Source organism: Streptomyces sp. a15, from assembly GCF_059026085.1.
On the sequence record NZ_JBWLKM010000002.1, the window covers coordinates 276886 to 334556 of the forward strand.

52 protein-coding genes and 1 pseudogene (2 of these 53 only partly in view) are annotated in these 57671 nt (G+C 71.2%); 15 read left to right on the forward strand and 38 right to left on the reverse strand.

The window, feature by feature from the left end:
• The 6 genes and pseudogenes from pheS to infC form a co-directional block, all read right to left on the reverse strand.
• Positions 1-303 carry the 5' end (the start) of a phenylalanine--tRNA ligase subunit alpha gene (gene pheS, locus AC5P09_RS04295; RefSeq protein WP_493872509.1) on the reverse strand. Its footprint begins 819 nt before the window's first position, so only the first 303 of its 1122 coding nucleotides appear in the window; it begins with the start codon at positions 301-303; its stop codon lies off the left edge, out of view.
• 138 nt (positions 304-441) lie between these two features.
• Positions 442-1587: a sensor histidine kinase gene (locus AC5P09_RS04300; RefSeq protein ID WP_493872510.1), complete on the reverse strand. Its 1146-nt coding sequence runs from the start codon at positions 1585-1587 to the stop codon at positions 442-444.
• A 52-nt stretch (positions 1588-1639) separates the two neighbouring features.
• Positions 1640-2488: a TrmH family RNA methyltransferase gene (locus AC5P09_RS04305; protein WP_493872511.1), complete on the reverse strand. Its 849-nt coding sequence runs from the start codon at positions 2486-2488 to the stop codon at positions 1640-1642.
• Between the two features lie 105 nt (positions 2489-2593).
• Positions 2594-2977, reverse strand: coding sequence for a 50S ribosomal protein L20 (rplT, locus tag AC5P09_RS04310; RefSeq protein ID WP_004002577.1), 384 nt, complete (start codon positions 2975-2977; stop codon positions 2594-2596).
• A gap of 90 nt (positions 2978-3067) precedes the next feature.
• Positions 3068-3262 (reverse strand): 50S ribosomal protein L35, encoded by a 195-nt coding sequence (gene rpmI / locus AC5P09_RS04315; protein ID WP_217239718.1) that lies wholly within the window; start codon positions 3260-3262, stop codon positions 3068-3070.
• Positions 3263-3371: 109 nt separating this feature from the next.
• A pseudogene (gene infC / locus AC5P09_RS04320) lies at positions 3372-4074 on the reverse strand (translation initiation factor IF-3).
• Positions 4075-4421: 347 nt separating this feature from the next.
• On the opposite strand from infC, the gene AC5P09_RS04325 reads away from it, so the two are divergent.
• Complete coding sequence (locus AC5P09_RS04325; protein WP_266442690.1) at positions 4422-4796, forward strand: DUF1844 domain-containing protein; 375 nt, start codon at positions 4422-4424, stop codon at positions 4794-4796.
• 27 nt (positions 4797-4823) lie between these two features.
• On the opposite strand, the gene AC5P09_RS04330 is transcribed toward AC5P09_RS04325, so the two are convergent.
• Positions 4824-5555: an SseB family protein gene (locus AC5P09_RS04330; protein ID WP_493872512.1), complete on the reverse strand. Its 732-nt coding sequence runs from the start codon at positions 5553-5555 to the stop codon at positions 4824-4826.
• A gap of 150 nt (positions 5556-5705) precedes the next feature.
• On the opposite strand from AC5P09_RS04330, the gene AC5P09_RS04335 reads away from it, so the two are divergent.
• Complete coding sequence (locus AC5P09_RS04335) at positions 5706-6773, forward strand: serine hydrolase (RefSeq protein ID WP_493872513.1); 1068 nt, start codon at positions 5706-5708, stop codon at positions 6771-6773.
• A 43-nt stretch (positions 6774-6816) separates the two neighbouring features.
• Here the strand turns inward: AC5P09_RS04335 and mycP are convergent, their stop codons facing one another.
• Complete coding sequence (gene mycP, locus AC5P09_RS04340) at positions 6817-7992, reverse strand: type VII secretion-associated serine protease mycosin (protein ID WP_493872514.1); 1176 nt, start codon at positions 7990-7992, stop codon at positions 6817-6819.
• Between the two features lie 14 nt (positions 7993-8006).
• Positions 8007-9101: a hypothetical protein gene (locus AC5P09_RS04345; RefSeq protein ID WP_493872515.1), complete on the reverse strand. Its 1095-nt coding sequence runs from the start codon at positions 9099-9101 to the stop codon at positions 8007-8009.
• A 1621-nt stretch (positions 9102-10722) separates the two neighbouring features.
• Between AC5P09_RS04345 and AC5P09_RS04350 the strand changes: the two genes are divergently transcribed.
• Positions 10723-11925 (forward strand): amino acid deaminase/aldolase, encoded by a 1203-nt coding sequence (locus AC5P09_RS04350; RefSeq protein ID WP_493872516.1) that lies wholly within the window; start codon positions 10723-10725, stop codon positions 11923-11925.
• Position 11926: 1 nt separating this feature from the next.
• Here AC5P09_RS04350 and AC5P09_RS04355 read toward each other — a convergent pair whose 3' ends face one another.
• Genes AC5P09_RS04355 through AC5P09_RS04370 form a run of 4 tightly spaced genes read right to left on the reverse strand, consistent with a single transcriptional unit; the run spans position 11927 to position 16421 of the window.
• Positions 11927-12838, reverse strand: a complete 912-nt coding sequence (locus AC5P09_RS04355) for a DUF2510 domain-containing protein (RefSeq protein ID WP_493872568.1) — start codon at positions 12836-12838, stop codon at positions 11927-11929.
• Between the two features lie 27 nt (positions 12839-12865).
• Complete coding sequence (locus AC5P09_RS04360) at positions 12866-13666, reverse strand: 3-oxoacyl-ACP reductase (RefSeq protein ID WP_493872517.1); 801 nt, start codon at positions 13664-13666, stop codon at positions 12866-12868.
• Positions 13663-15042 (reverse strand): aldehyde dehydrogenase family protein, encoded by a 1380-nt coding sequence (locus AC5P09_RS04365; protein ID WP_493872518.1) that lies wholly within the window; start codon positions 15040-15042, stop codon positions 13663-13665. Before AC5P09_RS04365 ends, AC5P09_RS04360 begins: the two co-directional genes overlap by 4 nt.
• An 8-nt stretch (positions 15043-15050) precedes the next feature.
• Positions 15051-16421, reverse strand: coding sequence for a glutamine synthetase family protein (locus tag AC5P09_RS04370; RefSeq protein WP_493872519.1), 1371 nt, complete (start codon positions 16419-16421; stop codon positions 15051-15053).
• Between the two features lie 85 nt (positions 16422-16506).
• Here AC5P09_RS04370 and AC5P09_RS04375 point away from each other — a divergent pair, with 85 nt between their 5' ends.
• Together AC5P09_RS04375 and AC5P09_RS04380 are read left to right on the forward strand one after the other, a co-directional pair.
• Complete coding sequence (locus AC5P09_RS04375) at positions 16507-17241, forward strand: FadR/GntR family transcriptional regulator (protein ID WP_493872520.1); 735 nt, start codon at positions 16507-16509, stop codon at positions 17239-17241.
• Between the two features lie 135 nt (positions 17242-17376).
• Positions 17377-18108 carry a gamma-glutamyl-gamma-aminobutyrate hydrolase family protein gene (locus tag AC5P09_RS04380; RefSeq protein WP_493872521.1) on the forward strand — a complete coding sequence of 244 codons (732 nt, stop codon included), beginning with the start codon at positions 17377-17379 and terminating at the stop codon, positions 18106-18108.
• Between the two features lie 143 nt (positions 18109-18251).
• On the opposite strand, the gene AC5P09_RS04385 is transcribed toward AC5P09_RS04380, so the two are convergent.
• On the reverse strand, positions 18252-19187 hold the full coding sequence (locus tag AC5P09_RS04385) for a LysR family transcriptional regulator (RefSeq protein WP_493872522.1): 936 nt from the start codon (positions 19185-19187) through the stop codon (positions 18252-18254).
• 166 nt (positions 19188-19353) lie between these two features.
• Here AC5P09_RS04385 and AC5P09_RS04390 point away from each other — a divergent pair, with 166 nt between their 5' ends.
• Positions 19354-20430 carry a TDT family transporter gene (locus AC5P09_RS04390; protein WP_493872523.1) on the forward strand — a complete coding sequence of 359 codons (1077 nt, stop codon included), beginning with the start codon at positions 19354-19356 and terminating at the stop codon, positions 20428-20430.
• Here AC5P09_RS04390 and AC5P09_RS04395 read toward each other — a convergent pair.
• From AC5P09_RS04395 to AC5P09_RS04410, 4 genes are all read right to left on the reverse strand, one after another.
• Positions 20342-21055 carry a helical backbone metal receptor gene (locus tag AC5P09_RS04395; RefSeq protein WP_493872524.1) on the reverse strand — a complete coding sequence of 238 codons (714 nt, stop codon included), beginning with the start codon at positions 21053-21055 and terminating at the stop codon, positions 20342-20344. The two genes, AC5P09_RS04390 and AC5P09_RS04395, sit on opposite strands and share 89 nt — an antisense overlap.
• A complete protein-coding gene (locus AC5P09_RS04400; RefSeq protein WP_266442655.1) occupies positions 21052-21621 on the reverse strand; it encodes a helix-turn-helix domain-containing protein in 570 nt (189 codons plus the stop codon). Before AC5P09_RS04400 ends, AC5P09_RS04395 begins: the two co-directional genes overlap by 4 nt.
• Positions 21622-22068: 447 nt before the next feature.
• Positions 22069-24684: an ABC transporter permease/substrate binding protein gene (locus tag AC5P09_RS04405; protein WP_493872525.1), complete on the reverse strand. Its 2616-nt coding sequence runs from the start codon at positions 24682-24684 to the stop codon at positions 22069-22071.
• A complete protein-coding gene (locus AC5P09_RS04410; protein WP_493872526.1) occupies positions 24677-25765 on the reverse strand; it encodes a quaternary amine ABC transporter ATP-binding protein in 1089 nt (362 codons plus the stop codon). Before AC5P09_RS04410 ends, AC5P09_RS04405 begins: the two co-directional genes overlap by 8 nt.
• Before the next feature lie 193 nt (positions 25766-25958).
• Between AC5P09_RS04410 and AC5P09_RS04415 the strand changes: the two genes are divergently transcribed.
• From AC5P09_RS04415 to AC5P09_RS04430, 4 genes are all read left to right on the forward strand, one after another.
• Positions 25959-26888: a 5'-3' exonuclease gene (locus tag AC5P09_RS04415; RefSeq protein ID WP_493872569.1), complete on the forward strand. Its 930-nt coding sequence runs from the start codon at positions 25959-25961 to the stop codon at positions 26886-26888.
• 139 nt (positions 26889-27027) lie between these two features.
• Positions 27028-27873, forward strand: a complete 846-nt coding sequence (locus AC5P09_RS04420; protein WP_493872527.1) for a siderophore-interacting protein — start codon at positions 27028-27030, stop codon at positions 27871-27873.
• A gap of 225 nt (positions 27874-28098) precedes the next feature.
• Positions 28099-29643, forward strand: coding sequence for an amino acid permease (locus AC5P09_RS04425; RefSeq protein ID WP_493872528.1), 1545 nt, complete (start codon positions 28099-28101; stop codon positions 29641-29643).
• Positions 29644-29682: 39 nt separating this feature from the next.
• A complete protein-coding gene (locus tag AC5P09_RS04430) occupies positions 29683-30633 on the forward strand; it encodes an RluA family pseudouridine synthase (RefSeq protein WP_493872529.1) in 951 nt (316 codons plus the stop codon).
• Here the strand turns inward: AC5P09_RS04430 and AC5P09_RS04435 are convergent.
• The 6 genes from AC5P09_RS04435 to AC5P09_RS04460 form a co-directional block, all read right to left on the reverse strand.
• Entirely contained in the window at positions 30627-32114 is a 1488-nt protein-coding gene (locus tag AC5P09_RS04435) for a cytochrome P450 (RefSeq protein ID WP_493872530.1), read from the reverse strand. The two genes, AC5P09_RS04430 and AC5P09_RS04435, sit on opposite strands and share 7 nt — an antisense overlap.
• Before the next feature lie 105 nt (positions 32115-32219).
• The gene (locus tag AC5P09_RS04440; protein ID WP_493872531.1) at positions 32220-32843 is read right to left on the reverse strand and encodes a GTP-binding protein; all 624 of its coding nucleotides are present in this window, start codon (positions 32841-32843) and stop codon (positions 32220-32222) included.
• Entirely contained in the window at positions 32824-33243 is a 420-nt protein-coding gene (locus tag AC5P09_RS04445) for a DUF742 domain-containing protein (RefSeq protein WP_493872532.1), read from the reverse strand. Before AC5P09_RS04445 ends, AC5P09_RS04440 begins: the two co-directional genes overlap by 20 nt.
• Positions 33240-33647, reverse strand: a complete 408-nt coding sequence (locus AC5P09_RS04450; RefSeq protein ID WP_493872533.1) for a roadblock/LC7 domain-containing protein — start codon at positions 33645-33647, stop codon at positions 33240-33242. Before AC5P09_RS04450 ends, AC5P09_RS04445 begins: the two co-directional genes overlap by 4 nt.
• Positions 33644-35248, reverse strand: coding sequence for a sensor histidine kinase (locus tag AC5P09_RS04455; RefSeq protein WP_493872534.1), 1605 nt, complete (start codon positions 35246-35248; stop codon positions 33644-33646). The genes AC5P09_RS04450 and AC5P09_RS04455 overlap by 4 nt, the downstream gene beginning before the upstream one ends.
• A gap of 320 nt (positions 35249-35568) precedes the next feature.
• Positions 35569-36204: a TetR/AcrR family transcriptional regulator gene (locus AC5P09_RS04460; protein WP_493872535.1), complete on the reverse strand. Its 636-nt coding sequence runs from the start codon at positions 36202-36204 to the stop codon at positions 35569-35571.
• A 154-nt stretch (positions 36205-36358) separates the two neighbouring features.
• Here AC5P09_RS04460 and AC5P09_RS04465 point away from each other — a divergent pair, with 154 nt between their 5' ends.
• The 4 genes from AC5P09_RS04465 to atzF are packed head-to-tail and all read left to right on the forward strand — an operon-like array spanning position 36359 to position 42961.
• The gene (locus AC5P09_RS04465; RefSeq protein WP_493872536.1) at positions 36359-37183 is read left to right on the forward strand and encodes an urea amidolyase associated protein UAAP1; all 825 of its coding nucleotides are present in this window, start codon (positions 36359-36361) and stop codon (positions 37181-37183) included.
• Positions 37180-37785, forward strand: a complete 606-nt coding sequence (locus AC5P09_RS04470; protein ID WP_493872537.1) for an urea amidolyase associated protein UAAP2 — start codon at positions 37180-37182, stop codon at positions 37783-37785. The genes AC5P09_RS04465 and AC5P09_RS04470 overlap by 4 nt, the downstream gene beginning before the upstream one ends.
• Positions 37782-41294 (forward strand): 5-oxoprolinase/urea amidolyase family protein, encoded by a 3513-nt coding sequence (locus AC5P09_RS04475; RefSeq protein ID WP_493872538.1) that lies wholly within the window; start codon positions 37782-37784, stop codon positions 41292-41294. Before AC5P09_RS04470 ends, AC5P09_RS04475 begins: the two co-directional genes overlap by 4 nt.
• Before the next feature lie 14 nt (positions 41295-41308).
• Positions 41309-42961: an allophanate hydrolase gene (atzF, locus tag AC5P09_RS04480; protein WP_493872539.1), complete on the forward strand. Its 1653-nt coding sequence runs from the start codon at positions 41309-41311 to the stop codon at positions 42959-42961.
• A gap of 286 nt (positions 42962-43247) precedes the next feature.
• Here the strand turns inward: atzF and AC5P09_RS04485 are convergent, their stop codons facing one another.
• From AC5P09_RS04485 to AC5P09_RS04540, 12 genes are all read right to left on the reverse strand, one after another.
• Positions 43248-46100 carry a DEAD/DEAH box helicase gene (locus tag AC5P09_RS04485; protein WP_493872540.1) on the reverse strand — a complete coding sequence of 951 codons (2853 nt, stop codon included), beginning with the start codon at positions 46098-46100 and terminating at the stop codon, positions 43248-43250.
• Positions 46101-46140: 40 nt separating this feature from the next.
• Positions 46141-47031: a diacylglycerol kinase gene (locus AC5P09_RS04490; RefSeq protein WP_493872541.1), complete on the reverse strand. Its 891-nt coding sequence runs from the start codon at positions 47029-47031 to the stop codon at positions 46141-46143.
• 31 nt (positions 47032-47062) lie between these two features.
• Positions 47063-48010, reverse strand: coding sequence for a twin-arginine translocase subunit TatC (gene tatC / locus AC5P09_RS04495; RefSeq protein ID WP_493872542.1), 948 nt, complete (start codon positions 48008-48010; stop codon positions 47063-47065).
• Between the two features lie 47 nt (positions 48011-48057).
• Positions 48058-48348: a Sec-independent protein translocase subunit TatA gene (tatA, locus tag AC5P09_RS04500; RefSeq protein WP_266442606.1), complete on the reverse strand. Its 291-nt coding sequence runs from the start codon at positions 48346-48348 to the stop codon at positions 48058-48060.
• A 275-nt stretch (positions 48349-48623) separates the two neighbouring features.
• A complete protein-coding gene (locus AC5P09_RS04505) occupies positions 48624-48818 on the reverse strand; it encodes a hypothetical protein (protein WP_266442604.1) in 195 nt (64 codons plus the stop codon).
• A 9-nt stretch (positions 48819-48827) separates the two neighbouring features.
• Entirely contained in the window at positions 48828-49118 is a 291-nt protein-coding gene (locus AC5P09_RS04510; protein ID WP_493872543.1) for a hypothetical protein, read from the reverse strand.
• On the reverse strand, positions 49115-50155 hold the full coding sequence (locus AC5P09_RS04515; protein ID WP_493872544.1) for a helix-turn-helix transcriptional regulator: 1041 nt from the start codon (positions 50153-50155) through the stop codon (positions 49115-49117). Before AC5P09_RS04515 ends, AC5P09_RS04510 begins: the two co-directional genes overlap by 4 nt.
• A gap of 14 nt (positions 50156-50169) precedes the next feature.
• Complete coding sequence (locus AC5P09_RS04520) at positions 50170-51123, reverse strand: helix-turn-helix transcriptional regulator (RefSeq protein ID WP_266442596.1); 954 nt, start codon at positions 51121-51123, stop codon at positions 50170-50172.
• Positions 51124-51267: 144 nt separating this feature from the next.
• Positions 51268-51639 (reverse strand): FKBP-type peptidyl-prolyl cis-trans isomerase, encoded by a 372-nt coding sequence (locus AC5P09_RS04525; RefSeq protein ID WP_030835713.1) that lies wholly within the window; start codon positions 51637-51639, stop codon positions 51268-51270.
• 76 nt (positions 51640-51715) lie between these two features.
• Positions 51716-52723 (reverse strand): FKBP-type peptidyl-prolyl cis-trans isomerase, encoded by a 1008-nt coding sequence (locus tag AC5P09_RS04530; protein WP_493872545.1) that lies wholly within the window; start codon positions 52721-52723, stop codon positions 51716-51718.
• Positions 52724-52852: 129 nt separating this feature from the next.
• Positions 52853-54214, reverse strand: coding sequence for a Pup--protein ligase (gene pafA / locus AC5P09_RS04535; RefSeq protein WP_121404192.1), 1362 nt, complete (start codon positions 54212-54214; stop codon positions 52853-52855).
• Between the two features lie 9 nt (positions 54215-54223).
• A complete protein-coding gene (locus tag AC5P09_RS04540; RefSeq protein ID WP_493872546.1) occupies positions 54224-55477 on the reverse strand; it encodes an MFS transporter in 1254 nt (417 codons plus the stop codon).
• A gap of 126 nt (positions 55478-55603) precedes the next feature.
• On the opposite strand from AC5P09_RS04540, the gene AC5P09_RS04545 reads away from it, so the two are divergent.
• On the forward strand, positions 55604-56620 hold the full coding sequence (locus AC5P09_RS04545) for a LacI family DNA-binding transcriptional regulator (RefSeq protein WP_493872547.1): 1017 nt from the start codon (positions 55604-55606) through the stop codon (positions 56618-56620).
• A gap of 53 nt (positions 56621-56673) precedes the next feature.
• Here the strand turns inward: AC5P09_RS04545 and prcA are convergent, their stop codons facing one another.
• The gene (gene prcA / locus AC5P09_RS04550) at positions 56674-57420 is read right to left on the reverse strand and encodes a proteasome subunit alpha (RefSeq protein ID WP_266442580.1); all 747 of its coding nucleotides are present in this window, start codon (positions 57418-57420) and stop codon (positions 56674-56676) included.
• A gap of 71 nt (positions 57421-57491) precedes the next feature.
• A protein-coding gene (prcB, locus tag AC5P09_RS04555; RefSeq protein ID WP_493872548.1) for a proteasome subunit beta crosses the window boundary here: on the reverse strand, positions 57492-57671 show its 3' end. 666 nt of this gene lie beyond the right edge of the window; the window shows 180 of its 846 coding nt (coding positions 667-846); its start codon lies off the right edge, out of view; its stop codon occupies positions 57492-57494.

Here is a 57671-nt window from a genome sequence, read left to right on the forward strand (position 1 = left end):
CTGGTCGCGCTCGGCCTCCAGCTCTGCCTGGCGGGTGGCCAGCGCCTTGTTCACGGCGCCGCGGGCCTGGCCCACGCGCTTGCCGGCCTCGGCCTTGGCGTGCGGGGGCAGGGCGCCGATCTCGCGGTTGGCGAGGGCCAGCGGCGAGGTGCCGCCGGTGTGGGCGACCTTGGCCTCCTGGAGCGCGTCGAGGGAATCGGCGGCGGTGAAGGCGGCGAGCGCCTCGTCCCGCATGCGCTCGATCTCTTCCGGTTTCAACGCCTCGACCTCGACAGGGTCGTACGACTTGTTCGGTGCCGACATCTCTTCCCGTGCTTCCGATTGGCTGGCTGGAGGTCCCCGTCACCGATCCATGGACGAATCGTCGCCGGCTTCGGGACACAAAGGTGCCAAAGGCCGAGTCTAACGGGGTGGGGATGTACGAATGCGCCCGCGGGCTGCTCAGGTCAGGTAGGCCGGAGCGCTCACGGGCAACGTAAATCGGAACTCGGCGCCGCCGCCGGGGGCGCGGCCGACCGTGATGGTGCCGCCGTGGGCCTCGACGATGCCCTTGACGATGTAGAGCCCGAGGCCGGTGCCGCCGCGCTTGCTGCCCCGCCAGAAGCGGGTGAAGACGCGGTTCATGGACTCCTCCGGGATGCCGGACCCCTCGTCGCTCACCGTGACCGACGTAGCAGCGTTTTCATGGCCTTCCCCCTCACGGGGAGACGCCGTGGCCGTGATGTCAATCGTGACGGTTCCCTCGCCGTGCCGCACCGCATTTTCCAGCAGGTTGCTGAGCACCTGGTCGATCTTGTCGGGGTCGGCCCACAGGGCGGGCAGCGGCTGTTCGAGGCGCAGCAGGAACCGGTCGGCGGCCAGGCCCGCGGCGACGTACGCCTGGATGTGCCGCCCGACGGCGGCACCGATGTCGACGGGCTGGCGCCTGAGTTCCAGTCGCCCGGAGTCGATCCGCGAGATGTCGAGCAGCTCGGCGATGAGCCGGGTGACCCGGTCGGCGTCGGCGTCGACGGTCTCCAGCATCAGCCGCTTCTGGTCGTCGGTGAAGCGTTCCCACTTGGCGAGCAGGGTGGCCGTGAACCCCTTGACCGAGGTGAGCGGCGAGCGCAGTTCGTGCGCGACGGTGGCGATCAGCTCGGCGTGGCTGCGTTCGGTGCGGCGACGGGCCTCGGTGTCGCGGAGGGAGACGACGACCCGGCGGACGGGTCCGGTGGGACGGGCGCGCACGTACTTCGCGGAGACCAGCACCTCACGCCCCCCGGGAAGCAGCAGATTGCACTCGGGCTGCCCCACCCTGATGGCGAGCCCGCCGTACGGATCGGTCAGCTGCCACCAGCGCCGGCCCTCCAGGTCCTCTAACGGCAGGGCCTTCTCCAACCGCCGGCCGAGGGCGTCCTCGGCGGGCAGGTCGGTGATCCTGGCCGCGGCGGCGTTGAAACAGATCACGTGCCCGTGCTCGTCCGCGACGACCAGTCCGTCGGGCAGCTGGTCGGGATCGATGCCGAGCTCGGCGAGATCACCGGGCCGGGACGCGGGCGGGCGCCGTACGTCCCGTGCTTCCGGTGCGCTGCTCGTGCCGACGCTCATCCCCGTACCCCACCTCTCAGGCGTCTGAGGGGCTCCCGAGCTGGTCACCCTACTAGCTCTCGGTGACGGAGCGGCACCCTCCGGAGGCGCGCTGTGCACGGGCTGACGCATAGAGACATACGGCGGCGGCGGTGGCCAGGTTCAGGCTCTCGGCCTTCCCGTGGATCGGGACGCGCACCACGGCGTCCGCGAGTGCGCGGGTCTCCTCGGGGAGCCCCCAGGCCTCGTTCCCGAACACCCAGGCGGTCGGCCCGCCCATGGTCCCCTTGTCGAGCTCGTCGTCGAGGTCGTCCGTCCCGGCGCCGTCGGCGGCGAGGATGCGCACCCCGGCGTCCTTCAGCCCGGCCACGGCCCGCTCGACGGGCACGCCGACGGCCACGGGGAGGTGGAAGAGGGAGCCAACGGAGGCCCGTACGGCCTTGGGGTTGTACAGATCGACGGAGGCGTCGGTCAGGACGACGGCCTCGGCACCGGCGGCGTCGGCGCACCGCAGGACGGTCCCGGCGTTCCCGGGGTCGCGTACGTGCGCGAGCACGGCGACCAGCTTGGGCCGGGCGTCGAGGATGTCTTCGAAGGGCGTGTCGAGGAACCGGCAGATCCCGACGAGGCCCTGCGGGGTGACGGTGGTGGAGATGTCGGCGATGACCTGCTCGTCGGCGAGGTGCACCCGGGTCCCCGCGGCACGGGCCTCACCGATGATGTCGGCGTACCGCTCCGCCGCGTCCGGCGTGGCGAAGAGCTCGACCAGCGTGTCCGCGTGCGCCGCCGCCTCCCGCACAGCCTGCGGCCCTTCCGCGAGGAACAGCCGCTCCTTCCCCCGGAAGTTCCGCTTGGCGAGCCGCCGGGCGGCGACGACGCGGGGCGAGCGGGGGGAGATCAGCTCGGGGGTGACGGGGGCCATGCGACTCACCTTCGGTTACCGGTCAGCACAACGAAGGACCCGCGGGCACCTGCCCACGGGTCCGTTCAGTCACGTCGGCTACAGCCGGCGCGGCGACGCGCGGCGTCACGCCGCCTTGGGCGCGTTGACGTCGCTGGGCAGCGCCTTCTGGGCCACCTCGACCAGCGCGGCGAACGCACCGGCGTCGTTCACGGCCAGCTCGGCCAGGATCTTGCGGTCGACCTCGACGTTCGCCGCCTTCAGACCCTGGATGAAGCGGTTGTACGTGATGCCGTTGGCGCGGGCAGCGGCGTTGATGCGCTGGATCCACAGCTGGCGGAAGTCACCCTTGCGCTTCTTGCGGTCGTTGTAGTTGTAGACCAGCGAGTGGGTGACCTGCTCTTTGGCCTTGCGGTAGAGACGCGAACGCTGACCGCGGTAGCCGGATGCCTGCTCGAGGATCGCCCGGCGCTTCTTGTGGGCGTTGACTGCCCGCTTGACGCGTGCCACTTGTTAACTCCTTGTAGCTGGGTCACGAGGGTGACCCGAGAACGGCTTGGTCCCGGTTATCGGCTGCGCCCTGCCCACGCAGGGCACGCACTAGATCCCGAGAAGCTTCTTGGCCTTGGCGGCATCGCCCGGCGCCAGCTCGACGGTGCCGGCCAGGCGGCGGGTCAGCGTCGAGGGCTTGTGCTCCAGGTAGTGGCGGCGGCCGGCGCGCTGGCGCAGCACCTTGCCCGAGCCGGTCACCCGAAAGCGCTTCTTGGCACCGCTGTGCGTCTTGTTCTTCGGCATGGCGCCGTTCTCCTCGTCGGTGGCACTCCGGTGCCCGGTCACGAAAACCGGGCACGGTGGAGCGTCGCTGTTGTATCGGTTACGTCCTGGGGACTCGCGTCCCCCGGGATCACGCCTCGGCGGGAGCCTCGGCCTGAGCCTCGACTTCGCCCTCGGCACTCACTTCGTCCTCGGCATCCTCGGACTCCGCGGCGTTCTGCGACTTGCCGGGGTTGGCCTTCGCTTCTGCCTTGCGGGCTTCCTGCGCCTGGCGGGCCTCGGCCATCGCCTCGGTCTTCTTCTTGTGCGGACCGAGAACCATGATCATGTTTCGGCCGTCCTGCTTCGGGTTCGACTCCACGAACCCGAGGTCGGCCACGTCCTCCGCGAGACGCTGCAGCAGTCGGTAGCCGAGTTCCGGCCGGGACTGCTCGCGACCACGGAACATGATCGTGATCTTGACCTTGTCGCCCTGCTTGAGGAACCGAACGACGTGACCCTTCTTGGTGTCATAGTCGTGCGGGTCGATCTTCGGCCGGAGCTTCATCTCCTTGATGACCGTGTGCGCCTGGTTCTTGCGCGCCTCACGGGCCTTCATGGCCGACTCGTACTTGAACTTCCCGTAGTCCATGAGCTTGCACACAGGCGGACGGGCGGTCGCCGCCACCTCGACCAGGTCCAGGTCGTACTCCTGTGCAAGCTCCAGTGCCTTGGCCAGTGGGACAATGCCCACCTGCTCGCCACTGGGACCGACAAGTCGCACCTCTGGAACGCGAATCCGGTCGTTGATGCGGGGCTCGGCGCTGATGGATCCTCCTCGGTTAGCACCACACGGCCATCTGGCGGACGGCCGCGTTTGTCTCTGTTAGACAGACCTAACCGCGCCGAAGCACAAAAAATGCCCCGGACGATCACAGGCGGGGCTCCAAGCACTACCGGAGCACCGCCGCGGTGATGCCGCGGGGCGCACATTCGGGCGACTCCATCGTCCGTACGGAACGGTGGTGGCCGCCTGACCGGGGTGACCCGCCGTCCCGGGGGACGGTCAGGTGGGAGATCGGAGCCTCCACTTGTGGGCCAGTCACACTTACACACATGCGTCCGGCCGGTCGTCACACAAGGTTAGCAGCAACCCGGGGGTGGTGCGAACCGCCGTACACCGGGGCCTATCGTGTGGGGCATGAGTGACACCCCTGCCGAGTCCGCCGAGTCCGCCGCGGGCCCCGACTTCGACGACATGACCCGCGACATCGCCGAGGTCCCCGCCGTCGAGGTGATCGTGACGGTCGCCGTCAACCTGATGAGCGCCGCCGCCGTGAAGCTCGGTCTGACGGAGGAGGGCGACAAGTACAAGGACCTGGACGAGGCCCGCAAGCTGGTGCACGCCCTCGCCGGTCTGCTGGACGCGAGCGCGACCGAGATCAGCTCCTTCCACGCGTCCCCGCTGCGCGACGGCCTGAAGTCCCTGCAGCTGGCGTTCCGCGAGGCGTCCCTCGTCCGGGACGAGCCGGGCCAGGGCCCCGGTGAGAAGTACACCGGCCCGATCTACGGCTGACTCAAGGACGTAGCTCAGGGACGAAACTCAGGGACGTACGTACAAGGGCTCGCCCGGCGGCGTCGCCCCGGCCGGCAGCAGCGCCAGGTCGAGGCCGCGGACCAGGCGGGCCCTCAGCGTTTCGTCGGCGGCGAGCCGCTGCGCGAGGGCCCGGGCGGCCTCGGCGGGCGGCGCGGACGGGTCCAGTACGAGGGCGAGGGTGCCGTCGGCCTGTCCCGGCCCGAGGTGGGCGCGCAGTACGGCGGGCTCGGCGGCCACGGCGTCCCGTACGGCCTCGACGACGGCCGGGTCGGCGAGCGGATCCGTGGTCGTACGCCCCTCCGCCAGCGCCAGCAGCGCGGCCCCCGTCAGCTCGAACGCCACCGGGCCGGCCAGGTCCAGCAGGACCGTGTCCGCCTTCTCGTGCGCGGCGGCCTGGAGCGCCTGGTGCAGCGGTACGGCGACCGGGCGGGCCGCCGGGTCCCAGCGGGCCAGCGACTCGGTGGAGGTGAAGGCGGGCAGAGCGGTGCGGGTGCCGGCCTTCAGGGTGGGTACGGCCATGTCGCTGGTCTTCTCGCGGCGCAGCCCGTTCTCGTCCTCCTCGACCTCACCGAGGACGGCCACCACCGGGACGAGGAGCCGGGCGCCCTTGAGGGCCTCCAGGACGGGTCCCGCGGCGGTGCGGTCCTCGGCCCAGGCGGCGAGCGCCGCGCTCAGCCGGGGGTCGGCCGAGCCGTCGTCGTCGGAGAAGCCGGGGTCGGGAATGTTCTTGTTCGCCACGGTCACCGACCCTATAGGGGGGATGCTGCTGGGCTTGTGCGGGCCCGGAAACCTGCCCGTGACGACCTTCACGGGTTTCTCAGATATCCCTGACACACATCTAACGTTCGTCTAACGGCCCGCACAGTCGGGGCCGCGAGCATCGCGGGCATGGAGTCTTCCAGAGCCGACCTCAGCCGCCCCTCCCGGCCGTTCCGGCGTCGGACCCTGATGTACACCGCGCTCGCCTCCGCCGCCGTCCTCGGCGGTACGGCGGCCGGGACCGTGTACGTGAAGGCGCACTCCGGTGCGAGCGCCGTATCGTCGGCGACGCCGTCGGCCTCGTCATCGGTCTCGTCGTCTTCCTCGTCGTCGGGTCTGGCCGCGGCGTCCGCCGCGGTGAACGGGGAGACGTCCGTGGAACCTGTGGCGAAACCGACCGTCGACCACGACGACGTGCTGGCCGACGCCATGAAGTCGGTGGGCGTGGAGGACAGCGCGGTGGTGTCCGCGGCCGTGCTCGACCCGGACTCCGGCGAGAGCGCCTCGTACGGCGACGGCGCCTTCGACACGGCGAGCATCGTCAAGGTCGACATCCTGGCGACGCTGCTGCTCCAGGCGCAGGACGCGGACCGGCATCTCACCGCGCAGGAGAAGTCGTACGCCACCTCGATGATCGAGAACAGCGACAACGCCTCCGCGTCGGCCCTGTGGCGGATCATCGGGAAGGCGGACGGGCTCGACGCCGCGAACGAGCGGCTCGGGCTCACGGACACCGAGGGCGGCGACGACATGCTGTGGGGACTGACCCAGACCACCGCCGCCGACCAACTTGCCCTGCTCCAGCAGGTGTTCGGGGACGATTCGGAGCTGAGCGAGGCCTCGCGGACGTACCTTCAGGGGCTGATGGGGCAGATAGCCGTCGACCAGCACTGGGGGGTGTCGGCCGCGGCGGACGGTTCCGGGTGGGCCCTGAAGAACGGCTGGCTGGCGCGCAGCACGACCGGGCTGTGGGACATCAACAGCATCGGGCGGGTGACGGTGGCCGGCCACGACTATCTGGTCGCGGTGCTGTCGAAGGGCAACTCGACGCAGGCGAAGGGGATTTCGCTGGCGGAGGCGGCGGCGAGGGCGGCGGTGTCGGTGTTCGCGGGGGACGGCGCTTCGGCTTCGGCTTCGGCTTCGGCTTCGGCTTCGGCTTCGGCTTCGGCTTCGGCTTCGGCGACTGCCTCCCCGTAGCGCGCAGTAGGCGGTTCAGGAGGTCGTACGCCGTCATGGACCCCTAGAAGTCCTCGTACCGCTCGCGGCGGCCGCGCCACAGGACCACCGCGGCGATGAGGAGTACTCCGCCGAGGCCGCCCGCGAGGGGGGCCGCCCAGTCGGCGGTGTCGTTGTCGGACTCGGCGGCGTCGGGGCCGGAGCCGAAGTACCTGTCGCCGTAGGCGGCGGCCTGGAGGCCCTCCGGCTTGAGGCGGTCGGCCTCGGACAGGGCGGCCGCGGGGTCGATGAAGCCGAAGCCGCGGGAGTCGTCGCGGCCGTCGGTCGGGGCGTTGCGGGCCGTGTCCTCCAGGAGCTTCTTGACCTGGGCGGGGGTCAGGTCCGGGTGGGCGGCCCTGATGAGCGCGACCGCGCCGGAGACGAAGGCGGAGGCGGCGCTCGTCCCCCAGCCCTCGTAGTACTTGTGGTCGGGGTCGGCGATGACGACGTCGACGCCGGGGGCGCTGACCGTGGCGTACCAGCGGCGGGTGGAGAAGGAGGCGCGGGTGCCGAAGCGGTCGACGGCGGTCGCGGCGATCACGCCCGGGTAGGCGGCCGGGTAGGAGATGTGGTCGCCCTTCTCGCCGCCGTTGCCGGCCGAGGCGACGACGACGGCGCCCTTCTTCAGGGCGTACTGGACGGCCTCGTCCTCGGCCGGTTCGGGGTGGGCGGAGGCGGAGTCGTCGCCGAGGGAGAGGTTGATGACGTCGGCGCCGTGGTCGGCGGCCCAGCGGATGCCTTCGGCGAGGGCGTTGCCGCGGGTGTTGCGGGCCTTGGTGCGGGCCGGGTCGCCGTCCTCGAGGATCACGCGGACGGGGAGGATCTTGGCCTCGGGGGCGATGCCCAGGACGCCGTCGCCGTTGCCCACGCCGTGTCCGTGGCCGGCGATGATGCCGGCCATCGCGGTGCCGTGGCGGGCCCAGGCGCGGTCGCCGTCCTTCGCGCCGAAGCCGATCATGTCCTTGCCGGTGAGGACGTTGCCGTCGAGGTCGGGGTGGTCGGCCTCGACGCCGGTGTCCAGGACGGCGACGGTGACGCCCGCGCCCTTGGTGGTGCGCCAGGCCTCCTGGGTGTGCATGGCGTCCAGGGCCCACTGCTTGGCGCGTATGCCGTCGGCGTGCGCGGCGGTGGGCGGGACGAGGGCGATCGAAGCAGCGAGCAGGACGCTGAGGAGGCCGACCCTGCGAGTCCTGATGCTCATGCGGCTCATGCGGCTCATGAAGGCTTCTCCGAGGGCGAGCTGACGGTCTTGCGCAGTCCGCGTTCGACGCGGTCGGCGAGGCCCTGGGCCTCGTTGCCGAGGCCGGCCTGGGCGGGCGCGGTGGTCGCGCCGGACTTCATGGCCTCGGCGGCGGGCTGCGGCGTGTCGACGGTACGGCCGTCCGCCCAGCCCGAGACCGCGTAGACGACGACGGGGGCGTCGGTGAGGACGGAGACGGTCCAGGAAGCGCGCTGCTCGGTGCCGAAGCCTGCGGCGACGGTGTCCTTGGCGGCGTACGGCCGGGGCATGAGGTCGGTGCGGCTGCCGAGGCCCTCGTCCTTGAACCGCTTGCCGAGGGCACTCATCGCGGCGGCGTCGGCCTTGGTGAAGAGAAGGCCGACGGTGGTGACGTAGCTCTGGGTGGCGTCGGTGTAGGTGGCGCGCAGGAGGCGGGCACAGCCGACGGTCGAGAGCGCCTTGCGCAGCAGCGGGTCGAAGGCGTCCTGGCAGCCGCTGTCGGGCGCGACGGCGATTCGTGTCCACGTCCGGTCGGCGCCGCCCGGGCCGGCGCCCTGGCCCTCGACCGTGGGCGGGAACAGCTGATCGACCGGGATGCTGTGCCAGAGATCACGGGCCGTGGCGAACGTGTCGTCGGACCCGGCCTCCCCCGATTCCCCGCTGAGCCAACTCCCGGTGACGGCACCACCGATGAGCCCCAGCCCGAGCACGACACAGGCGGCCACGACGGCGATCCGCGACCGCCCCCTGAGCGACCGGGGCCGCGCCCTGTCGTCGTACCCCTCCGGCTCCCCGAACGAAATCACGGGCCGCTCCGAACCGGGTGCTCCGCCCGGCGCCATGGGGGCGCTCCAGGAGAGGGACGGGTCCGGGTTCAGGGTGGTGGTGTCCGGGGGCGGGGTGGCGGGCGCCGACGGGGTGCGCGGGGTGCTTGGCGGAGCGGTGGGTGGCGAGGGGATGCGGGAGGCACTCGCGGGCGCGGTGGGGAGCGGCGGGATGCGGGACGCACTCGCGGGACCGGTGGGCGACGAGGGGATGCGGGAGGCACTAGCGGGCGCGGTGGGGAGCGGCGGGATCCGGGACGCGCTCACGGGACCCGAGGGCGCGGAAGGCATCCGGGACGCACTCGCGGGACCGTTCGATGCCGAAGGGGTGCGCGGGCTGTTTCCGGGGCCGGGGGCCGACGAAGACGTGCGCCGGTCGCTGCCGGGACCGGAGGTCGGCGAAGACGTGCGCCGGTCGCTTCCGGGACCGGAGGTCGGCGAAGACGTGCGCGCGCCGCTTTCCTGGCCGGTGGATGCCGGGGAAGTGCGGGCCGGGTCGGTGCGGCCCGGGGCCGGCGGCTCGTGGGCGGGCCGCGGGGGGAAGCCGGGGCGGCGTACGGGCTCGGCGGGGTTCGCACCCCGACGGGTGTTCACCTCGGGGGGCAGCTCCGCGGGGATCGGACGCAGCCGGAAGGTCGTCTCCGCCGCGGTCTCGGCGGGTGGGCCGGTACGGCGCGGCGGTATCGGGGGGCGGTGGCTGGGGCGGGGCGGCACGGAACCCGACGTGGGCGTCGCGGCGTTCGGGCGCGGCGGCGGTACCGAGCCCGGCACGGGGGGCTCGGTACCAGGTCGGGACGGCACGGAACCCGACGTAGACGTCGTCGGTGGGATGTCCGGGAAGCGGGCGGAGGCTTTGGGCGGCGGCGGGCTCGCGGGGGCGGCGCCACGGGGGGATGGGGTGCGCAGGTTCGGGAAACGGGGCCGAATGTCCTGGGACCCGGAGGTGCCCGCTTCCCCGGACCGCTCTCGTCCCGGCCTCTCGGACGACCCTTGGCCCGCCTCACCGGATGCCGATCGACCCGCTTCACCGGCACCCGATCGTCCCGATCCGTCAAACTCCGATCGGCTCGACCTGTCGAACGCCGACCAGCCCGACCCATCGAACCCAGACCGACCCGAGCCATCGAACCCCGACCGGCCCGACCCGCCGAACTCCGACCGACCCGACCCGTCCAACCCCGACCGACCCGACCCATCGAACCCAGACCGACCCGAGCCATCGAACCCCGACCGGCCCGACCCGTCGAACTCCGACTGACCCGATCCCTCCAACCCCGACCGATCCGACCCGTCCAACCCCGACCGACCCGAGCCATCGAAACCAGACCGACCCGAGCCATCGAACCCCGACCGGCCCGACCCGTCCAACCCAGCCCGACCATCGTCCCCGGCCCAGCTCACGCCCCGGTCCCCGGCCTGCGGTCGGCCCGTCGCGTCCGGGTGTTCCCGGTCCGCGTCACCGGTCTCCTGGCGGAGCAAGCCGTCGGTTCGGTCTCCGCTCACGTCGGCGAGCTCCTGTCGGCCCGGATCGTCGCCCTCGCCATCGCCCGCCGTAGGCGGTTCGGTGGGGCGTGGGGGGACGGCGGGGCGGCGTGCTTCTGTGCTCATGCGGGCCACCCCCCGTTTCCTCGTGCCCGGGCCGTCTCCTCGTACGCGGGCCGTTGTCCTTGTGGCCCGCCCGGAGCGGACTCGGCCGTCCGGGCACGCATACCCGCACGGGGGTTCCGGCATCCCGGCGCGGGCCTGCGACCGGGGGCGGGACGTCCTCCGTGCGTGCGCGTCACTCTACGGGTTGTTCCTGGGCGAACGGGAACCAGTCCACGAGCCCGGGGCATCTGCCCGGAACGTCCCCCTACCCTGCGGTAATCCAGTCTGGCAGGCTGCGTTCATGACTGCGCGCGCCGCCGACCGGGCCCGTTACGACCGGGCCACCGCCCATTTCGACGCCCCCCTCGCGATCGTGGACCTCGATGCCTTCGACGCGAACGCGGACGATCTCGTCCGCCGCGCCGGGGGCAAGCCGGTCCGGGTCGCCAGCAAGTCCGTACGCTGCCGGGCCCTGCTGGAGCGGGTGCTCGCGAAGGACGGGTTCGCGGGAATCATGTCGTTCACGCTCGCCGAGTCCCTGTGGCTGGCGCGGAGCGGGTTCGACGACATCCTGCTCGCCTATCCCTCCGCCGACCGCGCCGGCTTCGCCGAACTGGCCGCCGATCCCAAGCTCGCCGCCGCTGTGACGGTGATGGTCGACGACCCGGCGCAGCTCAGGTTCATCGACGAGTCTCGCGACGGCGGGCGCGAAGTGGTGCGGGTCTGCCTGGAGTTGGACACTTCGCTGAAGCTGTTCGGGGGCCGGGTGCGGGTCGGCGCCCGGCGCTCCCCGCTGTACTCCCCCGCCCAGGTCGCCGACATGGCGCGGGCCGTGGCCCGGCGGCCGGGGTTCAAGGTCGTCGGGATCATGGCGTACGAGGGGCACATCGCCGGTGTCGGTGACGCGGTCGCCGGGCGGCCGCTGCGGTCGCGTGCCGTTCGGCTGATGCAGGCCACCGCCCGCAAGGAACTCGCCGAGCGGCGCGGCGACGTGGTGCGCGCGGTCCGGGCCGTCGTGCCGGACCTGGAGTTCGTCAACGGCGGCGGCACGGGCAGTGTGCAGCACACCGCCGCGGAGGACGCGGTCACCGAGATCGGCGCCGGGTCGGGGCTGTACGTACCGCGGCTGTTCGACAACTACACGTCCTTCAGCGGTCGTCCGGCGGCGCTGTTCGCCCAGCCCGTCGTCCGGCGGCCGGGGGTCGGGGTGGTGACCGTCCTCGGCGGCGGCTATCCCGCCTCCGGTGCGGCGGGGCCGGACCGGCTGCCGGTGCCGTACCTGCCGGAGGGGCTGAAGTACGACCCGCAGGAGGGGCCCGGCGAGGTCCAGACGCCCCTGCTCGGCTCCCCGGCCGACGACCTCCTGCTCGGCGACAAGGTCTGGTTCCGGCACGCCAAGGCCGGTGAGCTGTGCGAGCGGTTCGACGTGCTGCACCTGATCGAGGGGGACGCGGTGACGGCGACCGTCCCGACGTATCGGGGCGAGGGCCGGACGTTCCTGTAGGTCAGCCGGTCGGACCGATGCTGCTGCCCACACCGCCGCCCGTGTCCGCGTCGCCGATCGACCGGATCCCCTTGGTGATCCGGTCCATGTCGGCGAGCGGCGGGCCGTCCGGGCCGGCGTCGAAGACGAACCGCACGATCACCGGGGACTCGCTGCCGACGCTGGACGGGAAGGCCAGGGACTGCACGTAACCGCCGGGCCCGTCGGCCGTCTTGACCCGCCAGCGCACGAAGTACCCGGCGCGTCCGGCCACCGCGACCGGTCCGGACTTGACGGTCCGGTGCGATTCGATGCCGCCGTAGAGGCGCCGGTCGAGGCTGTCACGGTCGTATGCCGCGTCGGCCGCGTCCGGGATGTCCTGCTTGGCGAGGGCCTCGGGGGACTTCTCGTCGTTCTCGGTGACCGTGCGGGTGAGAACGAGGCCGTGCCGGCAGAGGCCGACGCCGGCCGGGCACTCGTACGTCCCGTCGTCCGTGGTCATGACGACGTCGTCCTCGGCGACGTTCTTCGGCGGGGTCCAGCCGTCGGGCAACGGCAGCGTGATGCCGTTGAGTTCGTCCACCACGAGGTCCGGCACAGCGTCCGGGTCGGCGGGCGGTTCGGAGGTGGTCCGCGTCGGCGTGGGCGTGGGGAGGTCGGTGGACGGGACGGACGTCGGCAGGGCGCCCGTCGCCGGGCCGCCGCCGTCGTCGCCCTCGCCGAGTACGGCCACCCCGGTGACGATCGCGGCGACCAGGACGACGGCGGCGGTCGTGAGGGCGACCGCCTTGGCGCGCCCGGACACCCCGCCGGCCGGCTGCGGCGGTCCGGGGACCTCGGGTGCGCGCAGGTGTTCGGTCCATACCGCCCCGTCCCACCAGCGCTCCAGGTGGGGAGCCTGGGGGTCGGGGTACCAGCCGGGCGGGGGCGTCATGCTCATCCCGGCACCATAGGGCGCGAACTAGAGCGGCGTGACGTACGCCCCCGAGATTCCGCCGTCCACCAGGAAGTCGGTGGCGTTCACGAAGGAGGAGTCGTCGCTGGCCAGGAAGGCGACGGCGGCGGCGATCTCGTCCGCCTCGGCGAACCGGCCGAGCGGGATGTGCACCAGCCGGCGGGCGGCCCGCTCCGGGTCCTTGGCGAACAGCTCCTGGAGCAGGGGGGTGTTGACCGGTCCGGGGCAGAGGGCGTTGACGCGGATGCCCTCCCGCGCGAACTGCACGCCCAGTTCCCGGGACATGGCCAGGACGCCACCCTTGGAGGCCGTGTACGAGATCTGCGAGGTCGCCGCGCCCATCCGGGCCACGAAGGACGCCGTGTTGATGATGGAGCCCTTGCCCTGGCGGCGCATGTACGGGATCGCGGCCTTGCAGCACAGGTAGACGGAGGTCAGGTTGACCTCCTGGACGCGCTTCCAGGCCTCCAGGCCGGTCTCCAGGATGGAGTCGTCGTCGGGCGGGGAGATGCCCGCGTTGTTGAAGGCGATGTCGACACTGCCGTAGGTGTCGTACGCCGTCCTGAAGAGCGCCTCGACCTGCTCGGGGTCGGTGACGTCGACCTTCACGAAGATCCCGCCGATCTCGTCGGCGGCCGCCTTGCCGCGGGCCTCGTCGACGTCGCCGCAGACGACGTGCGCGCCCTCGGAGGCGAGCCGGCGGGCGGTGGCGAGGCCGATGCCGCTGCCGGCTCCGGTGATGACGGCGGTACGGCCGACCAGGCGGCGGCAGATGATGGCGTCGGTGGACTGGGGGGATGACGTCACTGTGCGGGGCCCTCCGTACTGATGAAGACGTTCTTGGTTTCGGTGAAGGCGGTCAGGGCGTCCGGGCCGAGCTCGCGGCCGATGCCGGACTGCTTGAAGCCGCCGAAGGGCGTCCAGTAGCGGACGCTGGAGTGCGAGTTGACGGACAGGTTGCCCGCGCGGACCGCCTGGGAGACGCGCAGGGCGCGGCCGACGTCCCGGGTCCAGATGGAGCCGGCGAGGCCGTAGTCGGTGGCGTTGGCCAGGGCCACGGCCTCCGCCTCGTCCTCGAAGGGCAGGACGACGGCGACCGGGCCGAAGACCTCCTCGACGGCCACGCGCGCGTGCGGGTCGACGCCGGTGAGGAGGGTGGGCGGGAACCAGAATCCGGGGCCTTCGGGGGCCTTGCCGCGGATGCCGGTCAGATCGTCGCTCACGTAGGAACGCACCCGTTCCAGCTGGGCCTTGGAGATCAGCGGGCCCATCTGGGTCTGCTCGTCGGCCGGGTCTCCGACCCGGACCGACTCGATCCCCGGGGCCAGCAGGTCGAGGAAGCGGTCGTAGGCGGAGCGCTGGACCAGGATGCGGGTGCGGGCGCAGCAGTCCTGGCCGGAGTTGTCGAGGAAGGCCATGGGAGCCGCCGCGGCGGCGGCTTCGAGGTCGGCGTCGGCGAAGACGATGTTGGGGCTCTTGCCGCCGAGTTCGAGGGTGACGCGCTTGAGCAGCGCGGAGCCCTTGGCCAGCACCTGTTTGCCCACGGCCGTCGACCCGGTGAAGACGATCTTCGCCACGCCGGGATGCTCGACGAGCGCGTTGCCGGCGACGGGACCGTGGCCGGGCAGCACCTGGAAGAGCCCCTCGGGCAGGCCCGCCGCCAGGGCGAGTTCGGCCAGCCGCAGGGCGGTCAGCGGGGTCGTCTCGGCGGGCTTGAGGATCACCGCGTTGCCCGCGGCGAGCGCCGGGGCCGTGCCCCAGGCCGCGATCGGCATCGGGAAGTTCCAGGGGGCGATGACGCCGACGACTCCCAGCGGTTCGAGGATCGTGACGTCGAGGCCGCCGAGCACCGGGATCTGGCGTCCGGTCAGCCGCTCCACTCCCCCGGCCGCGTAGTCGAGCAGATCGCGTACGTTGCCCGCCTCCCAACGGGCGTTGCCGATGGTGTGGCCCGCCTCCCGGACCTCCAGCCGGGCCAGCTCTTCGAGGTGTTCGTCGACGGTGACGGCGAACCGGCGCAGCAGCCGGGCCCGGTCGCCGGGCGCGAGGGCGGCCCAGCGGGCCTGTGCCTCGGTGGCGCGTACGACAGCCGCGTCCACGTCGGCGGCGGTGGCGGCCGGGACGGTGGCGACGACCTCCTCGGTCGCGGGGTTCAGTACGTCCAGGGTGTACTCGGCAGACAACAGGGGCCTCACAAGCGTTCGAAGGAGCGGCGCAGCTCCCAGTCGGTCACCGCGGCGTCGAAGGCGTCCAGTTCGACGCGCGCCATGTTGCGGTAGTGCGCGACGACCTCGTCTCCGAAGGCGGCCCGGGCGATCGGGCTGTTCTCCCAGAGGTCGGCGGCCTCGCGCAGGGTGGTCGGCACGTGCTCGAAGCCGGCGGTGTAGGCGTTGCCCGCGCATGCCTCGGGAAGCTCCAGCTTCTGCTCGATGCCGTACAGGCCGGCCGCGACCAGCCCGGCCACCGCGAGGTACGGGTTGACGTCGCCGCCGGGCAGCCGGTTCTCGAAGCGCATCGAGCGGCCGTGGCCGACCACGCGCAGCGAGCAGGTGCGGTTGTCGTAGCCCCAGGCGACGGCGGTCGGCGCGAAGGAGCCCGGCTGGAACCGCTTGTAGGAGTTGATGTTGGGGGCGTAGAGGAGGGAGAAGTCCCTCAGGGCGGCCAGCTGCCCGGCGAGGAAGTGGCGCATGACGTCGGACATGCCGCCCTCGTCCTGCGGGGAACCGGCCATGGCGTTGTTTCCGGCCACGTCCGCGAGGGAGAGGTGGATGTGGCAGGAGTTGCCCTCGCGCTCGTTGTACTTGGCCATGAAGGTGATCGAGACGCCCTCCTGGGCGGCGATCTCCTTGGTGCCGGTCTTGTAGACGGCGTGCTGGTCGCAGGTGACCAGGGCGTCGTCGTAGCGGAAGGCGATCTCGTGCTGGCCGGGGTTGCACTCGCCCTTGGCGGACTCGACGGTGAGGCCGGCGGCGGCCATCTCGTTGCGGATGCGGCGCAGCAGGGGTTCGATGCGGCCGGTGCCGAGCACCGAGTAGTCGATGTTGTACTGGTTGGCCGGGGTCAGCCCTCGGTAGTTCGCGTCCCAGGCCTGCTCGTAGCTGTCCTTGAAGACGATGAACTCCAGCTCCGTGCCGACCTGGGCGGTGAAGCCGTGCTCGGCGAGGCGGTCCAGCTGGCGGCGCAGGATCTGGCGGGGGGCGGCGACGACGGGTGAGCCGTCGGTCCAGGCGAGGTCGGCGATCAGCATCGCCGTACCGGCGTTCCAGGGGACGCGGCGGAGCGTGGACAGGTCGGGGTGCATGGCGAAGTCGCCGTAGCCGCGGTCCCAGGAGGACATCGCGTAGCCGTCGACGGTGTTCATCTCGGTGTCGACGGCGAGGAGGTAGTTGCAGCCCTCGGTGCCGTGGTGGAGGACCTCGTCCAGGAAGAAACGTGCGGCGAACCGCTTGCCCTGGAGCCGCCCTTGCATGTCGGGAAAGGCCAGGACGACAGTGTCGATCTCACCGCCGGCGACGAGGGTGTGCAGTTCCTCGACGCTCAGCGGGGGTGTGCGGTCTGCCACGGGAAAGCCTCCTTCGGCTTCTTCGGTCAGCCGGAAGCCATAAGGTATTGCGGAGAACCATTGCTTGGGAAGGGGGCACGGCCACATGTCGCTGGAGGCTGACGGCGGCCCGGACGACCGGCTGACGCCGGTGCTGCGGCCGGTGCGGGCGGGCAACGGCTTCGAGGAGGCCCTGGAGCAGATCCTCCAGGTCGTACGGCTCGGTCTGGTGCCGGGCGGGGAGCGGCTGCCCGCGGAGCGGGAGCTGGCGGAGCGGCTCGGCATCAGCCGGGTGACGCTGCGCGAGGTACTGAAGGTGCTCCAGGACCAGGGGCTGGTGGAATCGCGGCGGGGGCGGTACGGCGGAACGTTCGTGCTGCCGCGCGCGGACGCGGGCGGCGAGGACGAGCTGCGGCGGCGGATCGCCGAGGTCGACATCGAGGACGTCCTTCGCTTCCGGGAGGTTCTTGAGGTGGGGGCGGCGGGGCTGTGCGCGACGCACGGCCTCTCGGCGGAGCAGGCGGGGCGGCTGCGGGACGCCCTGGCCGCCACGCAGGACGCCCCGCTGTCCGAGTACCGCCGCCTGGACACCCTGCTCCACCTCACCCTCGCCGAGCTGTGCGGCTCGCCGACGCTGACCGCGCAGTACGCGGCGGTACGGGCCTCGGTGAGCGACCTCCTCGACTGCATCCCCCTCCTGGTGCGCAACCTCGAGCACTCGCAGCGCCAGCACACCGCGCTGGTCGAGGCGGTGCTCGACGGGGACGCGGACGGGGCGCGGGAGATGATGCGGGAGCACTGTGCGGGGACGGCGGCCCTGCTGCGGGGGTTCCTGGCGTGAGGAGGAGACTTGCCGTGAGGGAAAGGTTCCACAGCAGTCCATTGACTCGGTGCAGTTGATTCAGCGCAGTTGATTCAGCGCAGTTGATTCACCTCAGTTGATTCAGCGCAGTCCATCGAGGGGTCGGAGGGGTACATGTCGGGCAGGCCGCTGATCGGTGTCAGTACGTACCTGGAGGCCGGGGCGCGCTGGGGCGTGTGGGAGCTGGAGGCCGCGCTGCTGCCCGCCGGGTATCCGCGGCTCGTGCAGCGCGCGGGCGGACTGGCCGCCATGCTCCCGCCGGACGCGCCGGAGCACGCCGCCGCGACCGTGGCCCGCCTCGACGGTCTGGTGATCGCGGGCGGCCCGGACGTCGAGCCGGTCCGCTACGGCGCGCAGGCCGACCCCCGCACCGGACCGCCCGCCCGCGCCCGGGACGCCTGGGAGCTCGCCCTGGTCGAGGCGGCCCTGGCCGCGGGGACCCCGCTGCTGGGCATCTGCCGGGGCATGCAACTGCTGAACGTCGCCCTGGGCGGCACCCTCGTCCAGCACATCGACGGGCACGCGGAGGTACCCGGGGTCTTCGGCCGGCACCCCGTCAAGCCCGTGCCGGGCACGTCGTACGCCGATGTCGTCCCGGAGGAGACCTCGGTGCCCACCTTCCACCACCAGGCGGTGGACCGCCTCGGCACCGGCCTGATCGCCTCGGCGCACGCGGCGGACGGGACGGTGGAGGCGGTCGAGCTGCCCGGCCCGCACTGGGTGGTGGGCGTGCAGTGGCACCCGGAGATGGGCGAGGACGTGCGGGTGATGCGGGCGCTGGTGGAGGCGTCGTCCTTGGAGAGAGCACCTCTCGACCGACCGAGTCGGGCGGCGGGTGGGGCATAGGCCACGGTGGGCTGGTGGAGGCGTCGGCCCTGTAGAGAGCACCTCTCGACCCACTCTGTACAGCACCTCTCGACCCACCGAGTCGGACGGCGGGTGGGGCATAGGCCCGGGGGTCTGGGGGCGGAGCCCCCAGCAACGGTCGCCTATCCGCGCGTCAGCGACAACAACTCCCTGGCCGGTCCGACCGGTCGGTGCCCCGTAGGCCACACCGCTCGAAGGTCCCGGGCCAGTGAAACCCCTTCCACCGGCACGCTCACCAACCGCCGCATCGCCAACTCCTCCCGCACCGCCAGCTCGCTGAGCACCGCCGGCCCCGCCCCGCTCACCACCGCCGCCTTCACCGCCGTCGTGGACGACAGCTCGATCAGCGGCCGCGCCAGGCCGCCCAGGGCCGTGTCGAGGACCTGACGCGTGCCCGAGCCCTTCTCGCGCAGGATCAGTGGTGTCGCGGCCAGTTCGGATCCCTCCAGAGGTCGGCGACGGCGCGCCCACGGATGCCCCGGCGCCGTCACCACGATCAGGCGGTCGTGGGCGATGACCACCGAGTCCAGGCCGGTCGGGACGCTGAGCCCCTCCACGAACCCCAGGTCGGCCTCGTCCGACAGCAGCCGTTCCGCGACCGCCGCCGAGTTGCCCGCGAGCAGCGACACCGCGGTGTCCGGCCGCTGGGCGCGCAGCGCGAGCAGCCAGCCCGGCAGCAGGTACTCGGCGATCGTCATGCTCGCCGCCACGCGCAGCCGCGAGTCCCGCCGGTCCCGCAGCGCCTGCGCCCCCGCGTCGAAGGCCTCCGACGCCTCCACGATCCGCCGCGCCCAGTCGGTGACCAGCGCCCCGGCGTCGGTGAGCCGGGAGCCGCGCGGCGAACGGTCCACCAGCGCCACGCCCAGCTGGCGTTCCATCGAGCGGACCCGGCTGCTGGCGGCCGGCTGTGTGATGCCCAGCTCGCGTGCCGCGCCGCCCAGACTGCCGAGCCGGGCCACCGCCAGCAGCAGTTCCAGTGCTCCCAGATCCGGCACCCGGTGCGAGAGCGAGCCGCCCGTCCCGAACCGGGAGTTGTCCTGTTCCGCATCGCTGCTCATAAAGACAGCTTATGTCCTCATAGACCGATACTCCCTGGCCGCGCCCCTCCACCGGCGAGACCGTGGACACATGGTCACCGCAGCCCGGCCTTTTCCCCGTGCCACCGCACACCCGCCGCGCGCCCTCGCCGTCCGTCACCTCGGACCGAACTGGTAGGCCTCCGTCATGGGCACCGCCATCGTCGCCACCGCCGGAGCGGGCCTTCCCGGGCAGGTCCCCGGCCTGCGCACGGCCTGCACCACGGTCTGGGCCCTCTCCCTGGTACTGCTCCTCGCCCTGCTCTGCGCCCGCGCCCTGCACTGGAGGCACCACCGCGACCAGGCCCGCGCCCACCTCCTCGACCCGGCCGTGGCTCCCTTCTACGGCTGCCTCGCCATGGCCCTGCTCGCCGTCGGCGGTGCCACCCTCACCGTCGGCCGGGACTGGATCGGCATCGAGGCGGCGGTGGCCCTCGACGCCGTGCTGTTCACCGCCGGGACGGTCGTGGGGCTGGCGGCCGCCGTCGCCGTGCCGTACCTGATGGCCGTACGCCATCGCGTGGAGCCCGGACAGGCCACCCCCGTGTGGCTGTTGCCGGTCGTCGCGCCCATGGTGTCCGCGGCCCTCGGGCCGCTGCTCGTGCCGCATCTGCCGCCCGGTCAGCCGCGGGAAACCCTGCTTCTCGCCTGCTTCGCCCTGTTCGGGCTGAGCCTGCTCGCCACCCTCGCCATGCTCCCGGTGGTCTTCGCGCGGCTGATCACCGGCGGGCCCCTGCCCCTCGCCCTCACCCCGACCCTGTTCCTGGTGCTCGGCCCGCTCGGCCAGTCCACGACCGCCGTCGGCAAGTTCGCGGACGTGGCACCCGGGGTCGTCCCGGCTCCCTACAGCGAGGGCTTCGGCGTCTTCGCGGTCCTGTACGGCGTTCCCGTCCTGGGCTTCGCACTGCTGTGGTTCGGGCTCGCGACCGCGCAGGTCCTGCGCGCACGGCGGCAGGGCATGGGCTTCGCGATGACCTGGTGGGCGTTCACCTTCCCGGTGGGCACCTGCGTGACGGGCGCGGAGGCACTGGCCCGGCACACGGGGCTCCTCGCCTACGACGGGCTCGCGGTCGGCCTGTACGTCGTCCTCGTCGCCGCCTGGACCACCGCCGCCGTGCAGACCGCGCGCGGTCTGCTCAGCGGCTCGCTGCTCGCAGCGCCTCGCCCAGCACCCGCGGCGCCTCGGCCAGCGAGGGTCCGTACCACGTCAGGTGCCGCCCGCTGACCAGCGCGCAGGGCAGCCCGGGGAAGGCCTCGGGGCCGTCGTCGGGTGTGAAGCGGTAGGGCTCGTCGGGGAGGACGACGACGTCCGGCGCGGCGGCCCGCAGTTCCTCGACGGGGATCCGCGGATAACGTTCCGTGTGTCCCGCGTAGAGGTGGTCGACGCCGAGACGGGCCAGCACGTCGCCCGCGAAGGTGTCCCGGCCCAGGACCATCCACGGCCGGCGCCAGATGGGTACGACCGCTGTCGTACGGCGCTCGGGCGGCCGTAGTGCCGACCAGGCCTCCTCGGCCTCGTCGAGCCAGCGCGGGCGGGTCCCGGCCCCGCACGCCTGAAGCACCCGCTGGAGCTCCACGAAGGCCTCGGGCACGTCCCGCACCTCGGTCACCAGCACCTCGACGCCCGCCTCCCGCAGGGCGGCCAGGTCGGGGGCGCGGTTCTCCTCCTCGTTGGCGATCACCAGGTCAGGGGCGAGGGCGAGGATCCGGTCGACCTTCGGGTTCTTGGTGCCGCCGACGCGGGTGACGTCCAGGTCGGCCGGATGCGTGCACCAGTCGGTGGCGCCGACCAGAGTGCCGGTCCCGGCCACGGCCTCGGTGAGGGACGGCACGAGCGAGACGACTCTCACCGGCGTGGCCGGTCCCGGACCGCCTCGATGTGCTCGGCCACGGCGACGACGACCACCCGGGTGTCGGCCACCGTCGCCCGCCAGCGGTGCCGCACACCGCCGGTCAGGTAGAGCGTGTCGCCACGGCCCAGCCGGTAGGCGCGGCCCTCGGCCTCGATCTCCACGGCGCCGTCGGCGACGTACATCAACTGGTCGTTGCGGAACTGGAATTCACGGCCCGCGTCATGGTCGCCGGTGAACTCCGAGGCGTGCATCTGGTGGTGACCGCGCACCAGGGACCGCACCCGCGGCTCGTACACCGACTCGACCCCTTCGGAACGCACCACGTCGACGCTGCACGCCGGGTCGGCGGCCGCGAGGAGTTCGACAGCGGTGGTGCGCAGGGCGTCGGCGACCTTCTCCAGGGAGGTCTGGCTGGGGCGCGCGCGCTCGTTCTCGATCTGGCTCAGGAAGGGCACCGACAGACCGCTGCGCTCCGCCACTACGGCGAGGGTGAGCTCCAGTGCCCGGCGCCGGCGTCGTACTGCCGCGCCCACCCGAAGGGGCTGTTCTTTGTGGTCGCCCATCGCTCCGGCTCCCTCCTTCGCTCGTCGGTGCGCATCCCGTGCGCCACGGCTCGGCGCACTGCTCTTGATGAGTTCTCTGCACCCTACGCAGGTTCGGCAAACCGTTTCATGCGCCCGTCACATCGACGACACACGGGGTGTCACCGGACCTCACAGATCGCGCCAGCGGATCGGCTCCCCGGAGTCGGCGGGCGCGGTTTTCCTCTGCGCGACCAAGAGGCCGACAGCAGGCCGGACAGCGGTCAGGGCCTTGGGTGCGTGCTCTGTGTGATTGGCCGGATCCTTCTCGTGGAGAAGTACCTGGAGAGTAACTGGAGGAGTACCTGTACGAATACCCCACGAGTACCCCTGGACGGGGCCCCCGGACACGACCCGAGGGGCGGGCCTCGCCACACGCTGTCAGGACGCGTGGGGAGGCCCACCCCTCGGGCGGCTTCGGTACGGCGGCTACTGCGGGGTCATCCGGTCGACCATGTCCGGGTGCTCCTTCAGCCACGTGGCGACCGATTCCTCCTCGTGGCCCTGGCCGCCCTTGTTGATCTCGGCCTCCAGCGTGCCGAGCTCTTCCTCGCTCATCTTGAAGTTCTTGATCCACTTCGTGAGCTGCGGATACTGCCCGGGGAACTCCTTGTTGGAGATCGTGCGGATCGTGTTGCCCTCGCCGAAGAGCTTCTTGTCGTCCTTCAGCTTGGTCAGGTCGTACTGGCTGTACGCCCAGTGCGGCGACCACAGGACGACCGCGACGGGCTCCTTCTTGGCGTAGGCGCGCTTGAGCTCGGCCAGCATCGCCGGCGTGGAGCCGTCGACGACGTCGTACTCCTTGTCCAGGCCGTAGCCGGGCAGGACCTTCGTCTTGAGCAGGTTCATCTCACCGGTGCCCGGCTCGATGCCGATGATCTTCCCGTCGAAGAGGTCGGCCTTGCCCTTGAGGTCCTCGTAGGACTTGACGTCCTTGACGTACGAGGGCACCGCGACCTCCAGCGAGGTCGGTTCGTACCAGGTGCCCAGGTCCGCGAGTTTGTCCTTGCTCTTGTCCCAGTAGTTCTTCTGCGCGTAGGGCAGCCAGGCGTCGAAGTTGAGGTCGAGGTCCCCGGAGGCAAGGCCGGTGTAGACCGGGCCGACGTCCATCTGCTTGAGGTTCAGCTTGTAGCCGCGCCGCTCCAGGACGTTCTTCCACAGGTAGGTGACGGCGATGTCCTCGTCCCAGGGGAACCAGGCCACGTCGATGGGCCGCTTGGCCTCGGCGGGGGTTGACCCGGAGCCGCTCGCCACCGGGGCCAGCTTGTCGACGACGCCGGGGTTCTTCTTCAGCCAGGCGCGCACGGCGTCCTGCTGCTTGCCCTTGCCCGCCTTGTTGATCTCGGCTTCCAGGCTGGTGAGCTGCTTCTCGTCCATTTTGAAGTTCTTCAGCCACTCACCGACGACCGGGTTCTGGTCCGCGAAGCCCTTGCGGGCGATCGTGTGGACGCCGTCGCCCTTGCCCCAGGCGCCCTTGGGGTCCTTGAGCTTCTTCAGGTCGTAGTCGCTGTACGCCCAGTGCGGCGACCAGAGCGTGACGACGATCGGTTCCTTCTTGCTGTAGGCCCGCTTGAGCTCGGCCAGCATCGCCGGCGTGGAGCTGTCGACGACCTTGTACTCGGTGTCGAGGCCGTACTCCTTGAGGACCTTGCTCTTGAGCAGGCTCATCATGCCGGCGCTGGACTCGATGCCGGTGATCTTCCCCCCGAAGGTGGCGGCCTTGCCCTTGAGGTCCTCCAGGGAGTCGATGCCCTTCATGTAGGAGGGCACGCTCAGCTCCAGGGAGGTCTGGCCGTACCAGGCACCGAGGTCTTCGAGCTTGCTGCCGTACTTCTTCCAGTACTGCTCGTGGGTGGTCGGCAGCCAGGCGTCGGTCTGGAAGTCGACGGTGCCCTGCGCGAGGGAGGTGTAGAGCGGCCCGGCGTCGAACTGCTTGGCGTCCACCTGGAAGCCGCGCTCCTCCAGGATCTCCTTCCACAGGTAGGTGGAGGCGACGCCCTCGTCCCAGGGGATGTAGCCGATGCTGATCTTCTTGCCCTGGCCGACGTCCTTGGAACTGGCCACGGAAGTGGTGCCGCCGTTGCCGCCGAAGATGCCCATGCCGCCCGCCACCAGGGCGAGGACGACGACGCCGATCACGGCGATCTGCGGGCGCGGCCGGTACGACCAGACCTTCAGGCCCTGCGCGGCGCGTGCCTTGGCGGCGGCGCGGCGGCCCTGCGGGGAGACGTGAACGCCCAGGGCGCTGGTCATGCGGTCGAGGTAGATCGCGAGGATCACGATGGCGACGCCGGCCTCGGAGCCGAGGCCGACGTTGAGCTGGCCGATGGCCTCGTTGACGTCGCCGCCGAGACCGCCGGTGCCGACCATGCCGGCGATGGCCGCCATGGACAGGCCGAGCATGATGACCTGGTTCACGCCGGCCATGACGGTGGGCAGCGCGAGCGGCAGCTGGACGCGCAGCAGTGTGTCGCGCGGCGTGGTGCCGAACGCCTCGGCGGCCTCGACCAGTTCCTTGTCGACCTGCCGGATGCCCAGCTCCGTCATGCGCACACCGGGGGCCAGCGCGAAGATCAGGGTCGCGACGATGCCGGCCGGGGCGCCGGTGCCGAAGAACAGGATCGCCGGGATGAGGTAGATCATCGCGGGCAGCGTCTGCATGAAGTCCAGCACCGGCCGGACCAGTCCACTGACCCGGTCGGAGCGCGCCGCCCAGATGCCCACCGGCACGGATATCACCAGCGCGATGAGCGTGGCGACGAGGACGAGCGACAGGGTCACCATCGCGTTGTCCCACAGTTCGAGGGAGTCGATGAAGGCGAAGCCCGCGAAGGTGAGGACACCGGCCAGCGTGCCGCGCAGCCAGAACGCGAGCACGGCGAAGATGCCCGCGAGGATCAGGGGTTCGGGCGCCTGGAGGACGGCGTTGATGCCGTCGTAGGTGTCGGTGAAGACGGTCTTGAGGAAGTCGAAGAGCCAGGACATGTGGCCGAGCAGCCAGTTGACGGCGTCGTTGACCCAGTCGCCGAGCGGAATCCTAGGCACGGGACACCACCTTGTCCCCGCCCTTGTCCCGCGGGGAGTCGCAGGCTTCGGGGTCACCCTGCTCGTCGCCCATGAAGCCGACGAGGCGTTGCCTGGGTACGCGACCGACGAGTTTCCGTTTCGCGTCGAGGACGGCCACGGGATGCGTCAGACGGGCGCTGATCGCGCAGAGTTCGGCGAACGGGGTGTCCGGCGTCGCGGTCTCGCAGCCGCAGCTGACCTCGTCGCCGACGACGTCCGTGTCCATGACGGACGAGGCGGTCAGCACGCGGGAGCGGTCGACGTCCTTGGTGAAGGAGGCGACGTAGTCGTCGGCGGGCCGGATGAGGATGTCCTCGGCCGTGCCGATCTGAACGATGCGGCCGTCGCGCATGACGGCGATGCGGTCGCCCAGGCGCATGGCCTCGTTGAGGTCGTGGGTGATGAAGACGATCGTCTTCTTCAGGGAGTCCTGGAGCTGCAGGAGCTGGTCCTGCATGTCGCGGCGGATCAGCGGGTCCAGCGCGCTGAAGGACTCGTCCATGAGCAGCAGGTCGGCGTCGGTGGCGAGGGCGCGGGCCAGGCCCACGCGCTGCTGCATGCCGCCGGACAGCTCGTCGGGCCAGGACTTCTCCCAGCCGGCCAGGCCGCACAGGGCGAGTGCCTCGGCGGCACGCGCCTCGCGCTCGCGGCGGGGCACGCCCTGGACGGCCAGGCCGTAGGCGGCGTTCTCCAGGACACTGCGGTGCGGGAAGAGCGCGAAGTGCTGGAAGACCATGCTGATCTTCCTCGCGCGGACCTTGCGCAGTTCGCGGTCGGAGAGCGCGGTCAGGTCATCGTCGTCGAAGCGGACGCTGCCCGCGGTCGGCTCCAGGAGGCCGTTGAGCATGCGCAGCAGCGTGGACTTGCCGGATCCGGACAGGCCCATCACCACGAAGATCTGCCCCGGTTCCACGGTGAAGGAGGCGTCGATCACCGCCGCGGTGGTGCCGTCGGCACGCAGCTCCTCCCGGTCGGCACCCTGTCGGAGCCGTTCGACTGCCTCGTTCGGTCGTCTGCCGAACACCTTGTACAGCGCTTCGGCCTCAAGTCTGGATGACACACGTACCTCTTGTCTCGGCGGCCAGGGCGGGGCGAAGGGCCGCCAACAGTTGAATGCGCAACCGGCATCGCTCCGGAAGCCGCACCTGCCCTTGCCCTTCAGGGCCAAACGCCCAGGCGGCGCAGTTCACAGGACGTTTACGCGCGAGAAGCTCTGCGTCACCGACGGGTCTCTGTCAGTGCCGTACGGCATGATGCGTGGCGTGACCGGACGACTGATGCTCCTCGACACCGCCTCGCTCTACTTCCGCGCCTACTTCGGCATGCCGGAGTCCGTGAAGGCCCCGGACGGCACACCGGTGAACGCCGTGCGCGGGCTCCTGGAATTCATCGACCGCCTGGTCAAGGACCACCGCCCCAACCACCTGGTGGCCTGCATGGACGCCGACTGGCGCCCCCGGTGGCGGGTCGAGCTGATCCCCTCCTACAAGGCACACCGCGTCGCGGAGGAGCGCCAGGCCGGGCCCGACGAGGAGGAGGTGCCCGACACGCTCTCCCCGCAGGTGCCGATCATCGAGGCCGTCCTCGACGCGCTCGGCGTCGCGCGCGTGGGCGTCGCGGAGTACGAGGCGGACGACGTGATCGGCACGTTCACCGCGCGGGCCAAGGGCCCGGTCGACATCGTCACCGGCGACCGGGACCTGTACCAGCTGGTGGACGACGAGCGCGAGGTGCGGGTGCTGTACCCGCTCAAGGGCGTCGGCTCGCTGCAGCTGACCGACGAGGCCTGGCTGCGCGAGAAGTATGGGGTCGACGGCAAGGGGTACGCGGATCTCGCGCTGCTGCGCGGCGACCCGAGCGACGGCCTGCCGGGGGTGCCCGGCGTCGGTGAGAAGACGGCGGCGAAGCTGCTCGCCGAGTTCGGCGACCTGGCCGGGATCCTTGCCGCGGTCGACGACCCGAAGGCGAAGCTCACGCCGGCACAGCGCAGGCGACTGGACGAGTCGCGGCCGTATCTGGCAGTGGCGCCCAAGGTCGTCAAGGTCGCGGACGACGTTCCGCTGCCGGATGTCGACACGGCACTGCCGCGAGTGCCGCGCGATGCCGTGGCGCTGAACGAGTTGGCCGCCCACTGGGGATTGGGTGGATCATTGCAGCGGCTGCTCGCGACGCTCGTCGCGTAGGCGGCGTAAGCGGCGCAGGCGCCGCGCCGGGGTTGAAAGTCCCTAACAGAGAGGTTCATGGACCTCTCATGTGGGGGGTATTCACTGGGGGAAGGTGTTAACTTAGGTAAGCCTAAGCAAAGGGAACTGGGAGGCCGCCATGGCAGAACGACCGGGACGACAGCCGCGCAGGCCCCACTTCGCGCAGGTTCTCCGCACCGAGCGGCTGACCCCGCACATGCAGCGCGTGGTGCTCGGCGGCGAGGGTCTGGCCGACTTCTCGGCGGACACCTGCACGGACCACTACGTGAAGATCCTGTTCCCGGCCGAGGGCGTGACCTACCCCGAGCCCTTCGACATGCAGCGGATCCGTGAGGAGTTCCCGCGCGAGCAGTGGCCCGTGACCCGGACGTACACGGTCCGCCACTGGGACCCCCAACACCGCGAACTGACACTGGACTTCGTGATCCACGGCGACGAGGGCCTCGCCGGACCGTGGGCCCTGCGCGCCCAACCGGGTGAAAACGTCTGGTTCATGGGCCCGGGCGGCGCCTACACCCCCGACCCGACCGCCGACTGGCACCTGCTCGTGGGCGACGAGAGCGCGCTGCCCGCGATCGCCCGTTCCCTGGAGGCACTGCCCGACGGCGCCCGCGCCCACGCCTTCATCGAGGTCGCCGGGCCGGAGGAGGAGCAGAAGATCGACTCCGACGTGGAGGTCGTCTGGCTGCACCGCGGCGAGGGCCGCATCGGCGACGCGCTGACCGAGGCCGTACGGGCGCTGGAGTTCCCCGAGGGCCGCGTACACGCGTTCGTGCACGGCGAGGCACACTTCGTGAAGCAGCTGCGCCATCTCCTGCGGGTCGAGCGCGGCGTCACCCGCGAGGACCTGTCGATCTCCGGCTACTGGCGGCTCGGCCACAACGAGGACGGCTGGCAGGCCTCCAAGCGGGAGTGGAACGCAGCGATCGAGGCGGAGCAGGAGGGGGCGACGCCCGTCGCGTAGGACGGCTGGTCGCCCAGGAACCACTGAAGTGGCGGCACCTTTCGAGGTGCCGCCACTTCACTGTCTCGGCCACGGAAAACGGGCGCGACATATCGCGACTTACCGCGCGCCCCGCGAGCGTGAGCACTTGGGCCCGCACCGGACACGGCGACGTGACGCCACCGAAACAGCGTCTGCCTAATTTCTGTCGCTCGACAGGAATTCAGCGCGAAGGCAGGTGCCGCCGTGACGACAACCACTCCGTCCGACGTACGCCCCGATCCACCGCACTCCCCCGACGACCGTTCCCTCACCGAGTTCGGCTACCCCCAGGAACTGCACCGCAGCCTGGGCCGGTACGCGTCCTTCGCAGCCGGGTTCTCCTTCATCTCCGTTCTGACGACCGTCTTCCAGTTCTTCGCCTTCGGGTACGCGTTCGGCGGCCCCGTCTTCTTCTGGACCTGGCCGGCGGTACTGATCGGGCAGCTCCTGGTGGCCGCCTGCTTCGCCGAACTGGCCGCCCGCTACCCCATCTCCGGCGCCATCTACCAGTGGTCGTCCCGGCTTTCCAACCTCACCTTCGGCTGGTTCGCCGGCTGGATCATGGTGATCGGGCAGATCGTGGTCGTCGCGGCGGCCGCGCTGGCCCTCCAGATCGTGCTGCCTGCGATCTGGTCCGGCTTCCAGCTGATCGGCACCGACCCGGCGCCCACCTCGGCGGACGGCGCGGCCAACGCGGCCGTGCTCGGCGTGATCCTGCTGGCCCTGACCACGCTGGTGAACGTCCTCGACAACCGCGTGATGTCCGTGATCAACCGCGTCGGCGTCACCGCCGAGATCATCGGCGCGGTACTGATCATCGTCCTGCTGCTCACCCACTCCGAGCGCACCCCCGGCATCACCTTCCACACCGAGGGCGCCGCCCAGTCCGGCCTGCTCGGAGCCCTGCTGGTGGGCTCCTTCGCGGCGGCGTACGTGATGATCGGCTTCGACAGCGCGGGCGAGATGAGCGAGGAGACCCGCGGCCCCCGCCGCACCGCCCCCCGCACGATCCTGGTCGCGCTCGGCGCGGCCGGTCTGCTCGCCACTCTGATCGTCCTCGGCGGCCTGCTCGCCGCCCCCAGCCTCACCGACGGCCGCCTGGCCGCCGAGGGCCTGAGCTACGTCCTCACCAGCAGCCTGGGCGACGGCGTCGGCCGCGTACTGCTGGCCGACGTGGTGGTGGCGATCGCCGTGGCGACCCTGGCGATCCAGACGGCCGCCTGCCGGATGCTGTTCTCCATGGCCCGCGACGGCCAGCTCCCCTTCTCCCGCCGCCTCGCCAAGGTCAACCCGCGCACCGGCATGCCGAGCGCCCCGGCCCTGGTGGTCGGCGTCCTGGCGGCGGCCGTGCTGCTCCTCAACTTCGCCTCCCCGGAGGCGTTCCTGGCCATCGGCACCACCTGCATCGTGATGCTGTACCTGGCCTACGCGATGGTCACCGGCCCGCTCCTGGTGCGCCGCCTGCGCGGCGAGTTCACCGTCGAAGGCACCGACGAGACGGGCGCCCGCCTCTTCTCCCTCGGCCGCTGGGGCATCCCCGTCAACGCGCTCGCCCTCCTGTACGGCCTGTTCATGACCGTCAACCTCGCCTGGCCACGGGCAGCGGTGTACGACCCGGCGGGCGGGCACTGGTACTTCCAGTGGTTCACCGTGCTGTTCCTCACCGTGACCGTGGCGATCGGCCTGGCCTTCCGGGCGTACCGGGCCCGTACGCCGGTCGCGGAGGCACCCGAGGCGGTCGCGGCCTGAAGACCGGGGCCACGGCGTACCCGCTTACGCTTGCCCGTGATGACACGCAACCACCGGATCCCGCCCTCTCCCCTGCCGCAGCGCGAGGGGGTGGATCCGGTGCGGGTGCGGCTGCCCGTCGAGGGGCCGTGGGTCACCGTGCGCGCTCACCTGGCGGAACGGCTCTCCGGAGCGGGCGCCGGCGTGGTCGACGGGATGTTCGACGCGGGGCGGGTCGTCGGGGCGGACGGGCGGGCGGTGGCCGCCGACGCGGCGTATGTGCCGGGGATGTTCGTGTGGTTCCACCGGGACCTGCCGGCCGAGGTGCCCGTGCCGTTCCCGATCGAGGTCGTGCACCGCGACGAGCACATCGTCGTCGCCGACAAGTCGCACTTCCTGGCCACCACCCCGCGCGGCAGCCATGTCACCGAGACCGCACTGGCCCGGCTGCGCCGGGAGCTGGACATCCCCACACTCGGCGCCGCACACCGGCTCGACCGGCTCACCGCCGGGCTGGTGCTGTTCACCGTACGGCCCGGGGAACGCGGCGCGTACCAGTCGCTGTTCCGGGACCGGCTGGTGCGCAAGGAGTACGAGGCGGTGGCACCGTACGATCCCGCGCTCGCCCTGCCCCGGACCGTGCGCAGCCGGATCGTGAAGGAACGCGGGGTGCTGGCCGCGTACGAGGTCGAGGGCGAGCCGAACGCGGTCAGCCGTGTCGAGCTGGCCGAGCACGGCGGTCCCGGCCTCGGCCGCTACCGGCTCACTCCCACGACCGGGCAGACCCATCAGCTGCGGGTCCACATGAACGCGCTCGGTGTACCCATCCTCGGCGACCCGCTCTACCCGGTGGTGACCGGCCCCGTGCCGGCCGGTGACTTCCGGCGTCCGCTCCAACTGCTGGCGCGGAGCCTGGAGTTCACCGATCCGGTCACGGGGGTGGCGCACCGGTTCCGGAGTCCGAGGACTCTCGAGGCGTGGTCCTCCTACGACGAGTGGGCCGGTCAGTAGCCGCGCCACCAGCGCAGGAAGCGCCGCCAGGCGCCCATCGGCCGGACCGGTTCGGGCGTCGGCGCGAGGGCGGGCTGCGGCGGGACCGCGGCCGGCTGGGGCTGCGCCACGGCCGCGGGGGCCGGCTGTGGCGGGTGGGTGCCGACGTGCCAGGTGGATCGCTGCGAGGGGACCGCGGCGTGGCCGGGCTTCTCCATCACGTCCTGCTGCGGCTTGGGGTCGAACCGGACCGGCAGTTCCACCAGGTGGCGCGAGGCGATCGACTCGGCCCAGCCCAACTCGTCCTCGTCGCAGTCGAGTTCCACGTCCGGCAGCCGCATCAGCAGCGCGTCGACACCGGTGTCCGCGATCGCACGGCCGATGTCCTGGCCGGGGCACTCGTGCGGTCCGCCGCCGAAGGCGAGGTGGGAGCGGTTGCCCTGCATGTTGGCGGTCAGGTCGGGACGTACCCGCGGGTCGATGTTGCCCGGCGCGATGCCGAGCAGCAGTCCGTCGCCCTTGCGGATGCGCTGGCCGCCCAACTCCGTGTCCTGCTTGGCGAAGTAGGCGAAGACCGAGCTGAACGGCGGCTCGTCCCACAGGGACTGCTCGACCGCCTCCGGCACCGTCATCTGCCCGCCGCTGAGCTGGGCGCGGAAGCGCGGGTCGGTGATGACCATGCGCAGCACGTTGGAGAGCAGGTTGACCGTGGCCTCGTAGGCCGCGAAGAGCACGAGGCGCAGGTGCTCCCTGACCTCGTCGTCGGTCAGTCGCGCCGGGTGGGTGATGAGATGGCTGGTGAAGTCCTCCTCGGGCTGGGCGCGGCGGCGGGCGGTGAGCCGGCTCAGCGCGTCCATGACGTAGCCGTGGCTGGCGATCGCGGTCTCGGTGCCCTTGAGCGCGTCGCGGGCCGCCTGCACCAGCCGGTCGCTGTACTCGTCGGGCATGCCGAGGATCTCGCACATCACGGCCATCGGGAGGTGCTCGGCGAACTCGCTGACGAGGTCGGCCGTGCCCTCCTCGCAGAAGCGGTTGACGAGCCGCTGGGTGTGGCGGTTGATGTGGCGGCGGGTGCCACGGTGGTCGATGGTCGACATGGCGCCGGTGACCGCGCCGCGCAGCCTGAGGTGCTCGTCGCCCTCGGCGTGCGAGGCGATGGGCTGCCAGGCGATGTGCGGCATGAGCGGGTGGTCGGGCTTGACCATGCCCTCCTGGAGCGGGGTCCAGATGCGGCTGTCCCGGCAGAACTGCGAGGGCGTGCGCAGCATGTGCAGGTTCTCGGTGTGCCCGAGGACCACCCACATCGGTACGTCGTCGTGCAGCAGCACGGGCGCCACCGGGCCGTGCTCGTCCCGGAGTTGCTCGTACAGGGAGCCGAGGTCCTCCGCCTCGGGTCCGTAGAGCCGGTGCAGTCCGCCGGGTCCGCGGCCGTGGGCTGGGCAGCCGGGCGGCGGGGCGAGGGAGGGGTCCGTACCGGTCAGGGAGTGGGATTCAGGCGTCACAGTGGTCGCTCCGAAGTGGATCCGGTTGCCGTGTCTGTCTGCGGGGCTGTCTTGGGCTGGGGAGCCGTGTCCGGCCGGGGCCGGCGCGTCGCGGCGGGTGCGCGGTCATCGTCGTAGCGCGCCCGTCATCGCGAGGGAGTGCAGGAAGCGCATGAGGGTCATCAGCGTGTCCCGGCTGGAGGCGCGGCGGCGCGCGTCGCACTCGATGATGGGGATGTCCTCGCTCAGGTCGAGCGCCGTGCGCAGGTCCTCGACGGGGTAACGGGGCCCGTCCGGGAAGGAGTTGACGGCGACCACGAACGGCACCCCGCGCTCCTCCAGGCGTCCCATGACGTCGAAGCTGACCTCGAGGCGGCGGGTGTCGATCAGCACGACCGCGCCGAGCGCGCCCTCGAACAGGCCGTTCCACAGGAACCAGAAGCGTTCCTGGCCGGGGGTGCCGAAGAGGTACAACACCAGCTGGTCGGTGATGCTGATGCGGCCGAAGTCCATCGCCACGGTGGTGGCCGTCTTGGTCTCGGAACCGTAGTTGTCGTCGACCCCGACGCCGGCCTGCGTCATGGTCTCCTCGGTGGTCAGCGGTTTGATCTCGCTGACCGAGCCGACCATGGTCGTCTTGCCGACCCCGAAGCCTCCGACGATGACGATCTTCACCGCGGCCTGGGCGGTCTGCGGGAGTTGGTCCTCTGTTCGTGGACCCGTGATGGTGTCAGAGCTTTTGAAGTCCATGCATCACCGCTTCGAGGAGGGAACGGTCGGCCAGCGCCTGGCGGATGATCGGGGCGCGTGCCGTCACCAGTTCGGCCGTCAGCAGCTCGGTGAGCAGGACGGTCACCACGCTGAACGGCAGACTGAGGTAGGCCGACAGTTCGGCCACGGACAGGGGAGCCGTGCACAGCCGGAGCAGCGCCGCCTGCTCGGGCGTGGCGGAGGGCGGTGGGTCGGCGCGCGCCACGATTAACGTGACCAGGTCGAGCTCGACGCGCTCGACGCCGTCCGGTCCCGTGATCACGTACAGCCGCTCGGGGTTCTTCTTCTGCCCCTCCGGCGGTTCCTGTTCCTCCCGCGGGGGTGGTTGCGGAACGGGTTCTGGCTTGGGGAATCGCCGCTGGCGTTGCGGAGGAGTCATACGGTCTGGCCGTTGCGCCTGGGCTGACTGGTGAGGTGCTCGCCGATCCGGATCACCAGGTCGCTCATGCGGGCGCTCATGAAGCCGGGTTCGGCGCGTACGTCGGAGAGCACCGCGAGGTAGGCGTTGGCGCCGGCGGCCATCAGGTAGAAGTAGCCGCCGTTGATCTCGATGAGGACCATCTTCATCTCGCCGTCGCTGCCCGGGATCTCCTGGGCGACGGCGGTCGCCAGGCTCTGCAGGCCGGCGCAGGCCGCGGCGACGCGGTCGGCGGTGTCCGGGTCGCCGCCGTGGCGGGCGATGCGCAGGCCGTCGGCGGAGAGCACCACGATCATCTGGATGCCCGGTACGCCTTTGGCGAGGTCCGTGAGCATCCAGTCGAAGTTGCCTCGCTGCTGGATCACTTGAGGTTCCCCTCGTCGTCGGCCTCGACGTGGGCCGGTTCATTGGTCGGCTGGGTGACTGCGGTGGAGCCGGGGCGCTTGAGTCCGTCGAAGAACGCCTGGACCCACTGGCCCGGTGGGGGTTCGGGCGCCTTCTCGGGCTCCGGCTCGGGTTCGGGCTCGGGCTCCCGCTTGGCGGTCGACCAGATGGTGGGCCGGCCCTCCCGTTCCGCCTGTTCGATGGCGGCCTGTTCGGCGTACCGCTGGGTGAGCGAGGTCTTGACCCGGCTGCGGCGCTGCGGCAGTCCGTTCGCGGTCCACTCGGTGACCTCGGGGACGTCGTCCTCCAGGGCGAGCGCGGCCGTGATCTTGGGGCTGGTGGGGCGGCGCTTCTTGATCGTGCGCTTGGGACCCGGGAGGGCACCGAGGTCGACCTGGGGGACGGCGGTGGCGCCGATGCCGTGGGCGAGTCCGACGCCGGGCTCGGAGGTGAGCATGTCGCTGGGCACGACGAGGATCGCGCGGACCCCGCCGTACGCGGAGGCGCGCAGCGACACCTGCATGTCGTACGTCTTGCAGAGCCGGCCGACGACAGCGAGGCCGAGGCGCGGTGACTCGCCGAGGTCCTGGAAGTCGACGCCCGCCTTGGCGCGCTCCAGCATGCCCTCGGCCTTGGCGCGGCTCTCCTCGCTGAGGCTGACGCCGGCGTCCTCGATCTCGATGGCGACGCCGGTCTGCACCTCGGTGGCGGTGACGTGCACCTTGGTCTGCGGCGGGGAGTATCGGGTGGCGTTGTCGAGGAGTTCGGCCGCGGCGTGGATGACGGGCTCGACGGCGGTGCCCTTGACGTTGACCTTGGCGATCGAGGAGAGGTCGATGCGCCCGTACTCCAGGATCCGCGACATGGCGCCGCGCAGCACGCTGTACAGCGCGACGGGTTCGGGCCACTGACGGCCCGGCCGGCCGCCGCCGAGGACGGAGATGGAGTCGGCGAGCCGCCCGATCAGCGCGGTGCCGTGGTCGATGCGCAGCAGGTCGTCGAAGACCTCGGGGTTACGGCCGTGGTCCTCCTCCATCTCGCGGAGTTCACTGGCCTGCTGGTGGACGATCGCCTGGACGCGGCGGGCGATGTTGACGAAGGAGCGCTGGGTGGAGTCGCGCAGGACCTCTTCCTGGTCGACGATCTTGAGCACCGTCTTGATCAAGGACACCTGCGCCTCGGGGAGATCGCGCCAGGCGGGGTCCATGTCGCCGAGGTCACGAATCACCTCTCCGGGGGTACTTCCCCGGCGCAACCGGTCCAGCGCGGCCGGCGCGATCTCCTTGGCGAGGCGGGTCATCTCCTCGTCGTGGGCGGCGATCCGCCGTTCCAGATACGCGGTGTGACGGATGTGTTCCGCGCGCAGGTCTCGTACTTCGCGGCGGCGCCGCATCGCTTCGGCCGCCATCGCGATCACCAGCAGCGTGGCGACGGCTCCGCACGAGCCGACGGCCACCCGGGCCGGTTCCGTCACTACGGCGACGGCGGCCCCGGTCGCCGCGGCCATCAGTATGGCGGGCAGCAACAGCACGCGCGCGTACGGAAGTTCGCGGCGACTGGGAGGAGATTGAACACTCACCATGTGGGCCCTCTGAAACAAATCGGCTGGGGGTCGGGGGAGCGTGCAGGGGGGTATGTCATGGATCTGTCGGGATCTTCGGTATTTTTGGGAACAAACGCACGAATACATCTCAACTCGGTGCGCTGCGGGCGAGCTTAGTCCGACCGGATCATCGCCGTGTCATATTCAGCAAGCACCTGAAATGGGCCCGCGGAGAGGAGTACTCTCGGCCCATTTACACGCTGCGATTCCGTTCGCACACGGTGCGTCACGACGTACGGGCATGCGAAAACACTCACCGTGACGAGTGAAGTGCCCCTGAAGGACCGGTGCGAGGAGCTTCAGACCCCCGCGATGCGCAGCGCGGCGTCGGCCGTGGCCTCCGCGAACGCCGACACGGGTCGCTCGGGATCGGAGCGGTGGACGAGGATGACACCCTCGATCAGCCCGAACACGAGGTCCGTGCGCAGGTCGAGCTCGCTCTTGGCGAGCGCGCCGCCCGCCTCGGTGGCGGCGAGCAACTGCCGGTAGGCGTCCTTGAGTTCGGCGCGTACGGCGTGGAAGCCGGCGAACCGCTCGGCGCGCACCTCGGGCAGCAGATAGAGGACGCCGAGGTTGTGCGGTCCGCCGCACAGCACCTCCACGTCGGCCCGGCACAGCTCCCACAGCCGGTCCTCGGCCGGGGTGGCGTCGTCGGCGAGGAGTTCCCGGGCGCACGCCAGCGAGGGCGTGACCGTGGACTCCAGGAGCTCGGCGAGCAGCTCCTCCTTGCCGGAGACGTAGTGGTACATGGACGCCTGCCGCATCCCGGCCCGCTCGGCGACGACCCGGGTGGAGGTGGCCGCGTAGCCGAGCGTGGTGAACAACTCCGCGGCGGCCAGGAGGAGTTCCTCGCGCGGTTCGAGTCCGCTGTCCGGCCGCTGCGCGGCCCGCGGCCTGCCGACCCGTCGGCTCCGGTCTGCGCCTGCTGTCCCCATGCGTTCGATCCTCGCACACGCCCGCCCGTGGCGATCTTCGTGAGGGCCCGGTAACCGAGCGGCAACAGTGCGGCAATGCCCGTGACCCGGCCCGCCCCTAATTTCTGTCAAGCGACAGAAATCAGCCCCGAGACCCACAGCCGGAGGTGCCGGTATGGCGACAGCGACCACATACGGAGCCCGCGCCCACGCACGCGCCCAGGAGGGCACGCGCACCGAGGCCATGCCCGTCGTACCGGCCGGCACCTGGCCGAACCCGCCCTGCGAGGCGGGCCACCTGGTGTGGGCGGAGACGGTGGCGGGCGGCAACTACACGCACCGGGTGCTGGCCCGCGGCACCGAACTGCGCCTGACCGACGCGCACGGCGACGCCTGCGCCCACCTGCTGCTGTTCGTCGCCGACCGGCCCTGGGAGCGGCTCAACGTGGCCGACACGGTGAAGGTCCAGTGGAACGCCTACCTCGGCGAGGGCCAGCTGCTCCTGTCCGACCAGGGCCGGGTCCTCGCCTCGGTGATCGCCGACACCTCCGGGCAGCACGACGCCCTGTGCGGCACCTCCACCCTCGTCCGCAACACCGAGCGGTACGGCGACGGCACCCCGCAGAGCCCCTCCCCCGCCGGGCGGGAGCTGTTCAAGCTGGCCGCCGCCAAGAACGGCCTGGAGCCCCGCGACCTGCCGCCGTCGCTCTCCTTCTTCCAGAGCGTGGAGGTCCGCGAGGACGGCGCCCTGGACTTCGCCGGCTCGGCCGGCCCCGGCCTCAGCGTGACGCTGCGCGCCGAGCAGGACCTGACGGTCCTGATCGCCAACGTCCCGCACCCGGCCGACCCCCGCGCCGAGTACGTCAGCACCCCGCTGGAGGTACTCGCCTGGCGCGCCGCGGCCACCGGCCCCGACGACCCGCTGTGGGACGCCACGCCCGAGGGCCGCCGAGCCTTCCTGAACACCGCCGAGTTCCTTGCCGCCAGGGGGATCGCATGAGCACGACCGTCGTTCCCGCACGCGCCGCGTGGTCCGCCGTCGTACGCACCGGCGAGACCCTCACCATCACCGACCTGCACGGCAACCAGGCCGTCGACTTCCTCGTCTACGACGCCCACGACACGTCGGTCCGCTACAGCGCCCCCGACACGATCCATGCGCAGGGGAACATCTTCCTCACCACGGGCAGTGTGCTGATGTCGAACGAGTACACCCCCCTCATGACGGTGGTCGCGGACGACGTGGGCCGCCACGACACGGTCGGCGGCGCCTGCTCCAAGGAGTCGAACACCCTCCGGTACGGCCATCACACCTGGTCCCAGCACGCGTGCGTGGACAACTTCCTCGCCGAGGGCGCCCGGCACGGCCTCGGCAAGCGGGACCTGGTCTCCAACATCAACTGGTACATGAACGTGCCGGTCGAGAAGGACGGCACCCTCGGCATCGTCGACGGCCTGTCCGCTCCCGGCCTGGCGCTGACCCTGCGCGCCGAGCGCGACGTCCTCGTCCTGGTCTCCAACTGCCCCCAGATCAACAACCCGTGCAACGGCTTCGAGCCGACGGCGGTGGAGATGACGATCACCGAGGCGGGCGCCGCATGACCTTCGACACCCTGCTCATCCCCAACCGGGGCGAGATCGCGGTCCGCATCATCCGTACCGCCCGCGAACTCGGCCTGCGTACGGTCGCGGTGTACTCCGACGCGGACCGCTCCGCCCCGCACGTACGGCTCGCCGACGAGGCGGTGCGGCTCGGCCCGGCGCCCGCGAAGGAGTCGTATCTCGACGCCGACCTGGTGCTGAAGGCGGCGAAGGACACCGGCGCGGGCGCGATCCACCCCGGCTACGGCTTTCTGTCCGAGGACGCGGCCTTCGCCCGGCGCTGCGAGGACGCCGGGATCGTGTTCGTGGGCCCGACGCCGGAGCAGCTGGACCTGTTCGGCGCGAAGCACACGGCCCGCGCGGCGGCCCGGGCGGCCGGGGTGCCGCTGGCTCCGGGCACGGGACTGCTGGCGTCGCTGGACGAAGCGCTCGCACGCGCCGCCGAGATCGGCTATCCGGTCATGCTCAAGGCGACCGGCGGTGGCGGCGGTATCGGCATGTCGGCATGTCACTCCGCCGATGCCCTGGCCGAGGCCTGGGAGAGCGTGCAGCGCGTCGCCGCCGCCTCCTTCTCCTTGGCCGGCGTCTTCCTGGAGCGCCTCGTCGAGCACGCCCGCCATGTCGAGGTGCAGGTCTTCGGCGACGGCGAGGGCAGGGTCGTCTCCTTCGGCGACCGCGACTGCTCCCTCCAGCGCCGCAACCAGAAGGTACTGGAGGAGGCCCCGGCACCGGGCCTGCCGGACCAGGTGAGGGACCAACTCGCCTCGAGCGCCCGCGACTTGTGCGCCTCCGTCGGCTACCGCTCCGCCGGAACCGTCGAGTTCGTCTACGACGCCGCCCGCGAGGAGGCGTACTTCCTGGAGGTCAACACCCGCCTCCAGGTGGAACACCCGGTCACCGAGGAGATCTACGGCGTCGACCTGGTCGCCTGGATGCTCCGCCTGGCGCGCGGCGAACAGGACGTCGTCCGCGACCCGGGTACCCCGCGCGGCCACGCCGTCGAGGCCCGGGTGTACGCCGAGGACCCCTCGCGCGAACACCGGCCGAGCGCGGGCCTGTTGACGCGGGTCGAGTTCCCGCCGGGCGTGCGCGTCGACGGCTGGGTGGAGACCGGCACCGAGGTGACCACGTCGTACGACCCGATGCTCGCGAAGGTCATCGCGTACGGCCCGGACCGGGCCCACGCGCTGCGGCGGCTGGACGAGGCACTGGCCCGCACCCGCGTCGACGGCATCGAGACGAACCTGGGCCTGGTGCGGGCCGCGCTCGCGCACCGCGACGTCACGACCGCCGCGCACTCCACCGCCACGCTCGCCGCCATCAGCGACCCGACTCCGCGCATCGAGGTCGTCTCCGGCGGCACCCTCACCACCGTGCAGGACTGGCCGGGCCGCACCGGATACTGGCAGGTCGGCGTCCCTCCGTGCGGCCCGATGGACGACCTGTCCTTCCGGCTCGGCAATCAGGCGCTCGGCAACACGGAAAGCGCCCCCGGTCTCGAATGCACCCTTCAGGGCCCGACCTTGAGGTTCACCCACCCGACGACGGTGTGCGTGACGGGCGCGCCGGCCCCCGTCACCGTCGACGGTGCGCCGGTCGCGCGGTGGGAGCCGGTGACGGTGCCCCCGGGGGCCGTACTGGAGATCGGCGCACCCTCCGAACACGGCCTGCGGACCTACGTGCTGTTCGCCGGCGGCCTCGACGTGCCCGCCTTCCTGGGCAGCGCGAGCACCTTCACGCTGGGCCGGTTCGGCGGGCACGGCGGACGGGCGCTGCGCACGGGAGACGTCCTGCACGGCGGGACGGTCGTCCAGGGAACACCGGTCACGGAGACGGACCGCCCGGACTTCGGTGCCGTATGGCACGTCAAGGCCGTCGAAGGCCCCCATGCCGCCCCGGAGTTCTTCACCGAGGACGACGTCCACGACTTCTACGCCGCCGACTGGAAGGTCCACTTCAACTCGGCGCGCACGGGCGTCCGCCTGGTCGGCCCGAAGCCGCGCTGGGCCCGCACCGACGGCGGCGAGGCGGGCCTGCACCCGTCCAACATCCACGACACGCCGTACTCCGTCGGCGCCGTCGACTACACGGGCGACATGCCGGTGCTGCTGGGCCCGGACGGCCCCTCGCTCGGCGGGTTCGTGTGCCCGGCGACGGTGATCAGCACCGAGCGCTGGAAGCTCGGCCAACTGCGCCCGGGCGACACAGTGCGGTTCCTGCCGGTGGACGCGGACGGCTCGCTCCGCGACGACATCGTGGACGGCGGCATCCTCGCCCGGGACGGCGACGTCACGTACCGCCGCAGCGGCGACGACAACCTGCTGGTCGAGTTCGGCCCGATGCAGCTCGACCTGGCGCACCGCATCCGTGTCCACGCGCTGATGGAGGCGCTGGCCGAGCAGGCCCCGGAGGGGATCACCGACCTCACACCGGGCATCCGCTCCCTCCAGATCCGCACCGACCCGCACCGCCTCCCGCAGCCCGAACTCCTCGCCGTCGTACGGGAGATCACGGCATCGCTCCCACCGAGCGACGAACTGGTGGTGCCCTCGCGCACGGTCCACCTCCCCCTCTCCTGGGACGACCCGGCGACCCGCGAGGCGATCGCCCGCTACATGGCGGGCGTGCGCGACGACGCGCCCTGGTGCCCGTGGAACATCGAGTTCATCCGCCGGGTCAACGGCCTGGACTCGGTGAACGACGTCTATGACACGGTCTTCGACGCCGAATACCTCGTCCTGGGCCTCGGCGACGTGTACCTGGGCGCCCCGGTGGCCACGCCCCTCGACCCCCGCCACCGCCTGGTGACCACCAAGTACAACCCGGCCCGCACCTGGACAGCCGAGAACTCGGTCGGCATCGGCGGCGCGTACCTGTGCATCTACGGCATGGAGGGCCCCGGCGGCTACCAGTTCGTGGGCCGGACGACCCAGGTCTGGTCGGGCTGGCAGCAGCGCGGCGCCTTCGAGCCCGGCTCCCCCTGGCTCCTCCGCTTCTTCGACCGGATCAAGTGGTACCCGGTGGACGCCGACGAACTCCTCGACCTGCGCGCCGACATCACGTCCGGCCGCTTCGTGCCCCGCATCGAGGAGGGCACCTTCTCGCTGGCCGAGTACCAGGCCTTCCTGGCCGAGAACGCCGAGTCGATCGCCGAGTTCAGGTCCCGCCAGCAGACCGCGTTCTCGGCGGAGCGGGACGCCTGGGAGGCGGCGGGCGAGTTCACCCGGGCCGAGGCGGCGACCGCGCCGGCCGCTCCCCCGGCCGAGGTGACCGTCCCCGCGGGCGGCCGTCTGGTGGAGGCCGAGTTCGCCGCGTCCGTATGGCAGTTGAACGTCGAACCGGGGGACGCGGTGACGGCCGGACAGCCGCTGCTCGCCCTGGAGGCGATGAAGATGGAGTCCAGGGTGCACGCGCCGATGGACGGCGTGGTCGCGGAGATCCTGGCCAGGCCCGGGGACCAGGTGGAGGCGGGGACGGCACTGCTGGTCCTGGCCCCCGCCGCACAGTGAAAGAGGAACAAGAAATGGCCACCACCCTCTCCCGCGTCCGCGCCGCCTACGCCCGCATCGAAGCGGTCGACCGCCCCGAGATCTGGATCGACCTGCGCCCACAGCCGGAGGTCGAGGCGGAGGCCCGCACGATCGACGAACGGGTCGCCTCCCTCGAACCACTCCCCCTCGCCGGGCGCCTGTTCGCCGCCAAGGGCAACATCGACGTGGCCGGCCTGCCCACCACCGCGGGCTGCCCGTCGTACGCGTACAACCCCCACACCGACGCCCCGGTCGTCGCCCGCCTCCGCGCGGCGGGCGCGATCGTGCTGGGCACCACGAACCTGGACCAGTTCGCGACGGGCCTGGTCGGCACCCGCTCCCCGCACGGCGCCGTCCGCAACGCGTACGACCCGGCCAGGATCAGCGGCGGCTCCAGCTCCGGCTCGGCCGTGGCGGTGGCCCTGGGCATCGTCGACTTCGCCCTCGGCACCGACACCGCCGGCTCGGGCCGCGTCCCGGCCGCCTTCAACGGCATCGTCGGCATCAAGCCCACCCGAGGCCTCGTCCCGACCACGGGCGTGGTCCCGGCCTGCGCCTCCCTCGACTGCGTGACGGTCTTCGCCCGCACCCTCCCGGAGGCCGAGCAGGCCCTGTCGTACATGGCATCCCCACCCGACCGCGACCTCCCACCGCTCCCCCAGCGCACGCCGGGCCCCTGGCGGATCGCGGTGCCGCCACGACACCAACTCGGCGAACTGGACGAAGGCTGGGCACAGGCGTACGAGACCACGGTCGCCCAGCTCATCCAGGGGGGCGCCTCGGTGCAGGAGATCGACCTCGCACCCTTCACCGAGGCCGCCGCGATGCTCTACCAGGGCGCGTTCGTAGCCGAGCGCTACACAGCAGTGGGCACCTTTGTCGACAAGGCGATGGCCGAGGGCGACCCGTCCCTAGACCCCACCGTCGCAGGCATCATCACCCGCGCCCGAGACATCCCGGCCCACCAGCTCTACGCCGACACCGACCGCCTGGCCGCCCTGCGCACCCGCGCCCTCGCGGAACTCGCCGACGCGGACGCCCTCCTCCTCCCCACCGCCCCCGGCCATCCCACTCTCGCCGAGGTGGCCGCCGACCCCCTGGGCGCCAACGCCCGCCTGGGCCGCTTCACCAACTCCACGAACCTCTTCGACCTGGCCGCGGTCGCCGCCCCCGCCGGCGAGGTCGACGGCCTGCCGTTCGGCGTGATGCTGATCGGCCCGGCGTTCACGGACGACCGCCTGGCCCGCATCGCCGCCCTGCTCCGACCGGAGACCCACCTCGCGGTGCTGGGCGCCCACCTCACGGGCCAGCCGCTCAACCCCCAACTCCTGTCCCTGGGCGCCCGCCTCGACCGTACGACCACGACCGCCCCCGTCTACCGCCTGCACGCACTGGCCACAGAACCGCCAAAGCCGGGTCTCGTCCATGTCGGCGAAGGCGGGTCAGCAATCGAGACAGAGGTGTGGCGCCTCCCCGCGGAGTCGCTCGGCAGACTCCTCACGTCCCTCCCCCGACCGATGACACTGGGCAGCGTGGAACTGGCGGACGGCACCCGACTCCCAGGCTTCCTGTGCGAACCGAGCGCCCTCAAGGACGCCGCGGACATCACGTCGTACGGGGGCTGGCGGACGTATCTGAGCCGCTGAGTACGGCCGGGCACCCTCCGGCGGTACGCAGCCGACGCCCCCACGCGCCCGCACTCGCGCACGGCGGGAAGGGGCCGTGTCGGGGGGTGTCCGCCCGCAGCGGTTGGCGCGTCAACACGAGCGCGTTGGTAGCTGACCGATTCCGCGCCGTTCCGAGGATGGACGCCCCCCGACACGGCCCCGACCCACCACCCAACCGAAGGCGCTACGCGCACCCCCACAAGGCCGCACAGGCCGCCGCAGGCATCACCCGCCCCAGCCCAGCGCAGCGGCTCCGACACACGACTCAGCCCACCGACGAGTACGCCACCACACCCCGCAACAGCTCGTCGACCGCCTTGCGCGCGTTCTTCGCGACCGTCGACCCCTCGGCATGCGCCGCGGCCGAGATCTGCCCGAGCACGTCGATGACCTGCTTGCACCACCGCACGAAGTCACCGGCCGGCATCTCCACCTCGCGCAGCACCTCGTCGAGCCCCTTCCCGGAGGCCCACATGTACGCGGCCCAGGCAAAGCCGAGGTCCGGCTCGCGCTGGCCGACGCCCTCGGTCTGGTTGATCCGGAACTCCTCCTCCAGGGCGTCCAGGCGCCCCCAGATCCGGACCATCTCACCGAGCGCGGCCTTCGCCTTGCCCGAGGGCACCTTGGGCGCCATGGCATCGTCGGCGACCCGGGACTCGTACACCAACGCCGAGACGCAGGCGGCCAGTTCCGCGGGAGCGAGGCCCTCCCAGACACCGGCCCGCAGGCATTCGCTGGCCAGCAGGTCGAGTTCGCCGTACAGCCGGGCCAGCCGCTTGCCGTGCTCGGTGACCTCGTTGGCCCGCAGGTAGTCCAGCTCGGTCAGCAGCGCGACGATCCGGTCGAACGTCCGGGCGATGGTGTTCGTGCGTCCCTCGATACGCCGCTCCAGCTGCGATGTGTCACGCAGCAGCCGGTGGTAGCGCTCGGCCCAACGGGCATGGTCCTCACGGTCGTTGCAGCCGTGGCAGGGGTGCGCGCGCAGGGCGGTGCGCAGCCGGGCGATCTCCCGGTCGTCGGCGGCCTGCGACCGCTTCTTGCGGGCCCGCTCCGGCGGAATGTGCCCGGCCTTGGTGCGCAGCGCGGAGGCGAGGTCCCGACGGGACTGCGGGGAGCGCGGGTTGAAGGACTTCGGGATCCGCATCCGCTCCAGCGCCTCGACGGGCACCGGGAAGTCCATCGACGCGAGCCGCTTGACCTGCCGCTCGGCGGTCAGCACCAGCGGGCGCGGACCGTCGTGCTGCTCGAAGCCCCGGTGGCCGTTCGACCGCCCGGCCGGCAGTCCCGGGTCCAGCACCAGGGCCAGACCGGCGTACTTGCCCGTGGGGACGTGGATGACATCCCCCGGCTTGAGCTTCTCCAGCGCGACGGCCGCCTCGGCACGCCGCTGGTTGACACCCTCCCGGGCCAGCTCGGTCTCACGGTCCTTGAGTTCGCGGCGCAGCCGCGCGTACTCCTCGAAGTCCCCGAGGTGGCAGGTCATGGACTCCTTGTAGCCCTCCAGCCCCTCCTCGTTGCGCTGCACCTGCCGCGAGATCCCGACCACCGACTTGTCGGCCTGGAACTGCGCGAAGGACGTCTCGAGCAGCTCGCGCGAGCGGTGCCGGCCGAACTGCTCGACGAGGTTGACCGCCATGTTGTACGACGGCTTGAAGCTGGAGCGCAGCGGATACGTGCGCGTGCCGGCCAGTCCCGCCAGGTGGTCGGGGCTGGTGCCGCGCTGCCACAGCACGACCGCGTGGCCCTCGACGTCGATGCCGCGCCGGCCGGCCCGGCCGGTCAGCTGGGTGTACTCGCCGGGAGTGATGTCGGCATGCTGCTCGCCGTTCCACTTGACGAGCTTCTCCAACACCACCGACCGCGCGGGCATGTTGATGCCCAGCGCGAGCGTCTCGGTCGCGAACACCGCCTTGACCAGGCCGCGTACGAAGAGCTCCTCGACGACCTCCTTGAACGTCGGCAGCATGCCCGCGTGGTGGGCCGCGATGCCGCGCTCCAGGCCCTCCAGCCACTCGTAGTAGCCGAGGACGTGCAGATCCTCCGTAGGGATGGAGGCCGTGCGCTCCTCGACCAGGGCGCGGACCCGCTCGCGCGCCTCGTCGTCGTTGAGTCTCAGGCCCGCGTACATGCACTGCTGGACGGCGGCCTCGCAGGCGGCGCGGCTGAAGATGAAGGTGATGGCGGGCAGCAGGCCCTCGGCGTCGAGCCGTTCGATGACCTCGGGCCGGCTCGGCGTCCAGACGCGGGAGCGCTGCCGGCGCTCGCGCTCACGGTCCGCCTCCCGCATCGCACGGCCGCGCTTGCGGTCCTGGTACGACGGCCGGCTCGCCTCCATGCGGGCCAGCCGCGTGAGGTCGGGGTTGACGGCCTTCTTGTGGCCCTCGCCCTCCTCGAACAGGTCGTACATCCGCCGCCCGGCGAGCACATGCTGGAACAGCGGCACGGGCCGGTGCTCGGAGACGATCACCTCGGTGTCGCCGCGGACGGTGTCGAGCCAGTCACCGAACTCCTCGGCGTTCGACACGGTGGCCGACAGCGAGACGAGGGTGACCGACTCCGGGAGGTGAATGATCACTTCCTCCCAGACGGCTCCCCGGAAGCGGTCGGAGAGGTAGTGCACCTCGTCCATGACCACGTATCCGAGGCCGAGGAGGGTCTGCGAGCCCGCGTACAGCATGTTCCGCAGCACCTCGGTGGTCATCACTACCACCGGGGCATCGGAGTTGACGCTGTTGTCGCCGGTGAGCAGGCCGACCTTGTCCGCGCCGTAACGGCGGCACAGGTCGGCGTACTTCTGGTTCGACAGCGCCTTGATCGGCGTCGTGTAGAAGCACTTCTTGCCCTGCTGCAGGGCGAGGTGGACGGCGAACTCGCCGACGATCGTCTTGCCGGAGCCGGTGGGCGCGGCCACCAGGACGCCCTTGCCCGCCTCGAGTGCCTGACAGGACTCGATCTGGAAGGGATCGAGGCCGAAGTCGTACATCTCGCGGAAACCGGCGAGCGCGGTGGCCTGGTCGACAGCGCGCCTACGTGCTGCCGCATACCGCTCGGCCGGTGAGAGGTCCTCTGTCATCGTGCTTTCGAGACTACCGGGCCCCACTGACAACAGGACGATCATTATCCGGATCCGATGACGATAAACATCGAATCCGCGCAGCTCACGGCCCTATGACCCGCACCGCACCCGGCACACAGCGCGCGGTCAGCGGCAGCGGCCCGAACGGCTCGCCGTCGGCGTACCCGGCGATCCCCCGGGCGGCGATCTCGACCTTGGCCGCCCGCACCACCGTGACCTTGGGATGGTCGACGTGCCGGCCCCGGTACACGCTCGGAAACACTCTGAGCAGCGTCGTACGGCTGCAGTCGCCGACCACCGTGATGTCGAACAGTCCGTCGGTGAGGTCGGCGCCGGGACAGATCCGCATGCCGCCGCCGTACGACGACCCGTTGCCGACGGCCACCAGGGTCGCCTCGACCTCCCGTACGTCACCGTCGTCCAGGGTGATCCGGTACGGGAAGGGCTTGAACGCGGCGAGTTCGGCGAGCATCGCCAGGTCGTACTTGAGACGCCCCGTCGGCCATCGCATGCGGTTGCCGCGGTCGTTGACCCGGGAGTCGAAGCCGGAGGCGAGGACCGTGCCGAACCAGCGGCCGTCCACCTGGCCGAGGTCGATGTCACGCAGCCGGGCGCCCTTGAGGGCGTCGGCGATCAGCCGGCCCGCGGCGGCCGGGTCGCGCACCGGCAGGCCGAGGGCGCGCGCGAAGTCGTTGCCGGTACCGACGGCGACCAGGCCGAAGGGGGTGCGGGTGCCGGCGACCGCCTGGAGCGCCAGGTTCGCCATGCCGTCGCCGCCGACGGCGATCAGCGCGCCGGTGCCGTCCGCGACGGCGGCACGCGCGCACGCGCGGGCGTCCTCGGCGTTCGCACCGAGGACCGTACGCACGGAGAATCCGGCCGCCCGCACAGCGGAAGCGGCCGGCTGCGCCGCGTGGGCGCCCCGGCCGCGACCCGCGGTGGGGTTGACGAAGAGGGTGATCTCGCTGGTCACGCCCCGGACGTTACAAGGGCGGACCGCTCGGTCAGGTCACGTCGTCATAACCGTTGACTCGCTCCGTGCTCGCCTGTTCGGGCAGCGCCCGGCTGGCCGAGACGGTCTCCACGTCTCCGACGTCCTCAGGGGTGAGGTCCAGCTCGGAGGCCTCGTCGTCGGCGGGACCCAGCGCGTCTCGGCGGCGCCTGCGCCGGTCGTTGACCAGGGAGAAGGCGACCGCGCCGAAGTACAGAATCCAGATCGGTCCGGCCAGCGCCAGCATCGTCAGCGGGTCGGTGCTGGGAGTGGCGACAGCCGCGAACACCGTGATGCCCATGATCATGCCGCGCCACCAGCCGACCATCCGCTTGCCGGTGATCGCCCCGGTGAGGTTGAGGAAGACCAGCAGCAGGGGCAGCTCGAAGGAGAGACCGAAGACGAGCACCATGCGGATGACGAGATCGAGCAGGTCGTCCAGCGGCAGCAGGTTGGAAGCGTCGGCCGGTGTGAACTCGAGCAGCACCTTCGCCGTGGTGGGCAGCACTGTGTAGGCGAAGTAGGCGCCGCCCAGGAACAGGGGGGCACCGGTGCCGACGAACGCGTAGGCGTACTTCTTCTCGTGCCGGTGCAGGCCGGGCGCGACGAACGCCCACAGCTGGTAGAGCCACACCGGCGAGGCCAGAACCACACCCGCCATCAGCGAGACCTTCAACGCCAGGGTGAAGGGGGTGAGCAGACCGTTGATGGTGATCTGCGCACACGGATCGCTGGACTTCGACTTGGACAGTTGCTCGAAGGTCTGCTCACAGCCGACCGAGTCCAGGATCGGCCTGGTGATGAGATTGATGATGTCGTTGTAGAAGAAGGCGGCGACAACAGTGACCGCGACGATGGCCAGCATCGCCTTCGCGAGCCGGTTGCGAAGCTCACGAAGGTGCTCCGCGAGGGGCATCCGCCCCTCGGGATCCTTCTCCTCTTGGCGGGCAGACTTCAGCAACCCACGTTCCCATCTCGTGCGGAGGGCCGGAGGTCACCGGCCCTGCGTCAGCGCTTGGTCGTGTCCGTCGGCTCGGTGACCGGGCGCGAGCTCGTCACGTCACCGGGGGCGGCCTGGATGGTGCGCTGGACGGGGGGCTGCTGGTCGTCGTGCGGCGGCGCAGCGGGAGCGGACGCGTTGTCCTGACCCTCGGTCTTCATCGCCTTGGCCTCGCTCTTGAGGATCCGCGCGGACTTGCCGAGCGAGCGCGCCATGTCCGGAAGCTTCTTGGCGCCGAACAGCAGGATGATGACGACGAGGATGAGAATGATCTCGGGGGCGCCGAGCCTTCCGAACATAAGTCTTTACCTTCTCACCGAGGCGGCTGGGGTGGGGTGCTGTCCGACCGGTCGGACATGTGTCCGATCGACCGTGCTTGACAGCGATCGTAACGCTCAGGGGTAAACGCGTGGCAATCCCTGTGCGTACTCCCGGTCCGCGGCCCGGGCCTCGTTCTCCGGACCGCGACATGCAGAGTACCTGCCGGAACCACCAAGGTGACAGGGCGAAGTGGCCCAAAGCGCATCACACCCCTGACTCACACCCACGACTCACAGGGGACACACGGGACGACTCACAGCGAATCCACGGAGCGGGCAGCGCTCATGGAGGCCCGCTCCAGATCCTCCGCGGCCCGGTTGATGCGCCGCGCCGAGTCCGTGACCTGCCTGCCCAGACGCTGCGCCTCCAGGAAGACACGTACGGCGAGCACACCGAGAACGGCGAGACCCAGAAAACCCACTGCTACCGCGAACATCGGCCAGAACATGGGCCGAGCCTAGAGGGTGGAGTGCAGGCGCAAGGTCCTGACCCCGCCGCCCGTCAGCAGCTCGATGATCCGCTCGCCCGCCGGCTTGCGGACGGCCGCTCCGCAGTCGGGGCAGGTGAAGGAGTAGAAGGTGGTGCGGCTGCTGGCGCCGATGGCCAGGCGCAGGGCGCTCGCGGTGAGCTCGAAGCGGCCCCGGCAGTCCGGGCAGCCGGCCCTGAACGTCACCGGCGTCACACTCTTCATCCCGGCGAACGCGGCGGCCACCGTCATTCCCATGCCTGACGTCGACGACTCGCTCAAAGCTCCTGCTCCTGCCTGCCGTGCTGACCGTCCTGAACCGCGGGGGCGCCATGAGCGCCGTGCGCCTCGACCCCGTCGTACGCCGCCAGCGCCTCGCGGGCCGCCTCGCGGGCGCTGTCGGCGAGGTCACGCGGCGAGACGATCCGGCCCTCGCGCCCGAGCCGCAGCGCCAGCCGCTTGAGCGAGGCGGGTTCCGGGGTGCGCAGAGTGATACGCAGCCCGCCGTCCGGAAGCTCATCCGCACTGTCGTGCGGGTAGTACTCGGCGACCCAGCGCCCGCCGGGGCCGACCTCGACGACGACCTCCGGGTCCTCGGCGGCGGGCTGCACCAGCCCCTCGGACAGGTCCCGCAGCTCGATCTCGGGCGGCGCGGACGGCTCGTCGAGGATCTTGATCTCGGCGACCCGGTCGAGCCGGAAGGTGCGGCGCGCCTCGGAGCGGCGGCACCAGGCCTCGACGTAGGTGTGACCGACGCTGACCAGGCGGATCGGGTCGATCTCGCGCTCGGTGACCTCGTCGCGGGCGGGCGAGTAGTAGCGGATCCACAGGCGGCGGCGCTCGGAGATGGCCCGGTCGACGTCCGCGAAGACGCCGCCCTCCGATTCGAAGGTCACGGACAGCCGGGAGCTGGCCCCCGCCTGCTCGCCGGCCGCGGCCTCCACCTTGGCGGTGGCCCGCAGCAGTGCCTGCCGGTCGCTCTCGCGCAGGCCGGGCAGCGTGGACACGGCGCGGGCGGCGACCAGCAGCGCGGTGGCCTCGTCGGAGGCGAGCCTGAGCGGCTCGGCGACGTCATCGGGGTTGTGCCACCAGATGCGCTCGCCGTCGGTGTCGATGTCGAGCAGATCGCCGCCGCGGAAGCTGGTGCCGCACATGGGCAGCACGTCGAGGTCGGAGACCAGCTCGTCCTCGGTGATCCCGAAGGCCCGGGCGACGTCCTCGACCCGGGCGCCGGGGCGCTCCCTCAGATACGTCATCAGGGAGAGCATCCGCCGGGTCTGGTCGATGGCATTGGCCGGCCTGGCCGGTTTTCCCACCACTTTCTTACGCCCCCTCAGCCCTTGGCCACGGCACGCAGCCGGTCCACCACGTCGGCCCGCAGTTCGGCGGGTTCCAGGACCACCACATCCGGCCCGAACTCCACCAGCCAGGCGTCCAGCCCGTGGCCGTACGGAATCTCCAGCTCGTCCCAGCCGTCCCCCAGTTCCCGTACCGAGGCGGCCTTGGCCCGCAGGGGGTAGCCCGCGCCGGCGCGCAGCCGGATCAGCGCGGAGCGGTCGGCGGTCTCGCCGGCCCAGCTCGCGACGGTCTCCCGGACGGTGACGACATCGGGCACGGGGGCGGTGAACCGGGCGCCACGGGTGCGCACCTTGCCGGTGATCCGGGACAGCCGGAACACCCGCTCGGCGCTGCGGTCGCGGTCCCAGCCCGCCAGGTACCAGTGGCCGCGCCAGCACTCCAGCGCCCACGGCTCGACGTGCCGGGGCTCGGGGTGGGCGGCGGTGGCCTTGCGGTAGTCGAAGACGACCGGGCGGCGGTCGCGGCAGGCCAGCATCAGGGGCTCGAAGGCGGCCTCGTGCACGGGGATGCGCGGCTCGAGGGCGCCATGGGTCTCGTACGGGTCGAAGTCCTCGGGGAGTCCCGCGGCGCGCAGCTTCTGCAGGGCGCCGCTGGCCGCGCCGGCGAGCCGGGCCTGCTGCCAGACCTTGGCGGCCAGCCCCAGGGCGGCGGCCTCCTCGGCGTCCAGGGTGACGGGCGGGAGGCGGTTGCTGTCGCGGCGGGCGAGGTAGCCGACCTCGCCGTCCAGGTTCTCGACGGTCTCGATGACCAGGCCGAGTTCGCGCAGATCGTCCTTGTCGCGCTCGAACATCCGGTTGAAGGAGTCGTCCGAGCCGGCTTCCAGATAGGCCTCGATGGACTCACGCAGCTCGCGTTTGCTCAGCGGCCGCCGCGTCCCGAGCAGACACAGCGCCAGGTTCATCAGTCGCTCGGCCTTGGCAATGGCCATCGACGCCCTTCGCCTCCCTATGGTGCTTACGGACGATGACCGTACCGCCCCGAAGTGGCGCGGCAAAAGCCGAGGGCCCATGCCCGGACAGGCATGGGCCCCAGGTGATCGAGACCGGTCGTACGACGATCAGACCCTGAGGAGTCAGACCCCGAGGAGGTCGACCACGAAGATCAGGGTCTCGCCGGGCTTGATCGCCGGGGTCGGGCTCTGGTTGCCGTAGGCGAGGTGGGCGGGGATGGTCAGCTGGCGGCGGCCGCCGACCTTCATGCCCTGCACGCCCTGGTCCCAGCCCTTGATGACCCGGCCGCCGCCCAGCGGGAAGCGGAAGGGAGTACCGCGGTTCCAGCTGGCGTCGAACTCCTCGCCGGTGCTGAAGGCAACGCCCACGTAGTGGACGGTGACGGTCTGACCCGCCTGCGCCACCTCGCCGTCGCCCTCCCAGATGTCCTTGATCTCCAGGTCCGCCGGGGGCTCGCCGCCCGGGAAGTCGATCTCGGGCTTGTCGATGCTCACGTCTCTAGCTCCTGCGTGTGTACGGAAAGTGCGTTGTACGGAAAGGCAACAGGCACAGTCTTACATCTCGGTGGGGTCACATCTTCGCGAGGATGTCGACCGTGAAGACCAGCGTGGAGTCCTTCTTGATCTCGCTGCCGGCCGGCGGGCTGTCGCCGTAGCCCAGGTCCGGCGGGACGACGATGAGGACGCGGCTGCCGACCTTCTTGCCGGTCAGGCCCTGCGACCAGCCCTTGACGACCTGCTGGAGCGAGAACGACGTCAGCGCCTTGCGGCCGTACGTCGAGTCGAACTCCTTGCCGGTGTCCCACAGGACGCCCTTGTACTGCACGAGGACGGTGTTCTCGGCGGCGACCTCGTCCCCGTCGCCCTCGATGACGTAGTTCGCGACCAGCTTCGTCGGCGCGGCGCTCTTGGGGACCTCGACGGAGGGCGCCTTGCCGTCGGTGTTGGTGCCGACCTTCGGCAGGTCCACGTTGTCCTGGGCGACATCCGTGCCCTTGGCGGAGCTCTTGGCGTTGAACGACTCCACCAGGTCGACGACGAAGACCAGCGTGTCGGTGCCCTTGATACCGCCCTCCGCGTAGCCCTCCTTGCCGTACCCCCAGGTCGGCGGGACCGCGAGCTGGACGCGGCTGCCGGCCTTCTTGCCGGTCAGGGCATACCGCCAGCCGTCGATGATGCTGCCCGAGGCGAGCTGGATGAGCAGGGGCGTCTTGCGGTCGTAGGAGTTGTCGAAGACCTTCGCCGTGTCCCAGATCTGACCGAGGTAGTTCGCCTGGATGTAGTCGTTCTCGGCCACGGTGGTGCCGCTGCCCGCGATGACCGTCTTCACCGCGAGGTCCTTGGAGGGGTCGCCGCTGCCCTTGGCGACGGTGGGCTTCTCGCCGAACTTCGCGCCCGCGGTGATCGCCGGAAGGGGACCGTCGACGATCTTCGGCGCCGGAACGGACGCCGAGCCCGACGGCGAGGGCGAGGGCGACGCACTGTCGCTCGCCTCGCTCGAGCCGGACTCGTCGTCACCACATCCGGCGAGTGCGACCAGTCCTGTGGGTACGGCGATGAGAAGTGAGCGTCGGCGCACGGTGGGGGCCTCGTAATCGGTCGATCTTGTTGATGGCGTGCGCGCAACTCTACGGCGTGAGAAGGGCGCCGTACGTGAAACGTACGGCGCCCGTGTTGCGTTCCGAATGTTCCTTCGGAACGGACGTGCTCACATTCCGGCGATCAGCTTCTCGACCCGGTCGTCCACCGAACGGAACGGGTCCTTGCACAACACTGTGCGCTGAGCCTGGTCGTTGAGCTTGAGGTGGACCCAGTCGACCGTGAAGTCACGGCGCTGTTCCTGCGCCCGCCGGATGAAGTCGCCGCGCAGGCGCGCCCGAGTGGTCTGCGGCGGCACCGACTTGCCTTCGAAGATCTTCAAGTCGTTGCAGATCCGGGCGGCTTGGCCCTTCTTCTCCAGCAGGTAGTACAGGCCACGACGGCGGTGGATGTCGTGGTAGGCGAGGTCTATCTGCGCGACCCGCGGGTGGGACATGGTCATGTTGTGCTTGGCCCGGTACCGCTCGATGAGCTTGTACTTCATGACCCAGTCGATCTCGGTGCCGATCCGGTCGAGGTCCTCGGCCTCGATCGCGTCGAGCGTACGGCCCCACAGCTCCAGGACCTGCTCCACGGTGCCGGTGCGGATGCCGCGGCGCTCGCAGAAGTCCACGGCCTTCTCGAAGTACTCGCGCTGCACCTCCAGGGCGGAGGCCTCGCGGCCGCTGGCCAGGCGGACCTTGCGGCGGCCGGTGATGTCGTGGCTGACCTCGCGGATCGCCCGGATCGGGTTCTCCAGGGTCAGGTCGCGCATCACGGTGCCGGCCTCGATCATGCGCAGTACCAGGTCGGTGGCGCCGACCTTGAGCAGCATGGTCGTCTCGGACATGTTGGAGTCGCCCACGATCACGTGCAGGCGGCGGTAGCGCTCGGCGTCGGCGTGCGGTTCGTCGCGGGTGTTGATGATCGGCCGGGAGCGGGTCGTCGCCGAGGAGACGCCCTCCCAGATGTGCTCGGCCCGCTGGCTGACGCAGTACACCGCGCCCCGCGGGGTCTGCAGCACCTTGCCGGCGCCGCAGAGAAGCTGCCTCGTGACGAGGAACGGAATCAGGATGTCGGCGAGCCGGGAGAACTCCCCGTGCCGGGCCACCAGATAGTTCTCGTGACAACCGTAGGAGTTGCCCGCCGAGTCGGTGTTGTTCTTGAAGAGGTAGACGTCGCCCGCGATTCCTTCCTCGTGCAGGCGTCGTTCGGCGTCTACCAGGAGTCCTTCCAGAATGCGCTCGCCTGCTTTGTCGTGGGTGACCAGTTCGGTCACGTTGTCACATTCGGGTGTCGCGTATTCCGGATGTGACCCGACATCGAGATAAAGGCGGGCACCGTTCCGCAGAAAGACATTGCTGCTGCGGCCCCATGACACGACACGGCGGAAGAGGTACCGCGCCACCTCGTCGGGAGACAGGCGTCGCTGTCCCCTGAACGTACACGTGACGCCGTACTCGTTCTCCAGCCCGAAAATGCGGCGGTCCATGAGTGAACATTACGCCCGATCCCCCGAGCTGAAACGGGGTTCGACAGCACGGTTTGGATCATTTTCCGATGAAGCCGCAACCACCGTGCCCCCGGCGGAAGCTGCGAGGACCCGCCGCGTGGTCAGCAGAACGAGCAGCGACACGGCTCCCGCGGCGCCCGGTACGGCGAACCCCCACAGGGCGCCGCCGGCCTCGACGACCGGCCCCGTGAGGCCCGTTCCGACGGACGTGCCCACGGTGAACGTCGTCACCAACCAGGAGAACGCCTCGGTGACCGTCCCGCGCGGTGCGTGCCGGTCGACGAGGACGAACGCGCAGGCGATGACGGGCGCGAGGAAGACGCCCGCGAGGACCGTGAGCAGCGTCATGGCCACCGCGCCCGGTATCAGCATCAGCGGCAGGTAACACACCGCCAGAAGGGCCACCAGGGCCTGCAGTCGCCGCACCGGTTCGCCGGTCCACTGCCGCGCCCCGTAGGACAGGCCGCCGATGAGCGCGCCGAGGCCGATGCCCGCCATCAGCCAGCCGTACACCACGTCGCCGCCGTTGTCGTCGGCGTAGGAGACGGAGGCCACGGTGATGGAGCCGAGCGCGATGCCGACGAAGAAGAGCGCGCCCAGCAGGGCGAGGAGTCCGGGCGAGCGCAGTGCGCCGAGCCAGTGCGCCTCGCGGGGCGCCGACCGCCACGCGCGCGAGGGCGGCGAGACGGACACGGAGAGCGCGCCGAGCACCCCGATGACGTTCAGGACGAGCAGCGCGGCCTGCGCCGACCACAGCGACGTGCACAGGGTCACGAGCAAGGGGCCCGCGGTGAACATGACTTCCTGCGCCACGGCGTCCATGGCGTACGCCGTGTGCACCTGGCCCTCCTTGTGCAGGACGCTGGACCACAGCGCGCGCAGACCGCCCTCCAGGGGCGGTGTGAACAGCCCGGCGGCAGCCACGGCGGCGTAGGCCAGGGGCAGCGGCTCGGTGCCGGTGAAGGCGAAGGTGGCCATCGCGAGGGCCGACAGGACGGCGGCGGACAGCTGGACGCGCGGCTGGCCGTGGAGGTCCACGAGCCGCCCCAGCACCGGCTGGCCCACCGCGTTGGCCACGCCGTACACGGCCACGAGTGCCCCGGCCAGGCTGTAGGAGCCGCCCTCCGCGCGGACGAACAGCACGATCGCGATCGCGGCGGTGGCGTTCGGCAGCCTCCCCACGAGGGTGCCGACGAGCAGCCGGGCGGCGTGCCTCGCCCTGAGGATCTCCAGGTATCCCACGGCCCTGTCCCGTCCTTCCCTCGCGGTTGACGCTTGCCGATCACACGTCGCGTGTTACGTATAACGTCCTCTGTCATACGTACCATGTGCGCTGTCCACGCGTCCAGACGAAGGAGCAGGCAGCCGGTGGCACGAGGCAGCACCCGCCCCACGAGCCGTGACGTCGCCCAGGCCGCCGGCGTCTCCCAGGCCGCGGTCTCCCTGGTCCTGGGCGACAAGTGGCGCGGGCGGGTGTCGGAGACCACCGCCGAACGCGTCCGGGAGGCCGCCCGCGAGCTGGGCTACCGGCCCAACCTGGCCGCCCGCAACCTGCGCCTGGGCCGCACCCGCACGGTGCTGCTGGTGGTCCCCGCGCTGACGACCGAGTTCTTCGCCGGCGTCTACACGGGCGCGGCCCGGGTCGCCGCCGAACACGGCTTCGGGGTGGTCCTGTATCCCTCCCCCGAGGGCATCGGCCCCGCCCGGGACCCCTTCGCCTCCGCGCAGGCCGCCCTGGACGGCGTCATCGCCTCCTCCATGGCCGCCGACGCCCTCTCCGCGATCCGCGGCGACCAGCTGCCGTTGGTGATGCTGGACAGCGACCCGTCGGGAAGCCTCGGCGTGGCCACGGTCAACCTGGACATCACCGACGGCGTGCGGCAGGTCGCCGAGCACCTCCTGGGCCTGGGACACCGCCGCTTCCTGCACCTGGCGGCGGACGTGCCGTCCTGGACCTTCGAGGTGCGCGCCCGCGAGCTGGCCGCCCGGGTCGGCGAGGTGCCCGGCACCTCGCTGCGCACGGCCCGCGCGCCGATCTCCATCGAGGGCGCCCTGGCAGCCGCCGAGACCGCGCTGGCCGCCCCGGGCCCGCGACCGACGGCGCTGGTCTGCGACGACGACAAGCTCGCCGCCGGCGCCTACAAGGCGCTGCGGCGCCTGGGACTGCGCGTCCCCGACGACGTGTCCGTCACCGGGCTCGACGACCTCGCTCTGGCCACGGCCATCGACCCGGAGCTGACGACGGTCCGGCTGGACGCCGAGCTGTTCGGCGAGCGCGGCATGCAGGCCCTTCTGGCGGTCCTGGAGGGCCGTACTCCCGAGGCCGGGGATATTCCCGTCGAGCTGGTCGTGCGGGGCTCCACGGGGCCCCCGAGCGCCTCCTGAAGCGCCTGTGCCCCGGCCGAGGGTCGGCCGGGGCACATCGGAAGCGGGATGGGCTACTTCTCGTCGGGTTCCTCGGCGCTCTCCGCCTCGGTGGTCGCTCCGCCGGCCTCCAGCAGCCGGCCCAGCTGCCCGCCGACGATGCGCTTGAACTTGCGCTTCTGCGGACGCGTACGGTCCAGCACCGCGACCTCCAGGCGCTCGGCGGGGATCTCCCGCTCGCTGCCGTTGGTGTCCCGGGACAGCGCCTGGACGGCCAGCTTCAGCGCCCCGGCGAGCGACATGCCGTCCTCGTGACGCTGGTCCAGGTAGCTGCTGATCGTCTCGGCGTTGCCGCCGACCGCGACCGAGCCGTGCTCGTCCACGATCGAACCGTCGTGCGGCAGCCGGTAGATCTGGTCGCCCTCGGGCGTCTCCCCGACCTCGGCGACGACCAGCTCCACCTCGTACGGCTTCTCGGCCGCGGACGAGAAGATCGTGCCCAAGGTCTGTGCGTAGACGTTGGCCAGACCTCGGGCCGTCACGTCGTCACGGTCGTAGGTGTAGCCCCGCAGGTCGGCGTACCGGACGCCGCCGATGCGGAGGTTCTCGTACTCGTTGTACTTGCCGGCGGCCGCGAAGCCGATCCGGTCGTAGATCTCGCTGAACTTGTGCAGCGCGCGGGACGGGTTCTCGCCGACGAAGACGATGCCGTCGGCGTACTGCAGCACGACCAGGCTGCGGCCACGGGCGATGCCCTTGCGGGCGTACTCCGCCCGGTCGGCCATGGCCTGCTGGGGTGAGACATAGAACGGCGTCGACACCGGTTATCCGTCCCTCTCTTCTGAGTTCCGTCGAATTCCCTGGATCACCTTGGTAAGAACCGGCCCGTCGGCTAGAGCAGCGCGGCGCGCGGGCCGTCGGGCTGCTCCAGGCGCCGCTCCAGGATCGAGCGGGCGATCTCGGAGGACTCGTCCTCGCCGAGCCGGCGGAAGCCGTCCTCGGTGATCACGGTGACGATGGGGTAGATCCGGCGCGCGACATCGGGACCGCCGGTCGCCGAGTCGTCGTCTGC

Excerpts from the sequence above, each read along its gene's own strand:
- AC5P09_RS04375 (WP_493872520.1), top strand. The coding sequence starts at position 16,507 with ATGTCGCTGGAGGCTGACGGCGGCCCGGACGACCGGCTGACGCCGGTG.
- AC5P09_RS04385 (WP_493872522.1), bottom strand. The coding sequence starts at position 19,187 with ATGAGCAGCGATGCGGAACAGGACAACTCCCGGTTCGGGACGGGCGGC.
- AC5P09_RS04355 (WP_493872568.1), bottom strand. The coding sequence starts at position 12,838 with ATGACGCCCCCGCCCGGCTGGTACCCCGACCCCCAGGCTCCCCACCTG.
- AC5P09_RS04415 (WP_493872569.1), top strand. The coding sequence starts at position 25,959 with ATGCGTGGCGTGACCGGACGACTGATGCTCCTCGACACCGCCTCGCTC.
- AC5P09_RS04300 (WP_493872510.1), bottom strand. The coding sequence starts at position 1,587 with ATGAGCGTCGGCACGAGCAGCGCACCGGAAGCACGGGACGTACGGCGC.
- mycP (WP_493872514.1), bottom strand. The coding sequence starts at position 7,992 with ATGAGCATCAGGACTCGCAGGGTCGGCCTCCTCAGCGTCCTGCTCGCT.
- AC5P09_RS04475 (WP_493872538.1), top strand. The coding sequence starts at position 37,782 with ATGACCTTCGACACCCTGCTCATCCCCAACCGGGGCGAGATCGCGGTC.
- pafA (WP_121404192.1), bottom strand. The coding sequence starts at position 54,214 with ATGGACCGCCGCATTTTCGGGCTGGAGAACGAGTACGGCGTCACGTGT.
- AC5P09_RS04390 (WP_493872523.1), top strand. The coding sequence starts at position 19,354 with ATGGGCACCGCCATCGTCGCCACCGCCGGAGCGGGCCTTCCCGGGCAG.
- AC5P09_RS04305 (WP_493872511.1), bottom strand. The coding sequence starts at position 2,488 with ATGGCCCCCGTCACCCCCGAGCTGATCTCCCCCCGCTCGCCCCGCGTC.
- atzF (WP_493872539.1), top strand. The coding sequence starts at position 41,309 with ATGGCCACCACCCTCTCCCGCGTCCGCGCCGCCTACGCCCGCATCGAA.
- AC5P09_RS04380 (WP_493872521.1), top strand. The coding sequence starts at position 17,377 with ATGTCGGGCAGGCCGCTGATCGGTGTCAGTACGTACCTGGAGGCCGGG.
- AC5P09_RS04455 (WP_493872534.1), bottom strand. The coding sequence starts at position 35,248 with ATGGTGAGTGTTCAATCTCCTCCCAGTCGCCGCGAACTTCCGTACGCG.
- AC5P09_RS04335 (WP_493872513.1), top strand. The coding sequence starts at position 5,706 with ATGGAGTCTTCCAGAGCCGACCTCAGCCGCCCCTCCCGGCCGTTCCGG.
- AC5P09_RS04485 (WP_493872540.1), bottom strand. The coding sequence starts at position 46,100 with ATGATCGTCCTGTTGTCAGTGGGGCCCGGTAGTCTCGAAAGCACGATG.
- AC5P09_RS04465 (WP_493872536.1), top strand. The coding sequence starts at position 36,359 with ATGGCGACAGCGACCACATACGGAGCCCGCGCCCACGCACGCGCCCAG.
- AC5P09_RS04430 (WP_493872529.1), top strand. The coding sequence starts at position 29,683 with ATGACACGCAACCACCGGATCCCGCCCTCTCCCCTGCCGCAGCGCGAG.
- AC5P09_RS04325 (WP_266442690.1), top strand. The coding sequence starts at position 4,422 with ATGAGTGACACCCCTGCCGAGTCCGCCGAGTCCGCCGCGGGCCCCGAC.
- rpmI (WP_217239718.1), bottom strand. The coding sequence starts at position 3,262 with ATGCCGAAGAACAAGACGCACAGCGGTGCCAAGAAGCGCTTTCGGGTG.
- AC5P09_RS04470 (WP_493872537.1), top strand. The coding sequence starts at position 37,180 with ATGAGCACGACCGTCGTTCCCGCACGCGCCGCGTGGTCCGCCGTCGTA.
- AC5P09_RS04505 (WP_266442604.1), bottom strand. The coding sequence starts at position 48,818 with ATGTTCTGGCCGATGTTCGCGGTAGCAGTGGGTTTTCTGGGTCTCGCC.
- AC5P09_RS04460 (WP_493872535.1), bottom strand. The coding sequence starts at position 36,204 with ATGGGGACAGCAGGCGCAGACCGGAGCCGACGGGTCGGCAGGCCGCGG.
- tatA (WP_266442606.1), bottom strand. The coding sequence starts at position 48,348 with ATGTTCGGAAGGCTCGGCGCCCCCGAGATCATTCTCATCCTCGTCGTC.
- AC5P09_RS04445 (WP_493872532.1), bottom strand. The coding sequence starts at position 33,243 with ATGACTCCTCCGCAACGCCAGCGGCGATTCCCCAAGCCAGAACCCGTT.
- AC5P09_RS04420 (WP_493872527.1), top strand. The coding sequence starts at position 27,028 with ATGGCAGAACGACCGGGACGACAGCCGCGCAGGCCCCACTTCGCGCAG.
- AC5P09_RS04400 (WP_266442655.1), bottom strand. The coding sequence starts at position 21,621 with ATGGGCGACCACAAAGAACAGCCCCTTCGGGTGGGCGCGGCAGTACGA.
- AC5P09_RS04520 (WP_266442596.1), bottom strand. The coding sequence starts at position 51,123 with ATGGCCATTGCCAAGGCCGAGCGACTGATGAACCTGGCGCTGTGTCTG.
- AC5P09_RS04350 (WP_493872516.1), top strand. The coding sequence starts at position 10,723 with ATGACTGCGCGCGCCGCCGACCGGGCCCGTTACGACCGGGCCACCGCC.
- AC5P09_RS04440 (WP_493872531.1), bottom strand. The coding sequence starts at position 32,843 with ATGGACTTCAAAAGCTCTGACACCATCACGGGTCCACGAACAGAGGAC.